This window comes from Brevibacillus sp. FSL K6-2834, assembly GCF_038592925.1.
In the GTDB taxonomy this organism is placed as follows: Bacteria; Bacillota; Bacilli; order Brevibacillales; family Brevibacillaceae; genus Brevibacillus; species Brevibacillus borstelensis.
Genome location: NZ_CP151945.1, coordinates 1,623,527 through 1,681,197 on the forward strand (window position 1 = coordinate 1,623,527; position 57,671 = coordinate 1,681,197).

Consider the following 57,671-nt stretch of genomic DNA (forward strand, 5'->3'; position numbering starts at 1 on the left):
CAGACGCCAGCACCGAGAACGATCGCCACATCCGCCTTACGCGGCACAGCCTCCTGAATCGTGCGCTCGATTTTCCACAAAAGATATCCGGACCAGCAGCCCAAGATCACGATACAGGCAGCGAGGATTCGAAATATTCGCTGCTTTCGGCTCTTGCTGGGCTTTATGCGGGATGGATTCATTCGAACTGACCTTCCATCGTTATTTCCTGTTTGTACATTCATTTTTCCTCAAGCTCCTGTATCAATTATGTAGAATCGGCTGGACCAAAAGAATCGTCCGAACCAATGATAAATGCCCAGCCCGCCCCGACGGCTGCTTTTTTTGCGGAAAAGGGTGCCTCCTGCGGACGCGGTACACGTTCGGTACTTCGGCACACGCTCGGAGCTGTATGGCTGCAGTCGGACCACAAGACACGTCATGGATTTGGTCGAGCAGCTTTTCAAGTATTAATGACGATTCTAGCTTGAAAAGCGTTACGGGAGCGCATGTTTTTCCGGGGAGTTTTTCCAAAGGCGGTTGCCTTGACACTATTCAGACACATTTTGGACACAATTAAAACGCAAGGCTCATGTAAAATTATTCCCTGGTGCCGATAACCATAAAAGGGACTTCAAAATACCAACGGGGGAGGAAAGTCATGAACTGGAGAAAACTGTTACTTGGGTTTCTCGCTCTGCTGCTCATATGTGGAGGCGGAACCGTGGGAACAGCATTGGCAGCGGATGAAATCTCACGTCTGGTCCTGTCCAAAAACGAATTAGCGATGGAGACCGGAGACACGATCTCGCTGTCAGTAACTGCGGTATATGTCTCAGGGAAGACAGAGGATGTCACGATAAAGACGGAATGGAATAGTGAAAACACAGGCGTAGCCACTGTCTACGCAGGAACGGTTACAGCCAAAGCGGTAGGGACATCTGTCATTACAGGTTCTTACATGGGAAAACAAGCGGTGGCTACAGTCACGGTCACCCAAAAGCTGAAAGCCTTGACAGTGGACAAGCAGTCGGTCGATATCAGGAAGGATAAATCCCAACAGTTGAAATTGACCGCTTCCTATAGTGATGGCAAAACGGAAGAGGTAACAGAAAAAGCGGACTGGGCGATCGACAATACATCGGTAGCCACTGTGACCAACGGACTGATCAAAGGTCATGGCTCGGGTACGGCTACGGTAACAGCCAAGTTCGGACGCCTGACCGTCGCCATCCCGGTCAGCGTGGAAATTGTCCGTCGTTTGGAGCCGGAAAAAACGCAAATTTCCTTGCTGAATGGCAAATTTGAAACGATTAAATTGACCGCCTTGTACCCGGATGGCTCGGTCGAAGAAGACGTCGCCGGTGTCGCAGAATGGTCCAGCGACAACGAAGCGGTAGCGGATGCGATCAAGGGGAAAATCACCGCATACGGGCCGGGTACAGCGGTCGTTACGGCCAAGTACGGTACAAAAACAGCTACTATCAAGGTAGATGTTGACTCGACTCGTACGCTGACAGTGAACAAGCAGGATCTGTTCATGCACGTTGGCGACGAGGAAACGCTTGAGCTCACGGCTCTCTACGCAGATGGCAACAAGGATACGGTAACAGAAACAGCGGAATGGAGCTCCGACAAGCCTGAGGTCGCTTCTGTCAGCAAAGGAAAAATCATTGCCCACGCATCAGGCGAAGCGGTCATTACTGCCAAATACGCAGAAAAAAGCGTGCAAATCCGGGTGGATGTAGAGGTGCCCCGCTATCTCGATCCGAAGCCTGCATACTTGCCAATGCGCTCTGGAAGCTCTGAGAAAATTACGCTGGAAGCAACCTTTGTCTCCGGGAAACCGGAAATCATTACCGACAAGGCAGAGTGGTCTTCTTCCAACAGTGACATCGCGTTCGTCAAGGACGGCGTTGTTTCTGCCTATAAAGCCGGATCAGCCACCATTACAGCCAAATACGGCGGAAAGCAAGTGACCATCCCGGTCGATGTAGACCTGCCGCAAAAGCTGACACTGGATGAAACCTCGCTGAATCTCCAAATCGGCGGTTCTGCAGACGTAAAGGCGACCGTCATTTATCCGGGCGGAGCCAACGAAGATGTAACCAAAAAGGCGGAATGGAAGAGCAGCGCGGATAATGTAGCGACTGTGCGCCAAGGTACGGTAATTGGCGTCGGCACTGGTGCGGCTACGATTACGGTCACCTATGCGAACCGCTCTGTCAGTCTGCCGGTGAACGTAGGTGTCATCCAAAGCATCGTCCCGAGCCAGAAGAAGCTGGTCATGAAGAATGGACAAAGCGAGACGATCAAGCTGACCGCTACCTACACGGATGGCGAAGAAAAGGATGTCACCGCCCAGGCTGTATGGAAAAGTGCCAATCCGGAAATTGCTGAAGTCGTGCTTGGCAAAGTAACGGCGATGGCTTCAGGAAAAACAACAGTTACGGCTGTCTTTGACGGCAAGACGATCTCCATTCCTGTCGAAGTCGATCAGGCCCAAACACTGAGCATGGAGCCTCGCATGCTGATCTTGACCGTCAACGAGTCGGCTGACATCGTTTTGACAGCAACAGACGCTTCCGGCACATCCCGCAAGGTTACGGATGACGCCGTATGGAAATCGAGCAATCCAAAGGTGGCGGATGTCGACAAAGGGCATGTCATTGGTTATGGCAGCGGACGCGCCACGATTACAGCCACTTACGGAGGCAAAAGCGTCACCGTGCCGGTCGAAGTCGGAATCGTGACGGCCCTGGAGGCAAACAAGCGATTTGTTTCACTGAAATCCGGTAAAAGCGTGCAAGTCGCGCTGACCGCCAAGTTCTCCGACGGCAGGACTTCGGACGTCAGTGCAGATGCCGAATGGAAGGTATCCGGCTACAAAGTCGCCGATGTGTCCAAAGGATTAATTACGGGCGTCGGCTACGGCAAGACGACCGTCACTGCCCGTTACAACGGAAAAACCGTTACCATTCCGGTCGAAGTGGATATGTTGAAGTATCTGAAAACCGATGTAGTTCAGATCGAAATGAAAAAAGGAGAGACCAAAAAGGTGAAGGCGATTGCCACCTATACGGATGGCACGGAAGAAGATGTAACCATACCGGCTCTCTGGACAACCTCCCGCCTGTTGACGGCCGACGTGAAGGACGGCATCATCAAGGCGACGGGTACAGGAAAGGCGACGATTACGGTCACGTATGGCGGCAAGCGTACACCGGTGGTCGTGATCGTGAAATAGCGAATGCAACAGAAAGAAAAAGTGCAACAGAAATAGCGTGTCTATCAGCAACGGGAACTCTGCGAATGTGCAGGGTTCTTTCGTTTGTTCGGACTTAAAGATCAGGTACAAATACCTAAATTTCGCATCGGTTATTGCCGATAAAAGAATGTGCAACAAATATATCTCCTGAACACTCAGGAGAACGGCCATCATTCTTTTAATCAGACAAAAGGAGACTGACAGCATGAAAAGGGGTTTCAAAGCAGGCAGTATCGTAATTACCGTATTTTCTCTCATTCTTTCAGCAGGGATAGGTCCCGCCTACGCAGCAGATTACGATACGGCGAAGCTTGTCTCTACGTACTCGTTTCCCCCTGTTTTTCTGGAGGTAATCGCAGATCAGACAGGAAGCATTACAGGTACGGTGGTGGTCGATACGCGATACGAGGCAGACGTGTCGCTCTTGTTTACCGATGAAAAAGGAAAGAATCGCAGGGAGATTCAGATTTGGAATGGAGGCAAAGAGAAGCTGGCTTCGGGCGTGACGACCAAAGCAAAGAACGGCAAGGAAAGAGTTCTCCATCCATCTGGACAAAGCATTGAAATCAATATCAAAACACTGACATTCACCATTCCGGCGAAGGCTTTGGATCTCGCCCCGGGCGAGTACACGGTAATCGTACGGGGACGCGATACCGCGTTTTTCGTACCGGACGTGACGAGAGAAGAGTACTCCAAGGAAAAGCAAATCGTGCTGCCTGATGCGGGAGCGGAGAAAGTCTTTCCTGGAGGAATCAAGGTCGACAAGGATGGCACCATCCAGATTACGATCAAGTCATCCGCTGTCTCCACGCGAGCCAAATGGGTGATGGTGATCATCGATGAGAATGGCGAGGAAGTAAAGCGCATCAGCATCAATCCAAAGAACCCGCAGATTTCACTTGGCAGCCTGAAGCTGACGAGCGGTGAATACACGATATATCTGGAAGTCACAGACGGCGGTGACGTTCTTCGCTCCGAATCGGCTGTGCTTGTCATACCGACAGCGGGAACGGCAGGAAGCGGCGCGGGTAATGTCGGTACAGGACCGGGAGCAGGTGTAGGAATAGGCACAGGAACTGCGGGCAACGGAGGATTTGTACCGAGCCTCAACTTCCCTGGACAAATCCGCCTGTCAAACGACGGCACCATTCAGATCCGTCTGGACCTTACCAGTGAGTACGCAAAGGCGAGATTTACGCTCCTCGTCTTGAATGAGGACGACAAGGTCGTCAAACGCATTCCGATCAACCTGAAAAATCCAACCATCTCCGGCAAAGGCCTGTCCCTTCCGGCAGGCGAATACGCGCTCGTTCTGGAAATGGTGAACGGCGGCAAAAAATCGTACTCCTCCAGCATTTCGTGGACGATCTCAACGAAAAGCAGCTCGACGTTTACGATTCCGAGCGGCGCCTCCTTTCCGGGCGGCATCAAAGTAAACAGCGATGGAACGATCAGCATCACCCTGGAGTGGAAAAGCTCGTACAGCAGTTATGAGTGGTATGTCGTCGTCTATGATGAGTACGGCAAGTCGGTGAAGCGCATTTCGCTGAATCCGAAGAATCCGGTCTTCTCCCTGCAAGGGCTGAACCTGCCGACAGGTGGATACACGATTGTGATCGAGGTGGAGGATACGGCCAGCGGTTCCTGGGCAACCTCTTTGCCGGCTTTTGTCACCGTCAACCAAACGAGGGATATCGTCATTTTCATCGACGGGGCGCTGCAAGTGTTCCAAAAGTCTCCGGTCGAAATCGACGGTCGTACGCTGGTTCCTTTGCGTGCCATCTTTGAAGCGCTAGGGGCAAAGGTAGAATGGGACGAAGCGACCCAAACCGTAACGGCTACGAAAGACAACAACACGATTCAACTGACGATCGGGTCCAAGGTCGCGTATAAGAACGGAAAAAAGATCAATCTGGACGTCCCGGCCCAGCTCTTTAACGGAGACACGACGATGGTGCCGATCCGTTTTGTCAGCGAAGCGCTGGGAGCGAAGGTAGGCTGGGATGCTTACTCCAACTCGGTCGTGATCAGCAACGAATAGGCGAAGCGGGGGAAACCGTTTTTGTCCGCTGCCCGAAAAGACGGCAGAGCTTAACGTGATATTTCTTCCTTGATAAGTGTAGTAACTAGTCAATAAAAAGATTTGTGTTAGTCAATAAAAAATCCCTCTAGCTTTGGCGGACTGCAAACGAAAGAGCAGTCGCCGTATTGCCAGAGGGATTTTCTATTGAATGGGAATGCTCAGCGTTAAGAGACAGCAGCCCTGGCTTTCAGGTTTTTCCGCTCGACCCGGATTATATTCCACACAATGACAAGCAGAACGATCAGTTGCGGAATGGTGCCCTCCCAGCTACTGTACAAACCAAATGAAGGGGCGTCGATCAACAGATCAGACATATGCGCCGAAAGCTTCCCTGAAATCTGCAGGGCATGTATGCTCACGCCGATAAATTTAAACGCCAAATAGTAGATCAATAGGCTCGCGACCAAAAAGAACGAGCGAATCGGAATGCGAGAGCTCATTTTGATCAGCGCGTACCCGATCACGGCCAGTAAAACGAGTGCGACCCCGATGCCGAACAGAAGGTCAGACATTTGAATAGAAGGCGCCATCCCGATGTAGAAAATGATCGTTTCTGCGCCTTCCCGCATTACAGCCAGAAAAGACGTCAAAGCCAATGACCAGAGCGCTCCTTTTGCCACCGATGCCCCAATCGATTTTTCCACGAACTGGTTCCAGGCGCGCAGATTGGACTTGCTGTGCAGCCACGCCCCGATCGTCACCATGAAGACAACGGCGATCAGACCGGTAACCCCTTCGATCAGCTCGCGGGAGTTGCCTGTGGACAGGTGGGACAAAAATACAGTCAGGACGAGCGCAAACACTCCAGACACAACCACGCCTGCACCGGCGCCGGACCAGATCCATTTTCGCTTGTCGGCATTGCCCGTGCGGTTCAAAAACGTCAGCAGGGCAGCGATGACCAGGATAGCTTCCAAGCCTTCGCGGAACAGGATCACTCCGGCATCCCAAGCCGAGTAGGAAGCGGACTGGCTGTACGGCGCAAGCTCATCACGGAGCTCATTTAACAATGCATCCGCCTGCTCCAGCTTCGGAGGCTGGGAGAGCAGCAGGCTGGGGATGGAAACCATCCTGCTTTCAATCCGGTTGTACGCATCCTGCGACTTCGTCAAAACGACTCCCTCGACCGTTGGCCAGGCTACAATGAACTGGTCCATTTTGTCCGCTGCGTCTGTCGCCCGGCCGTTTTGCACGTCCGTTTGCACAGCGTTGAGCAGCTGAATCAGGTCGGAGATACTGTGAATCTCGCCCATAGCCCCCGTATCGCCGCTTGCTGCAGCAGATTTGCCGGCCAGATAGTCGTCCAGGACAAAGATCAATTCTTGCACCTTTTGCACGGCCTTTGCCTTGTCCGGCGGCTCTGTATTCAGCGCAATCCGCACGCCGGTGATTTTTACTTCGATCTTTCCGTAAAACTTGCCGTCCTCTTGGCGGATCAGGCTCTCCGCTTTGTACCATCCATTGACGAACGATTGGTAGCTGCTTTTGGCCTCTTCCCATTTCTCCGACTGGATTGCGGTCAGACTGTTTTGAATGAGCGGCAGGATTTTCTTGATGCTTTCATGCGCCTTTTCCTGCTTGCTCTCGCCGTCGAGGGAAGAGACGTACGTATCGATCGCTTTTGCCAAGGCAGACACGCTCGCATAAACGGCATCCGTATCGGGATTTGCTTGCGAGAGCTCTTGCTCGACAGCGGCAATGGCCTCCGTGACAGCCTTCGCCTCTGGACCGTTGCTCTTGGCCTCGCCCGCAATCGGGGCGGGGGCGTCCGGGGAATCCGTACTTGTGCCTGGCGTAGAATTACTGCTCGTACCAGGCGAGGAAGCTCCCTCAGCTTCCTTTGCAGCTGTTTCCGCCCAGAGCGTCTTCAGCTTGGAGATCGCGTCCTTCACTTGATCCAGATTTTTGTCTCCTGCTGAGATCAACGCATCGCTGACGAGGGAGATCAGCTGGTCTGACTGCTTGGCGGCGCCCGATTCGGGAGCGGCGAATGAGGAGGCCGGCAACACAAGCAGGAAGCATAGCAGCAGAATCGATATTGTGCGTTTCAAAAAGCCCACCTCCAACCTCACAGTAATGTATCTCCGATATACCCGCCCTGCCCGACGCCGGGCAGGCACGCGTACAGTCCGCTGCCGACGTGCACGATATACTCATTCAACCGGTCCTGGGCAGCGAGCTTTTGCTGCATCGGGACAAATTGCTTGCGCGGATCGCGGTTGTAGCAAATAAACAGCAGGCCTGCATCGAGCTGGCCGGTCTTAAGGTCAATGCCGTTCGAGTAGGAGTAGCCTCGACGCAGGATTTGCACCTTGCCCTCCATATGGGCAAGCGCCACGTGCGAGGCCGGGTCGATGAGCGGCCTTCCTTTGGCATCTTTTTTGCTGAAATCGAGCTTGGCGAATTCGTCCTTCTCCCCGATTGGCGCACCGGAATCGCGGTGGCGGCCAAAGGTCAGCTCCTGTTCGCCAAGCGAGGTGCGGTCCCACACTTCGATACGCATGCGAATCCGGCGGACGACCATGTAGCTGCCACCTGTCATCCAGGCCGGACCGTCAGTGGGGGGAACCCAGACGACCTCATCGGCAACGCTCGCATTTTTTACATCGGGGTTGTTCGTCCCGTCTTTAAAGCCGAGCAAATTGCGGGGAGTGGAGCCTTTCGGGTCAGCGGCACCTGTGCGCTGGAAGCCTTGCTGGAGCCAGCGGAGGACAGCTTTCCCCCGTGCGATCCGGGCCAGATTGCGGATCCCGTGAAAGGCGACCTGCGGATCGTTGGCGCATACCTGCACGACCACATCGCCATTTGACCAATCGTCGACCAGCGCGTCCCCTTTGAAGCGGGGCATGTCGATCAGCGCCTCCGGCCGTTTTCCTGCCAGGCCAAACCTCTGGTCAAAGAAGGAAGCGCCCACCCCGAATGTAAAGGTGAGCCGTGTCGGCAATAGCCCAATGGCCTCGCCCGTATCTTTAGGGGGAAGGAATGCATTCGTGCTTTCATCCCCGACGCCCTGCCCCGCAGTCATCCGCGCACAGGCCTCTGTCCAGCTTTTGAACAGCTCCCGCACTGCTTGGACATCGGTCGTCGTCAGATCAAAAGCACCCATGCAAATAAAATCCTGCATGGGCGTCACAATGCCAGACTGATGCTTCCCGTAAAACGGAACGATGTCTTCGGAAGCAGATGGATGAGTATCGGGGGACCCAGATGCCGCTGTCTTGCTGTTCATCATCAGACTGCCCACGCCGCCGGCGCCGAGCAGCAGCCCGACGCCTCCTGCTCCGGCCAGCTTCAGCAAGTCGCGGCGGGTGTATGTTTTCCGGTCCTGATTGGAATCCATCCGTTACCCCTCCAACACCGTGCCGATTTTGGACAACGGCTCGGCTAAAGCGTCAATCGTTTGGCTCAGTTTTTTTGTTTCTTCCGGTTTCAGTTCTGTGTAGAGAACAAAATCGGTTCCTTTGCGGTACGGTGCAAGCGACTGGTCAAGCTCAGCAAAGCGGGTGTCGATTTCTTTCGCCAGGGCTGCATCTTTTTTCTCCAGTGTCGGCTTCAGGACCAGGTAAATTTCCTTGGCGCCTTCGACGTTGGCTGCGAAATCGTAAAGGTCGGTATGGGAGTAGCGCTCTTCCTCGCCGGTAACCTTGCTGGAGGAGACCTCGTTCAGCAGCTCGACAGCGCCGGTCACGAGCATCTGGGTGTCGATCTCGACGTGCTCTACTTTCACGCGGAGTTGTTTTACGTCCTGGAGCAGCTGGTCAGCCACTTTGTCCATGCCTTTGGTTGACTTGTCTACCCATAGTGCTTTCTCCAAACGGTGGAAGCCGCGCCATTCGCTATCCGGTACATCGCCTTCGCGAGCGTCGATCCACGGGTCGAAATCTCCGAGCGATTCGGCGATTGGCTCGATTCTTTCAAAGTACATGCGGGTAGGCGCATACAGCTTTTTGGCCGTTTCCAGATCGCCCGCCTTGACCGCTTTGACGAAAGCGTCGGTTTCTTTTACAAATTGATCCGTCTGGCTGATGACGAATTTGTGGTATTGCTCGATCGCTGCCTGGTCGGCTTCGTTTGAAGCGGCGGACTGGCTAGTTTGAGTGGTTTCACCGGCTTGACTAGTGCCGGCTACTGCGTCGGACTGCGATTGACCGGCCGCTGTGTCCGTTTTTTCGGCGGTTCCGGCTTGGCCGCAAGCGGCAAGCATCGCCGACAGGCTGAGAACTGCGAGGAATTTGGTAGGATTGGACTTGATGGACACGGGAGTTTTCCCCTTTCTGGTTGAGCGTTTTGTGTTTTGATTTTTGGTCAGTAAGTATGGGTTGAACGAATGAATAAGGAAGAGATAAAAGTTGGATATAAGTAATTGATAATGTTTATCATTATCAATGCTGTTGTTTATAGTAATAGGGGAGAGGGGAAATCGTCAACTGTTTTTTGTTGAGGGCAGGGAGTGAAAACGGGGGAGTGTTTCCGAGGGGGATGGGGGGGATAATGAAAGGCGGGGGTTAAACTTTTTAGGTTTGGAAAGCGAAATTTTTAGTTGCATCATAAATTTGGATGTGCTATACTCCTATTTGTAAGCGAGAGAAGTTCAGGAAAATATGGGGCATTAGCTCAGCTGGGAGAGCGCTACACTGGCAGTGTAGAGGTCAGCGGTTCGATCCCGCTATGCTCCACCATATATAGCAAGTAACGCAGCCAATCCCGGCTGCGTTTTTTGATTTCATGCCACCATCATTCTGAGCTTACTTTCAGACATAATTTCCCCAGGTAATGATTCGTGAGCGCGATATGTGCATCGCGTGCTTCTTCCAGCAAAAACGTGCGGCTGGTATGAACGGTTATTTGATCATTTTCAAGGTAATGATGCAATCGCCTAATAATGTCGGTATCCGGTTCGCCGTTATATCCAGATACGATTATTCCGTCACGTGCCTGCAGCGCGGGGCGTATGCCATTGGGATATGCGACGCGTCCCCCCCTGCGAATACATTTCATCGCTGCATTGGCGGCCTCCCCGCCTGCGCAAAACAAGGCAGCATCGAAACCTTCAGGAGCGAACGTACTAGATGCCAAAGCAATATCCTCTGTACGGCCGTTCATCACCGCATCGATGCCGAGATTCTGTATCATCTCAACGCCGTCTTTACCTGAAGCAACGGCAAATACTCGTGCCCCTTTGCACTTCGCAAGCTGTACCGCCAAGTGGCCTACTCCTCCGCTGGCGCCAAAAATCATGATAGACTCTCCTTGTTTAAGCTCCAATACATCTTCAAGTCCACGCAGCGCAGTAATCCCCACTCCGGAGACCACCGCTGCTTCCTGAACGGTCATACCATTTGGAATCGGAGACACGTATTTGACATGAACAGATGCATACTCTGCATAGAATCCGCCTCGGGGATGAAGAAAGCCGGGGGCGTACACTTTATCGCCAATGTTGAATGCCAAAACCTTTTCGCCTGTTGCAGCCACAGTTCCAGCCCCTTCTGAACCTAATACATAAGGAAAACGGGGTTCTATGCCCAGCATTGACGCATACCCTCCTTGACGTTCAAATGTATCCCATTCTCCCACACCTGCGTATTCAACGCGAATCAGCACGTCCTCGGGTCCGATCTCGGGCAAATCAATCTTTTGCAGAACGAGTTCTTCAGGACCACCAAACCGATTAAGCACCGCAGCTTTCATCGTATCCATCTTATTAATCATAGCAACCTCCTCATTTGACCTGTGTTTTTGTTGCAATTGAAAGTGTACAAGAATACCATGACAATAACTGACATGTTTTATGGTGAGGAGTGAATGTTTATATCCAAGGCAAAGCTCTTATTCAACCTGATGATGTATGTCAATGCGAAGCGCTCCTTTACTGCTCAGGACGTTGCCTATGAATTCGATATTTCGGTGCGAACAGCACATAGGTATTTGTCAGAGTTGAGTGAAATGGGCGTCCCCCTCTATACCGAGCCTGGTCGAAACGGCGGTTATCGAGTGTTGAACAGCAGGCTGCTGCCACCCATTATCTTTGACGAGAATGAAGCCTTCTCCATTTTCTTTGCATTTCAATCACTACAATTCTATCAATCACTGCCCTTTGACATTGAGATCAAATCTGTTTCCGCAAAGCTGTATTCAAGCCTTCCGATTGATATAAAGAGAAAAATAGATCGGCTGGAGGGTGTGTTGTCCTTTTGGAATATAAAAAGAAGCGTTCCGTCACAATTTCTACAGGAAATTATCGAAGCTTCTGTAGAGAAGCAGAACCTGCAAATCGGATACGCGTCAAAAGAAAAGAATACGATCCGCGAAGTCTCCCCAATCGGTATCTATACGTACAATGGATTCTGGTATATGCCCGCCATTGATCTTGCCAATAACGAGGTAAAATTGTTTCGAACAGACCGGATTTTATCCTTGAAGGTTATGGAAAGGCATCAAGACCCGCAAGTCACTCTTCACGAATGGTTGGACAGACACGCTGCCAAATCGCCAATGAATCCGCTCCGATTATACGTGGAGTTGACGAGGGAAGGACTGAGACAATGCCGGAGCCAGCCCTGGTTGGAGCCTGATATTGTGATGATGAATGAAGATCAAGGATACATTGACACTATGATTGATAAAAGTGAAGTCGAATTTGTATCCAGGTATTTTCTCCAGTTAGGTACTGCGGCAAAGGTTATCGAGCCGCGTGAAATGATTGACCGTATTTATTTCCTGTCACAAGAGCTGCTCAAGCACTATTCTGATAGGTAACGGTTGCTCCCGTTGCAGTCGCGGATCGTACCCAATCAGTTTTTTGGAGCAGTTGAATAAACCACTACGGGAGTGCGCCACACTGGGCAGTCAAGTGGTCGTCGGTTCGATCCCGGGTAGGTCCCATCTGGAGCCCACGCTCGGTGCTGCACCAAAATGCTCTTGTTCTTGATAACAAAGCAGGGCGGTGTTATAATTTTACAAAATTAGGCAGGAGGAGGCTTGTATATATGCTTAATCCAATCGTTAACATTGCATAGCAAAGGCTATTGCAATGAACAGCTACAAGGGTAGAAATCAGATGCGAACATAGCCTATGCTATTCCTAAAAATAAAACTTTTAGGAGAGCAAAATGAGCTATAAGAGGGCGATTCATATACTCCCGAATGACTTGCTTGAGATGGTGCAAGAGTATGTAGACGGTGAGTTTATCTATATCCCCAGAAAATCAGGCAAGAAAAAAGAATGGGGTCAAGTACATCTACCCGCACAGAATTACAGCAGCGAAATAGGCAGATTTATGAAGAGTATTTGGCGGGGAATAGTCTGCAACAATTAGCTGATAAATATTTTTTGTCTTTGAAAAGCATGCAAAGGATAATACGGGAACAAAGAAACATTCCTTGAGCATAGAATGAGCCAATGCAGTTTATCTACTGTATTGGCTCATTTTCTTTTACGAAAAGTCTTTGAGGTTTGGCTTTGCAGGACAGGATCATACAATGTAGGTAGACGAAATGCCAGACTGGGGGGACGTTTATGAAAAGGATTTGTGACAATCCGCCTTTTCTCTTTCCTATTTCATTCTGAATAGGAAGGATAACATTTTATGCAAATCGTAAACGTGGATATACAGTATCTATCTCCACCACCTGCAATCAAGTATTGCAAGAAATGTGGCAAAAAAACAGAGTATGTTTGTTCCGGATTATTTCGTGTAAATGCTCAACGCAAGTATTTAGATATATGGTTAATCTATAAATGTTCAAATTGCGATTCTACATGGAATATGACTATTTACTCCCGTATCAATCCCAAAAGCATTGCCTCCGAAATATTGGGGGGGTTCCATAGCAATAACGGAGAGCTTGTGGAGAAATATGCTATGGATACGGAGCTGATACAGAAAAACGGAGCTGAAGTTGGCCTTCCAAAGTACAAAATACGAGGGCCCGCTATTGATTTTTCCATGCCTATCGAATTACACATAAAAAGCCCCTATCCCGCTCATTTTTGTCAGCGGAATCTCGTTGGCTGTTCCTTCGCTGATTTCTCTCGTTGGTCTGCTGGCAGGCAAATCGCGCGGCATTGCGGTCTCCGTTTATACCTTTGTCCTGTTTGCGGGAACAAGCCTGGGGCCGATTTTATCCATTTCATTTATGAAAACGGGCAGCTTCGCGGAGACATTTATCCTGCTTGCACTCGTTCTCGGCATTGGATTGGCGGCTGCCAGCCTGGTCCGCGAAGACATTCCGAAAGAAATGGATGCCGGGAAGTAATCACGTTCATGGACACATCCGGGCTTCAACCAATACTCCATCAAAATAATCTCAAGCGCTTGGAATTCCGAGCGTTTTTTGTTCTTTCCCGGGGCTGCTGCGGCATGGCATGAAAAATCCCTTATGTCTTCATATAGTAAACACGAAAAGACATGGGATTTGTATGTGGTAGTTCCATACTTTTTCCGAGAACGGCCACTGCGACAGATTCGTCGGCGGTTTTTAAGAAAATAAACACCGCCGCCATGCAGCGCCGCAACGTAGAGCCGGAAGAGGCGCGTGCATGGGATGTTGGCCGGGTTAAGAATGGAGATCGTCAGGGATTTCCAGGCCGGCCTTTTCGGCCTCCGCGATATGGTGTCTTGCCAGCGATTCATCCGTAAAGTCATCTTCGTTGCGGTATATTCTAGCCAATTCAATATGGGCATGTAGATATTCTCTATCCAGAGCGGCATGAAAATAGGTGATGGCCGCAGCAACATCCTTGCTTGTGCCCAGTCCTTGACTGAAACAAATCCCCAGGTTATAGGCTCCCACGTCGCTGCCCTCTGCATAATCCAGCTGGTAATAATCGAAGGCTTTCTCATACTCCCCTTTCAGGTCGTGCAAGTAGCCAAGCCAGCCGTTTTGCGGCGAGCCCAATTGCTCCGCCTGCTGGTAATGCCAGAGCGCCTTGTCGATATCTTGCGGCACCAGATGTCCTTCATAATACAAGGAGCCCATGTTGGTGTGGGCAAGCGCAAGGCCGTTGTCCGCGGCTTTGCCGAGCCAATACAACGCTTTTTCCATATCGGGTGCTGTCCCTACTCCGTTTTGATAGCAAATGCCCAGACCGTTCATGGCATACGCATTGCCTGCCTCAGCGCCCTTTTCGTACCAGAAAAAGGCCTTGTCGTCATCGAGATAGCCCTCTACGCTGTAGTACATGTGAGCAAGATTGTTCATAGAGGGGGCATAGCCCTTTTCAGCGGCTATGGTATCGTACTGGATGGCTTTCTCATAATCGCCCGCGTCACAGGCATCAAGGGCAAGGCTGTACAAATCCTCCGCCGATGTGTGTTCATCTGCTTCGCCATCATCGGCGATGGCCGCTTCTGCATAGGTTAGCAGGCGATTGCGCACGTTGGCATCAAAATAATAGTTGTAATCGATATCCTCGGCATCCTGCAGAACCAGAGTTTTATCAGCCATCGACACCCCGGACTCGTCTGCCACAAACACGTCAGGTCCTTTAAAAGCATAAGCGAAACCGCTAACAGGCGCTTTTCGTACCACAAGATCGAATTCGAATCCGCCGAGCCGGTTTTCAGGCGAATAGGCGATGCACCACAACCCGTTTCGCTTCAGGGCAAAAGCGTTTTCGTACAGCCAAAGAATGCTTTGGTAATCTTCCAATGGAAATAACCATGTCGGGCGATCGGGATCACCGTCAAACACGCCTTTTTGCCCGTCCTTTTGGGCCAGTACCAAATTGCTCGGCCGAGAATCGATATAGGCGTTCATATCAATCAGCGCATCAAATTCATAGGGGAGCAACAGGCTTTCCTGCCGCAAACCGAGAGCGCCATACTTTTTCCCTTTTCGCAGTACAAGCATATTGGGAAAGCTGGCTTGCCTGTTTATCTTCTCGAAGCCGGATGCGCAAATGGTGCCGTCCTTTTTGTATAAGGTGCTGTGGTTGGCATTCTTGTGCGGTTTTACGAGGAGAAGCCCCTCGCCGATGGATTCCACTGCTGACAACGGAAATTCACCGATATAGACAAAATGATCATTGAATATTTTCTTGTTTTTACGGCCTTTTACTGCTGTATGGTAAAATCCGTGCCCGTTCTCGAAAGCTTCGTCATATTCAAAATCGATGACGGTGGAGCCGCTCTGGTCCACGACTCCCCATTTCCCGTCTTTCTTTGCCGTGAAAAGTCCGCTGTAGTCCAGGGATTCCAATGCTTCATATTGTGCGGGGACGACTGTGTTTCCGTTGGGGTCGATCAGGCCGAATTGACCATTTCGTTTGACAATAGACGATGTGGTGCCGTATTCAAAATCGTATGCGTCCTCCCAGACCAAGGGGATGGCGATCCTGCCTGATTTATGCACGTAGCCGAATTTGCCGCCCTGCGAGACCACGGCAAGATCCTCGGGACCAAAACCGTAAAACTCGTCAAATTGCGGCTGAAGCAATACCTTTCCATCCTTGTCTTTCAGGCCCCACAAGCCATTTTCCTCATATATCTCCACTTCCGGCTCTTCTTCAAAAGGCTGCCAGATGTGCCCCCAGCCGTATTGGTAATGTTCGTAATTGAGCAGCTCGGCAAACGACGCAAAGCCGGGGCTCACGTCCATCAAGTCGGAATCGTTCAGCAGCGAGATGTCGTCGTTTTCCATTGCCTTTTTGATGATCTCATTGTTATGGGCAATATTGGCCAGCCAGACTTCGGCCTGTTCGGCATGCGGGGTGTCGTCCATATTGAATACGTCCCAGGCATCCAGGTGGAAATACGGGAGTTTCAGTTTGTCGAGGTAAGTGAAGAGATTGTTTTTGGCTTCAACAAAGGCTTCTTTGTTTGTGATCAGCATTTCCTGTTTTTCGAGAAAATCGTAAAAGCGCTTCAAGTTTTCGATACCCGGTTGGGCAGCATAATACAGGCCGGCATTATCGGGCTCTGTGTGATTGTTGTAATTGTTGCCGGCAACAAATCCGCCGTCGACCAGGAGCGGCTGCAATAAAAGAGGCATTTCATAGCCCCATTCCAGCATCATCCTGTCGGTGTCCTGCGCTTCGGAAGGGGTGCTGACATTGTATACATATACCCTGTGTGACATCCTTTGGTTTCTCCTTGTTTTTTCAAAATTAACGATAAACGCTAGATTATGCTAAATTTCCCTTTAGTATAGCACCAATAGATTATTAGCTCATATTTCAAAAGACCCATTCGCTCACAATACGATTGAGTCAATGCGAATACTTATATGAATATACAGAAAAATCAGATAAGGTGTTAACCGGATTACACTCAAGCGGCTGCACCTCTGATAGAATGATTCCATTAGGCTGGCAAGCTGGTGCTGCCGAGCGAATGCTTCAAAAGCGCTGGACAAAAGATCGGGAGGCGACTGCTATGGGTATGCGGATTGAACAGATTGACCCGAAAAAGACGGCCATTCTCGTCGTAGATATGCAAAATGATTTTATCGCACAAGGTGCGCCGCTTGAGACGCCGATGGGGCGCCGCATCCTGCCCACCTTGCATCGCCTTCTTGCGTTTGCCCGGGAAACAGGAATGTCGGTGATCTATACGGCGCATGGTCATCGCGAGGATGGGTCAGACCTTGGCATGTTTGGCGAAATCTATCCGCCGATCGCTGAAGGGGCCTGTCTCATAGATGGCAGACCGGGTGCGGAAATTTATCCGGAGGTGGCGCCGCAGCCCCGTGAGCCGGTGATTAAAAAGCACCGCTACAGCGCGTTTTTCGGTACGGATCTGGACATCATTTTGAGGAGCAAGGGGATCGAGACGGTAGCCATAACCGGGGTAACGACGGAAAACTGCTGCCATTCCGCCGCCCGCGATGCGATGTACCTGGGGTATCGCGTCGCCTTTCTCTCCGATGCGACCGGAACGTATGACTATCCCGATACTGGGTTTGGCCAGGTCCCGGCAGAGGAAGTGCACCGCGTCACGCTCGCTCTGCTCAATGTGTCGACCGCTCATGTCATGACGGCGGAGGACTTTATGCATCGTGTGCAGCGAGGGTGAGGTCCGTCTTGCAAATTCATCTACCCATACAGAAACGGCAGAGATGCCGTTTTTTCTGTTATGCGGACAAAGAAAAATGTATCTGTATGGAAGGGGAAGCGTTGAAAGGATCGAATTGGAACTTATGTGTGATTGAGAGGCGATATAGACCGTTGGCAATTTGTGCTAAAGTTTGAGAGAGTGGCTCGAAAAAGTTCCATTGCTCGTTACCGCTGCGGAAACTGTATAGGTGAGCAGATGGATGGTTTGAGTCGAATATGATTTTTCTCAAGGAGGAGAGGGCTTTGCTTCCCGATGATATAAAGGAAAAGATCATAAAAAAGTACAACATTCCGGATCCAGAGCCTCCGAGAAATGTTCCCAAAGAGGATCGTCCCAAAAATGACAGCGAGTATCCCGGCATTACGGAATTTGTGATCGATCCTTATGTGGGTGCAGGCGTTTTGCGGCTTGGGATGACACCGGCAGAAGTTCAAAAAGCATTGAATTTTAATCCGCGAAAATACCGACGGCTGCACGAGAAAGAAGATGATTATCGCATCTGCTTTGTCTACTACAAGGAGCCTGAGATTTGCAATGCGATCGAATTTTTTCCGCCGGCGTCTGTTCTGTTTCATGGAAAGAATCTCCTGGATTGCTCATTGAAAGAGGCAATGGAGTTCGTCAGGCAATATGATAGCGACTTGGAAATAGAGGCGGGTTTCATCTCACATAAGTACGGGTTCGGGGTTTATGCTGAATTTGGCATATATGAGCCAGAGAATCCGGTGGAGACCGTAATTGTTTTTGAAAAAGGTTATTACGATTGAAAAGGGGGAGGGTAAAAGAAAGAATGAAGGAGTTTTCAAGAACAAGAAAAATCCCATGTTCCTTCGCAGGTTAAACGCGAATCGACATGGGATTTCTTATGTGACAGCAAGCGTCCCAAAGTCTACTCAACCAACGCTTTGATCTTCGGAAACACCTTTAGAGCCGTCTTGTAAAACACATCCTCGTGATATTCGGCCGGAATCAGCTCCTGGACGAACTGAATGTACGGCTTCACCGGAGCAAGGGGCCAGTCGGTTCCAAACAAAAACTTGTCATAGTGGTCACAGTACGTGATCGCATGGCGCAAATGGGCGAAAAAGAGCGGGGAGTCCTTCAGCCGGGCGCAATTGGCGGCATCTCCTACCATCAAGCCGGAGAGATCAGCGAACATGTTGCGGTTTTTGTAAACGACTTCCGCCCCATCCAGCACCCACGGATCGCCGAAATGGGCCATCATAAAGGTAACCTCCCGATGCTTCACCGCCACCTCGTCCAACGTAAGCGGATGGGAGTACTTCAACAGCCCTCGCTCCGAATACGTATCGCCGGTGTGGAAGACGACAGGCACCTGATGCTTGGCCGCCAGCTCGTAGACCGGGTCATAGACGCTATCGTAGGCGTAGAAAGGATAGTAGCCCAGATAGATTTTGAGTCCGACCGCGTTTGGCTTTTGCAGGTCTGCTTCCAGCCTGGCCACGGCAGCTTGATCCAGCTTGAAAGGATTGATTCCCAGGCAGTACACGAGCTGCGGCGGGAGTTCTTCTGTCAAATCAAGACCCATTGGAGTGGCAGCCTCCGCATCGGGGAAGCCGTCCTGTTTTGTCTCCGTAAGCCCCATGCCGATCCCCAGTACCACTCCATTTTCCGCGTATTCCTGCAGGATGCCGGCGACAGAGTAATCAACCCCCGACTTTTCTGCCGCAGTCCGCTTGAACTCCTCGATATGGGACAAATGCATATGGGCATCAATGATTTTCATCGCGTGTCCTCCCTTGCTCGGAAAACCGGATTGCCCGCAATGCAGACAGGGAATCGGACGGGATCTTCTTGTCTGCAAACACGAAAAAGACGGGCGGGGTAAAGGCAGTGCTGCCGCTCGGCAGGTTGAGTTCGCGCACGACCGAGGCGACGGCCACTTCCTTGTTGGCGTAGAGGCTCACATCTGCCGTATCCAGGTCGGTGACAATGTGCATCTGGTCGTTGCGCGAAGCGGAGCCGACGATATAATCGGAGATTTCGGCAACGGACAGTTCACCCTGTCCCAGCTTGTAGCACAGTTCCTCGCCATTTGCTCCTGCGGTTTTCAGCCAAATCTCTTCGTCTGTATCCTCTGTCTGCAAAAAGATCTCTGTCGACCATTCCTTGCCGGCAAAATACGTTCCGGTATTCTGAACGATCTCTACGGTATGGCAGAGGACAGGGACACCCGGCAGAAGCAGGTAATACTGATGACATGTCAGACCGCGATACTTTTCCTGCTTCTGCACATCGTAGCTCAGCTTGATGCCCTGCCAGACATTCTGCCTGTTATCAACCAGATGGACAAAGGAGGCCGTCCGCTCCTCCTTGATCAGGGAAAACGAGTTCAGCTCCGCGATGATATTGCCAATCCCGCCGGTCCACGGATTCCACCATGATTTGGGCCCGCGCTCCGGGAAGGAGGTAGCCAGCCATTCCTGGCCGTGGCTGGAAAGCGAGAAGAGTGACGGCGAGAACTCGGGAGCTGCCTTGATCCGCAGCGGGCCATTGTCGGCGATATAGACTTGCTGCCCTTTTTCTTCTGCCGTCTCCAGTAAAACCTTTCCTGGCCCAACCGGAAACACAACACTGCGCAAATGAGTCTCATGTGTCGCAAACCGCCCGTCTATGCGGACGAGCTCACAGGATTTTTCTGGTGCGGCAAAGGAGTAGCCGGATTCCGTCTTTTCCTCATCCTCCGCAAAGCGCTGCGCTTGTCCGCTATCTGGCATGCTCTCCAGCGAAGCAGTCAGTTCTCCATCGAGATACTGCTGCTTGTACTCTTTTACCTGTACTTCAAATTTATCGCTATCAATAAAAGGATTGTGCTCGCTCACAACCAGCTCCAGATGATCGGTCAGGGACAAGTCCGCCGGCAATGCTTCTTTTCGTGCAAACGCACGGAATTCCTTCCAATCCGTAAAGCTCCCGCAGGTGATGTAGAAGGGGCCAAATGTCCTTTTGCCATGCGGCTCCAGTATGCCGAGACTGGTTTCCAGAGACATATGCCAGCCTTGAAGATCGATACGGTATTCTTCGGGCCAGCACATGCCCCAGGGGATATCGTTTCTTGAAAACAGCCAGTTCTCACTGATCAGCTCGCCGTCCCAATAGTCCATGTCGCTCCCGTACGATGCCGGTGTCTGGACATAGCGGCCTTGATACGGAAGGATCGGGCGGAAAATAGGATGGGCAAAGCCTTGGCTGAGCCACAGCTCCGTACCCAGCCTGTCTGCGGAGAGATTGGTCAGTTCCAATTCGTGAACAACCGTGCCGTCTCCGAAGAGGAGCGTCTTTCCGATCAACGCAATTTGAGGGAATGAGCCGGAGCGGTAAGCAGCGCAAAAGCCGATCGCTCCTTTTTCCACGATACATTCGACCTTCTCGGGACGTTTTTTGGAAAACTCGCTGGAATACGGCTTGCCGATCTTCGGATAGGTGAGATAGGTTGGCTCTCCGCCAGTGCCGCTGACAACGGTGATCTCGTTGTCTTCCTTGTTGAAGTAGAGCGCGTGGAGGCCGTGGTGCACCTGCCACGTCTGTTCCGTTTCCCCTGACAGCATGGCGCCCGGTCCTGTAAAGGCGGCACCGATTTTTTTGGAAAAAGAGACAGAGCCGCCATCCGCGAGCTTCGCCTCTACCTGCACATCGGCCACGTAAAAGCCGTGCTCATAGGGGTCGGCGTCAAGCGGGAGAGAGACGCGTTCTTTGCCTTGCAGCCGGAGTGTATGGCGCTGCTGATTGATGCGGAGAAAGGAACAGGAGGGCAGTTCGAAGGAAAACTCTGCCTCTTCTTCAAAGCTGTTCTCCACATCCAAATAAAACTGTGCTGTCCGCCCCGGATAGGTGAGCCCGGGCACTTGCAGGGAAAGGGAAGCGGGAAACTTGGGGAGAATTCCCACCTGAAACAGTGCGGCCTTGCCGTTGATCAGGATGTGCGTACAGACACGGGGATGCGTACGCCAGACGCTTTGTTCTTCGGTGATCCCGCCGACAAAAAAGCTTGCCGACAGTGTCGTTTCCCCGGTAACTGCAAGCTCCTGCTGATAATCAAAGCGGATGTTTTCGTTGGGTGCTCCCTTCAAGGAAATCTGCAGCGGCTTGCCCGATTTGTTGACGATCCGGTAGTGAATCCGGTACTCCCGGCCAAAGACCAGCTTCGGTCCTTCAACCTCCGCAGACAGGAGATAGTCTTCTGTTTCGATGAGGCGCATGCCGCGGCCGAGCCGTTCAAACTCCACGCGCAGGCTCTTTTCGCCTTTTGCCCAGGAGTAGGTGAAATAGTCAAAGCCGTTTTCCTTTCGACCGTCTGGTTCTACGACAATCTCCCGGGTGGAGTCCTGATACCAGTCGAGCTCCTCAAAATAGGGGGCGATTGCCTCTGTCCTTAGCACAGTGGGGATCATGTTCATGAGATGAGTGGTATCGTCCCGGTCTTCCCAGAAAAAGCCGAATTTTTTATACAGGGGTACAGCCTTCGTGTTCCCTGCCCACGTGTAGAGATCAAGTCGGGGCCAGCCGAGCTGGATCGTTTGCTCCAGCACGCGTGCAAGCAGCATGCGTCCCACTTTTTTTCCTTGGTAGTCAGGACGCACATTGAGCAGCGGGATATAGAGGGCACCCGTATCTTCCCGGTACTCGGCCAGGCTGCAGTAGCCAACGACCTTATCGCTATCCATCGCCAGGTAAACGGCGAGAGAATCAGAGCTTGCTTCTTCTTGCAGGATTTGTTCCGCCGTTGTAATCGAGTTTCCGCCCCCCCAGCTATCCCGGCTGGCGTTCCACATGTCAGCGACGGCTGCGGCCAGTTCGGGGCGGTAGGGAACGATAGAAATAGATTCCATGATTGACTGCACCTCGATAATTTTGGAATATTTGTCATCTTGCAAGAGAATACGTATGAGAGGACGGGGTGGTTTCGGGGTTCATCGATTTTGCTTTATCGGTGGCAGAGGGATACGGCTCCCCAACAACCTTTTAGCGAGGAGGTAAAGACGTGCAAGACGATTAGAACTACCCGGCAAACGAAATTGGACGTAAAGCCCGCAGCCTGAAAGAAGGCATCGTTCATTGTCGTCATTTTCCGGGAGCGCTCCGGCGCCCGTTTAGCCGCGATTGTCGAGCTGTATGCCGAAGGACAACTGCAGGTGTTCATGAGAAAAACGTTTCCGCTGGAACAAGCGGCCGATGCTCATCGAGAGGTGGAGAAAGGTCATGGACGAGGGAAAGTCGTGTTGGATGTCTCTTGATTGGACTGTATATATCAAAGCGCCCCTGGCTTTGGAAGAAGCAAGGGGCGCTTTGACGATTCTGCATTACGCGATTCTGCCAGCTTGTCAAACCTGTGTCCAGAAAGACTTCTGTCTACTTGGTGATCATCTGAAACGATCAGCTAGAGTACGTAAATCGTTTCCTTGGATAACCCGCCACGCAAATTAATCCAGGTACGACTCAGCGATCTTGACCAACTCTTCTTTGGTCACCGGATTGGATGTTTCGATATGGTAGCGGATCGTCTGGTTCGTGTTTGGCACGTCGTACACCCAGTGAATATTTTTCCCCGTGCCAAAATCCGTGAAGATCATTTCTACCCCTTTTACCATTAGCTTTTCTTCCTTCAGGTCCCACTCTTTGTGAACGATAACCGTCTCTTTGCTGCTTGTTTTGGACATCGTAACCCGGATGTCTTTTCCTTGGTTGTTGTAGATGCTGAGGATTCTCCAGTAGTCCTTCGACAGCTCCACCGGCATCATGGCAAACTCTTTTTTGGACTCCTCGGCCTGCCTCTTCAGCTTTTTCGCAATGGCTGCCTCTTCTTCCGGGCTGAGAGGATTCACATAAGTCATAGGCTCAAAGTCGACTCTTGCACTTTCAAACTTGTATTTGCCTTCCAGGCTGTCTAAAATCTTGACGGATTGATCCTTCATTTTGTCTCGGAGCTTAGACACATCCGTAAAGGAAATGCCCTTGCTTTCGGTGTAAATTTTCATATCCGGAATGTCCGAAACGACATAAAAGAGACCGGCCGTGCCTTCTTGCAACACTTCGTCGGCGTATCCGCCGCTTTTCAGCGAGCGGATTTGTTCATCTTTGGAAGGACGAGTATAGCCTGATTCTTCCAATGTTTTTTTCTCATATACCACATTTCCCTGCTTGTTTTTCAAAGAGTGATAGTTGACTGCCGCAAAAGCCGAAGAGACTGTCAAAACCATTCCTGCCGCTACCAATAAACCCACTTTGTATTTCACGAAAAATCGCTCCTTTGTTTTTTGTTCGGCGTACAATTTCCCCATCACTTTTCCCGTCAAGTCTACATCGGGAATTCGTGGGTCATGAAAAAGTTCTCTCAAATCCTGATCCCTGTCCGATCTCATTTGGTCCCACTTCCTTTCCTTGGGCATAGTACTTGCGGAATTTCGCAGCCGAACGTTCGTATTTTTTTCGAAGAGTGGCGCTGCTTTGATTCAGAATGAGGCTGATTTCCTGATAGCTCTTTTCCTCTACACAGCGCAAAATCAACAGGTTCCGCTCTTCCACCGACAATTTCGACATCGCCTTATGCACGGACTCGTCGAAATAATGGGCTTCGATTTGCTGATCCACGTGTTTGTTTTCTTTCTCGTCCCGATAAAAGAAAGGGAGATATTTCGCCAGTTTTCGCTTGCGAATCACATCGATGCACTGATGGTAGGCAATCTTGTACAGCCAGGCGCCAAACGGAATCTCGGGCCTGTATTTCTCCAAATAGCGATATGCCTTCAAAAATACTTCCTGGCCGCTGTCCTCGGCTTCGGAATGATGGCCCAGCATGTGATAGCAATAGAGAAAAATCGATTTTTGGTAGAGGTGCATAATCTTCTCGAACTTCTCGGTATCACCCTTCAATACGTCAGCGATGATCCCCTGTAGTTCAGCTTCATCCAAACCGCTCACCCCCTTTCATCCTAAACAACGAAGGAGCCACATCAAAATGTGACGGTTACCGAAAAAAATAAGAAATGGACGGACGGGAGCAGTCGTTCTCGCCCGTGAAATCAAAGTTGGCACCAGTTCAACATACAGGAAGCAGCAACAGGGCGGTCAACCTTTTTGTGGACAAGACAGCCAATGCCCAACTACAGTTACGCCCGGAACGTTCAAATCGATACGGGCATCCGCGAAATGCCAGTGCACGGGCAACAGCTTGCATGCAGGAACGACTCAAGATCGTCGGGAAATCCGGGGATAGGTTTCGGGGGGGTTGGAATTTTTTTCTATTGGGCGGTTTTGTGGTATACTAAAGAAAATTAACTGAATAGTCATTCATTTTTTACCTTGTACAAAAGGGGGGGCGAGTTCAATGGAAGCTGTGCTTCAAAAACAGAAGGTGAGCAGAAGGAAAAAAGCGGTCAAGATTGTTGTTGCCGCAGTGGTTGTTTTGCTTGTAATCAGCGCTGTTTTATTTGGAATCGCAAACGCATACATAGCAAGGTCGCTGCCGCAGATCGAAGGCGAGCTTTCCGTGGCGGGGCTTGCAGAATCGGTAACGGTCGCAAGAGATGAGCATGGCGTCCCGCATATTTACGCCAGCAACGAGCATGATTTATTCATGGCCCAAGGATATGTTACGGCACAGGACCGCCTGTTTCAAATGGACTTGAGCAGAAGGCAAGCATCCGGCGAGCTCAGCGAAGTCATTGGCGAGAAGGCTGTGGACCGCGATAAATACTTCCGGACGCTCGGATTGCGCAGAGCGGCAAAGCTCTCCCATGAGGTCTACTCGCAGGAAGCCAAGGATATCCTGCAATGGTATGCAGACGGGGTGAATGCCTACATCAGCGAGGCGAAGGCAAAGGGAGCCTTGCCCATCGAATTTGCACTTCTGGGCTATGAGCCAAAGGAATGGACGCCGCTCGACTCGCTGACCATCGGAAAATACATGGCCTATGATCTGGGCGGGCATTGGGAAGGGCAAGCGTTTCGCTATTACCTCCTGAACCATTTTCCGAAAGAGAAGGCGTACGATCTGTTCCCGAACGAGGAAAAAGCGGGGCCTCCGATCATTCCGCCCATCGGGGATGGAAAAGTAGATGTCGAGAAAAGCTTTGCCAAAGCGATCATTCCCCCTGAATTCAATGGGAGCAACAACTGGGTGGTTAGCGGCAAAAAAAGCGCGTCGGGCAAGCCGCTGTTGGCGGATGATCCGCACCTGTCCCTGGCGACGCCATCCATTTGGTACCAGACCCATCTGAAGGCTCCTTCGGTAAATGTGAGCGGTGTTATTTTTGCGGGAGTCCCGGGGATTATTCTGGGCCATAACGAGCATGTGGCCTGGGGAGTGACGAATACGGGACCGGATGTACAGGATTTGTATATCGAAAAAAGAAATCCGGAGCAGCCGAGCCAGTTTCTCTACATGGGGAAATGGGAGGAAGCACAGGTCATCGATGAGCCGATCCGGGTGAAGGACAAAGAGACGATCCCGTATCAGGTCACCATTACGAGACATGGGCCTGTTATTTCGGAGTTCGCCGAAGATAGCGGCAAAGATACCGTTTTCTCGTTGAAGTGGACGGCGCTGGAGCCATCCCGGGAGCTGGAAGCGGTTTTGCGGATGAATAAAGCGAAAAACTGGAACGAGTTTGAAAAGGCGCTGGAAGACTTCCACACGCCGACGCAAAATTTTGTATTTGCCGCACAGGATGGGACCATCGCCTACAAGGCAAACGGGAAAATTCCCATCCGCAAAAAGGGCAACAGCCTCGTCCCTGTTCCCGGGTGGACAGATGAATACGAGTGGACGGGGTACATCCCGTACGACCAGCTCCCCAAGACTGTGAATCCAAAGCAGGGCTTCATCTCCAGCGCGAATTACAAAGTCACGGATGACAGCTATCCGTACCACATCAGCAATGTCTGGGCACAGCCGTATCGTCAAATGAGAATACAGCAGGTGCTGCAGGCAAAGGAAAAGCTGACCGTGGAGGACATGCAAAAGCTGCAAATGGATCAAGCAAACCTGCAGGCTGATGAATTCGTGCCGATCTTTTTGGAGCATGTGAAAAAGGAGCCGCTCACGGAGAAAGAAAAGGCTGTTCTCGCTGTGCTGGAAACATGGAATTTCGTCGACGACAAAGATTTGGCTGCGCCTCTCGTATTTCATACGTGGATGCGGCAAGTGGCGAATGTCCTGTTCAAGGAGCAAATACCGGACAGCATGAATGACTTGTTTGAAGGAAAGAGGCAAATCGTCGACGATCTGATCCGCAGAGCCCACACCGGCAAGCCGGGTCCTTGGGTACAGGAGAAGGGAGGGCTTTCCAAGGTGCTTCACGCTGCTTTGCAGGAAGCCATTGCGGAAATCGAAGCTGCCCACGGAACAAACAGCGAGAAATGGAAGTGGGGCGAGGCTCATCAAATGTCTTTTCTTCACCCCTTGTCCAGCGTGACCGGACTGAACTACCTCTTTAACTGGGCAAAACCGATCCCGGCAGGGGGGAGCGCCGTAACTGTCCAGGCCGCCAGCTACAATCAAAAGACGGGCCTCATCAACCACGGGGCATCCTGGCGGTTTGTCGTCGATACGAATGATTTGACAAAGGGGTATCATGTAGTCGGTCCCGGTCAGTCGGGACATGTAAAAAGCCCTTGGTACGACGATCAGTTTGGTGCATGGGTCGAGGGAGTGTACCATGCCACATCCATCGCGGACACACAGGAAACAGGCCATGTGCTAACGCTCCGGCCCAAGTAGATTGTTGTTAGGTCGGGCGAAGGAGAGTCCTCCTTATAGCCTATGCTCCCGAAATGCCTGCTTTACCCGCTCAATCTGGGAGAGGTGGTCACGGACATGCTGGACGCGCAATTCCAGCAGCTTTTTGAACGTGTACCGCACTCCATCGGGATATTGCCCGACCCGCTCAAGCTGCTCGGGAGTCAGATTTTCGAGAAGCGGCAGCATGCTGGCCCGCAGCATTTGGAACAGGAGCATATGCTGCTTGCGGTCCAACCGATCATATCCGAGGTTATCCGTCCAGGCTTCCTGATCAAATGACAGGAGAAGCGGTTCTTCCTCCGCCAAGACTTTTCTCAGCCGATGTGTCGCCAAGATTTCGGCATCTGCAACATGAATAAGAATCTGGTGGATGCTCCATTTGTCCGGTGCAGGTTGGAACCGCAACTCCTCCTCAGACAATCCTTCAACGGCTTCTCGCAGCAGCTCATGGTCTTGGCGGTACTCCTCGATCAACTTTTCCATCCGTTCCTCTCCTTCATCATAATTCGTGTGGCTGGTAGCCATTTCGAATATAATTCTTCGATATAGAGCAAGTACCTTCTGGGTTTTCACGAAATAAATGTAACCACGTTGTGGAAGACGTGGTTTTTTACTGAACGGACCTCATGGCAGGCCAGAAGGAAACTTTTCATGGGATCAGCCGTCTATTTAGTTGAAATTTGTACGAGGAGCAGAAAAAGCTGATGGGTAACATACGGATTCATCTCTGCACAGTGATGATTTTGCTGGTAGTAGCTGCAAGTGCTTGCGGCAACCCAATGGAATCCGAACCAACCTTACGGGTCGACAGGGATGGCCTTGAAAAAACGGTTCGCTCAGAAGGCTATGGCTTGCAAGCACGTTTGGAGCCGGAAGCAGAAGGCATCGCTGCGTATTCGTTCCCTGAACAGGCTGCACTCTTGTTCCAAGCGGTTGAGCTTACAGAACTCGAAAATGCAAAGCCTGCCCAGACATGGGAGCATGCCGGAACCATTCCATTCGGAAACGTAGCGGGAAGCCCGGCATTTTTGCAAGTGTTTAAAGAAACAAATCCGGTTGCCTCTTGCGGTTCCGATTACCAGGCTGTTGCTCTTCTTGAACATAAAGGAGAGACGTTCGGCTATCGGGAATGTTTTTCTGCCAGTCTGATTGAAGACGCCATTCAAAAGAAAAAGGCTTCCGTGGTCTTGTTGGAGAAAAACCATGCCGCTGCGGGCTCAAATTACGTGCTGCAGGGTGCAGCGGCATTAGCTGCAAACGGACCGGCCAGGATGGGTTATTTTTACTATGATAGTTCCCAAGACAAATGGTTCGCCTTTGAGGATTGGGGGAACCCGCGTCTTGCAGACCTGGACGGAGACGGAGCGGATGAACTGGTCAATCAGTTTGAAGGCTTGCACCTTCACTGGCCGGATGTAAACATATACCGCTGGAGGGGCAGCGTGCTTGAGAAGAGCGAATCGGTCAAGGCGGTGCTGCAGGTACCCCATTTTTCCTTGAGCTCTGCCATCGCAAACACGGAGAGCGGTCCGCATACAATCAAAGTCCAAGCTGCAATGGACAGCGAGTCCGTCCGTACGGAGTCGGCAACTTACAAATAGGAGAGCGGGAAGTTGCTGCGAATCGCCAGTGAATGACAGTATCCGTCGGCGTTACGCCAGTTTGGAGCCTAGCTGCCTTGCTTTCTCCAGCCATTTGGCCCGCTGCTTCTCCGATGAAGAGTTCACCTGGCTGATTTCGGTCACACGCACTGGCTTGATCCCGCAAAAATGCAAGATGTTTCGTTTCATCACGAGATGCCCGGCTTGTCTGTAGATCAAGCGATTGTACCAGGCAGGCGTATCCATAGTGACGATCAAACGCGCCGTTTTTCCGGTCAAGAGCTTATCCCATAATGGAGAATCTGTTCGGTATTTATACGCGAACCCGGGCAAAAAGACGCGGTCAAAAAATCCCTTCAGGATGGCAGGCATCGTTCCCCACCAAGTCGGGTAGACAATGACGAGATGGTTGGCCCAGCGGATCAATTCCTGCGCTTCCTGCAAGTCGCTTTCAAGCTCGGTTCTTTTCCGGTACCCATACTTCAAATTCGGATCAAACTCAATTTGGCTCAAGTCGATGGTCCGAATTTGTGCCGATGTGCTGGAGGCCCCTTCCATATAAGCATGGGACAAGGCAGAGCAAAAGCTTTCCGGATCGGGATGTCCGTTGATTACGAGAATATTCAACTTTCTGTATCCCCCTTTGTGCGTATTATGAAAAAAATGGCTGCCTCCGCGGTTTGCACACACTGCCGGGCGGGAGCAAAAACCGTAGCCTTCCGATGCGATTCATTCATTGTGATAGGATGGAAAGAAGGACTGTATTCAGTATAACGGATGAATTTCGGACACATAAATGATGCAAAGCGCATAAATGTTGTTGTTTTGCGCAAAAGGGAGGCTTGGACGTTGATGGATGACCAGGGATTTGCCATTTCCATGGTGTACCCGATCATGAAGACCATCGCGCAAAAAGGGTTCGATTTCGGGCAGTTTTGCCGTCACGTTTCTTTTGACATGGCGAAGCTGCAGGATGTGGACGCCCGCATAGACGAGAGCGAGCTGGTGCGGTTGATGAACGAAGCCGCCCGGTTTACGCAGGACGACTATTTCGGCCTGCATCAGGGAGAGCTTACGGACATCGCCGATATGGGCATTCTCGGCTATGTCATGATGCACTCCGATAGAATCGTCGATGCGCTGAAGGCTTATCAAAGGTACAACGTGATTCTTTGCAGCGGGTATAATCTGGATTGGGAGGAGCAGGGAGACGATGCGATCCTCCGGTTTTACAAGACAACCCCAACGCCGATGTCCCGCCAGTGCGTGGAGGATATGGTCAGCTCCTTGTATCATTTGATTGCCCGCATGAGCAACCGGTCCATTGCGATAAAGGAGCTGCAATTTGCCCATGCAGCTCCTGCGGATGACGGCCCGTACTTGTCCATATTCGGCGTAGAGCCGCGCTTTGACGGGCGGGAAAATGGGCTGCGCATGAGCAAGGAGGTTCTGCAATATCCGATCCTGTATTCAGATCCGCGATTGCGGAGAGCTTTTGAACCGATCGCAGAAGAAGTCAGAGAGAAGCTGCTCAGAGGAAGGGAATTTTCGGACCGTGTCTTCCAATGGATGATGGCGTGCATGCCTGCGTCTCTTCCGACTTTGCAGGAGACAGCAGCATCGTTTCAGATGAGTACGCGATCACTGCAAGCGAAGCTAAAGGAAGAGAGTACGTCTTATAATGAGTTGTCGGCTCGCGTTCGCAAGGAAATCGCGTTGGTTTATTTAAACAAGCACGAGTATTCCATCAGTCAGATTGCCTACTTGCTGCATTATACAGAGCCAAGCGCATTTCAAGCTGCATTTAAAAAATGGACGGGATTGACGCCGGGGCAGTACCGGGCTCAGAGAAGACAAAAATCGGTATCCCTCGATACTGCTGAATTATGAGCATTGCCGCACATACAATCCCGGCGTCGATGAATCTATGATCAAAAGGAAGTGAATTCACATGCGAATGTATCTTCCTTTTCAAACACCTGCCGTGCAGCGCGAACTGCTCGATTTGCTGAAATGTTTGCATGCACAGGCAGCTGATTCCGACGATCTGCTGCAAACGAGTCTGCAATACATGTACGTCAGTCGCGGAATGGTTTCGATGAGCTCTTTGGCTGACTTGCTCGGATACAGTGACCGGAATATAAGACGAGGCTTTCAAAAAGAGCTGGGGGTCTGCCCAAAAGAGCTTTCAGGCATCATCCGCTTTCAGAGCTTGCTGCGAGAGCTGAATAATGGATCGCAGTCCCATTTCGCTGACGTAGCTGTAAAATACGGTTATTACGATCAGGCGCACTTGATCAATCAATTTAAACGTTATTATGGATTGACTCCCAACCAGGTTTTCAAACAGGTAAAAAGCAAAGAAACGTGTCCGTTTTTTACTATAAAAAAGGGTGGCAATCGGCGATCATATGTGAAAAGTGAATAAAAAAATCAGCTCTGGGAGGACTGTTCAAGATGATGAAACCGCGAATTTCCGTTCTTACATTGGGGGTAGACGATCTGGAAAGATCGCTGACATTCTATCGCGACGGACTCGGTTTGCAGACACAGGGGATCATCGGTACAGAATTTGAACACGGCGCCGTTGCCTTTTTTGACCTGCAAGCCGGGCTCAAGCTCGCTATCTGGCAGCGGAAGGACATCGCCCATGAGGCGAAGGTTCCTTTGGCATCGCCAAGCTCAACCGAATTTACGATCGGTCACAATGTCGGCAGCAAAGAAGAAGTGGACAAGATCATGGAACTCGCCGAAAAGGCCGGGGCCGTGATAACAGACCCGGCGCATGAAGCCTTTTGGGGCGGATACTCCGGGCACTTCCTGGACCCGGACGGCCATTTGTGGGAGGTAGTCTGGAATCCGGCCTGGGAGATTGAGGGTTAACTTGCCGCTTGTATTCGGTGTATGGTCAGTGTAGGAGTACAGGATTGATCCTGCCGACATGCTGGAGCTTACAAACACATTCAAGCCACGTCAGCGGACGTGGTATTTTCTTTGAATGGAGTTGGCATCTAGCGTATGACAGCAATCCATAAGAAACCAGGAATGATTTGTTTTGCTACTATTTACGTATACAAGAGGCACGATCCTGGTTGCTGGGAAAGGGAGGATGGGAGAAGTCAGAGCAAAGCGGTAAGGAAGGTATTACGAATGGAAATGAAGCTTGATCGTAAAAACGCCCGAAAGTGGAAAATGAGGAAAGGAGAAATGACAGGATGAACAGCATTTCAAAAAGCCGGCTGTGGACGGCGCGAATCATGAGCGGACTTGTCATTTTGTTTATGCTCTTCGACAGTATTTTCAAATTTATTCAACCAGCTCCCGTAGTGGAAGGAACACTGCAGCTCGGATACGCCCAGCATCATCTTGCTGTGATTGGTACACTCGGACTCATCTCCACGATTCTTTACGCGATTCCTCGTACAGCTTTTTTGGGCGCGGTCCTGCTGACCGGCTATTTCGGGGGGGCCATCGCTACACACATTCGCATGGATGCTCCTCTTTTCAGCCATGTCCTGTTTCCGGTCTATCTCGCGGTGTTGGCTTGGGGAGCGATTTGGCTGAGAAACGAAAGGGCACGGAAACTCATTCCCCTGCAAAACAGGGAGGATTGAGAAGGATAAATACGCTTCCTTACACCGGCTGAATTGCCGGTGTTTTCGTTGGTTCCAAAGAGGGGCTGGGCATCGGCCTTTCAGAAGGTGTTTCTGATCGGTTCTCTTTTTGCCGTAGTGGCGTTTATCATTTGCTACTGCAGTTGAAAGGCCGCCTTCCAACGAAAGGAGAGAGTCGGGAGTGCTGCCGTACCTCAAACCGGTACAGAGCAAATTGTGATATGATATCCGTCTAAATCGCGCAAGGTGAATTCATTGTGTCCGGCAAACGGATTAAGATGGGGCTCTTCCTCAATCTTTGTTCCAAGCGATTGAGCTCTTTCCCATGCACGGTCGAAATCGTCAACCCGGAAAAAGAGCAACAGCCCGTTTCCAGGCTTTCCATGATCCGGACTCAGTAACGACGGATGCCCATGATCACCCCAATGATGCAGGCAAAGCAGGATGGTTCCATCCGTATCAACAAGCTGATCAAATATGCCGTTGGAGTGGCTATTTTGGAAAGCGAGCAGCGATTGATACCACTGCGAACTGGCCTTCACATCATTCACTGCAATGATTGGTTCTGTACGCACCATTACCGGTTTGCACGTCCTCTCCTTCCAGATTAGGTTTAGGATAAGCCATAATACGGAATTTTTACAACCTTTTAGCTCTTCACCGTAAAACGTGCTTGATCTCCCTCTATCGCAGTTTTTCGTAGTTATGTAGCCGGTTTACACTCCAGTCTAATGCGAATCTTGAATCTCTCTAGATTGCGGTAGCCGTAGGCTCTTCGTTTGATCACCTTCACTTTGTTGTGTGTCCCTTCAATCTTGGCATTCGTTACCCGAAAGGAGAAATAATTCTGAATGGGCTCTCGCCACTGGACAATCGTTTTGGCAATGGAACGAACCGCAGGAGTCGGAGAATAGAGATGGTCGTCAATCCATTTCTGAAGTGCTTCCTCGCCTGCCTCTTGGGTTTGAACGGCATACACGGTTCTTATGTCTTGAAGCGCAAAGTAGAGTCGTTTGAGGTGTGGATCTTCTGCTAACCAATTCTTCAGTTCCTGAAGCTCTTCGGGCTTCAGCTTGTCAGGGATCGTATGGAGCAGGCGTTGCTCATGTCTGCCCCGACGATGTGTTCCACGAGCATGAGTGCGTTTTCGGGTAGCTTCCAACGCTTTCGAGAAAAGCTGGATCACGTGAAATTTATCTGCTACCACAAGGGTATGCTTCCAGACTTGGCGTACTGTTTCAGCCATTCCTGGAGCCAAATCCGTGACAACTACATGGGGAGCCTTACGAAAGGGCCATTGCTGCAGGGCGTTTCGTACCTGTTCACGTGAACGTCCTTCTGTGACTTGCCAGATATGACCGGTTTGAGCATCCATGAGGTTCACGCCGTACTTATGTCCTTTTTGCAACGCAAACTCATCCAGACAGACCACTTCAGGAGCTTCATGTTCTTTTGGTTGAGCAAGGCGTTGGGGGGCCAGTTGGTAGTACCAGCGTTCGAGTGTCGAGTAGGCCACACTCAATTGCTTGGCAACCGAGAGCAAATCCCGGCCGCGGCACATATCCACCGCCATCTCTTGAAAAGCAGAGGTGACCAATCCTCGAGGCGGGATACCGTTCCATTCCACTGTCCATGTAAGCCCACAACTCGCACAGCGCTGGCGATACACGGGAACGGATACCCAGACGGTCCCCCAAGAAGGAACGAAACGATGACGAAGAATACGCCGTCCAGGACGGGCATGGTTGGTACTGGCTCGGAGACAGATCGGACAAAGATAACAAGCAGAATTCGGTTCCAGAACAGCGATCCAATCCGTTTCCGTTGTTTTTTCCCAATGAGTGAGATGGAATGATGGAAGTCTGACAAAGTCTGTGCTAAAATCAAGGCACAACGCAGATTTCCTCCTTTTCAGTGGTTGTCTCGACAACTCCCACGATAGAGGAACATCTGCGTTTTTTCAATGTCTAGCACGGGTTATGGTGATGAATCAACCTTTTATCAGGAGAAACTAGAGATTGCACTAAGAGTGTAGCGGCGTCTTAAAAAGAGACGCCTCCATCGCGACAAGGATTTGGGATGGATGTACGGGATCGGTTTCACCGTTTGGACGGCCATCGGTGGAATATGCTGTACAGGGATATGAGCAAGATACCCCAAGCATAAAAAAGATTTGCCTGTTGACACAACTTTACGAATGTAATACAATTTCCAATAATTTGACAAGCAAATGGTTATGAGTAGAAGTAGTAGAAATGAAAAGATCTTTCAGAGAGCCGTTGGTCGGTGCGAAGCGGCAGTATCATTCATTTCGAACTCGTCTATGAACTGCTGCCTGACAATGTAGGGTAAGCCGGAGTTCCACCGTTACAAGGATAGATGGTGATGGCCATCGAATGAGCTCATTTCACAGGAAATGAAGTAGAGTGGTACCGCGGGGTCAACCTCGTCTCTATACGTAGAGACGGGGTTTTTTTGTTGGTTAAAGTCCGGGTTTAGCCGCCCCCGCTTGATATACAGAAAACAAGGAGTACTGGGGAGGAAGCACAGATGACAAGAAACATTATCGTATTGGATACCACTTTGCGCGACGGAGAACAAGTGCCGGGCGCCAAACTGAATGTCCGCCAAAAAGTCGAGTTCGCACAGCAGTTGAAACGACTGCAGGTAGATATGATTGAAGCCGGTTTTCCCGCCTCGTCGCAGGGGGATTTTCAAGCGGTTCAGGAAATTGCCAAAAGCGTAGGGGACGCCGTCTCGATTACGGCACTGGCGCGCGCGGTCAAAAGCGATATCGACGCCGTGTACCATAGCATCAAGCTTGCGCAGGACCCGTTCATCCACATCGTGCTGGGTACCTCGAACATCCATGTGGACAAGAAATTTAACCGCTCCAAGGACGCCGTTCTGCAGATGGGGGTCGACGCGGTGAAATACGCCAAAACGCTGCTTCCGCGCGTGCAGTACTCGACAGAGGACGCATCCCGGTCGGATTTCGAATATTTGTGGAAAACGATTGAAGCCGTCGTCAAAGCAGGCGCTACCATCATCAACGTGCCGGATACGGTTGGATATGCGGTCCCGGAGGAATTCGGCGAGCTGATCCGCAAGATCAACGAACGGTTGAAAAATCTCAATGAGGACGTCATCCTGAGCGTCCATTGCCATAACGACCTGGGGATGGCTACGGCGAATACACTTGCTGCCGTGAAAAACGGGGCGGAAAAGGTCGAAGTGACCATTAACGGTTTGGGTGAACGAGCCGGGAATACATCACTTGAGGAAGTCGTGATGGGACTCAAGGTCCGGGAGAATTACTACAATTGCTCCACCAATATCAAAACGACAGAGCTGCTGCGAACATCCAAGCTGCTCACGTACCTGACTGGACTGGATGTACAGGTGAACAAAGCGATTACCGGGGAAAATGCCTTTGCTCACTCCTCCGGCATCCACCAGGACGGTTTGCTGAAGGATAAACAGGTGTATGAAATCATTTCGCCGGAAGACGTAGGGGCGGAGAGCATGGAACTGATTTTGACGGCCCGCTCCGGCCGCCATGCGTTTAAAAATGCGGTGGAAAGAATGGGCTTTGACACAGGCGATGCGGCTGACTTTGAGGCGCTGTTTGAAAAATTCCTCGCCTTGGCCGATTCGAAAAAAGAAGTGTACGACCACGACGTCTACTACCTGGTCACCAATCACCGCGCGCTTCAGCAGCAAAGCTGCGGTCAACTGTATGAGCTGGTATCCTTCCAGGTGATGACCAATGACCAGTATCCGACGGCCACTGTCAAGCTGAAAAAGGGCAACGAGGAATTTACAGACAGCGCGGTCGGCGACGGACCGATCGATGCTTTGTACAGTGTCATCAAATCGTTGGTGGGACTGGACGTGGAATTGAAGGATTACAAAATCAACAGCTTGTCCAGAGGGAAAGAAGCGATCGGGCGCGTCAATATTCGCATCGATCATCAAGGCAAAACGTACTCCGGACGGGCCATGGACACGGATATCATCAAGGCGAGCGCCATGGCTTTCCTCAACGGCATCAACGCCGTCCTGCTTGATGTGACGAATGAGAGCTTGAATCCGGTTGGGTAAGCTGGACAATCAAAAGCCCTTGGGAAACCAGGGGTTTTTGATTTGTTCCTTTTGCCATTCTTTTACATTCGCTTATAATGGGCAGTAGAGAAAAGAGCAAGGGGGCAGACATGTACAATCTTATCGGGAAAATCATTGGCTGCATCGTGATCATCGCTGGCCTGCTGTTTTTCGGTTTCATGGCGATGTTGTTTACAACGCTGCAAGGCGGAGTAAAATTTTATACGCCGCTTTCGGCAGTAGTAACGGCTGTGCTCATTCTGTTCGTTATTTTGCGAATGTTCACTCCAATCAAGCCGCGTATCCTTTATCGATCGCTGGCGGTCTGTTTTGGCCTGTGTCTCTTGACCGTGGCAGGCTATGAGATCAACTACGCCTACCATAACAGTATCGAAACCGTTGGCGAGCAGGATGTAGATTTGGAGCAGTACCGCCCGTTTCAGCCATATACGAAAGCGGCAAAGCTGGAGGAGCCCTCGACCCTCAAGCTGGAATCCGGGCTGCCCAGAATTGACGGAGCGACAGCGTTTTATCCTTTATATGCCGCCTTTGTGCAGGCGGTTTATCCAGAGAAGCAGTACGATCTGTACGATGGCGAAGTGATGGTCAGCAAGACTCCGCAGGCATACGAAAATTTGATCGTAGGCAACGCAGATGTCATCTTTGCCTTTGCTCCCTCCGAATCGCAATTGGAGGAAGCCAAAAGGAAAGGCAAAGAGCTGAAGCTCACGCCGATTGGTCGGGAAGCCTTCGTCTTTTTCGTCAACGCGGAAAATCCCGTGAAAGGGCTGACGACCGGGCAAATCCAGGATATTTACTCGGGAAAGATCACCAACTGGAAGGAGGTCGGCGGCCCCAATGAAGCGATTCGCGCCTTCCAGCGGCCGGAGAACAGCGGAAGCCAAAGCATGCTGCAGAGGTTCATGGGAGACAAGGAGCTGATGACCCCTCCCCAGGAGGATGTGGTCCAAGGGATGGGGAGAATTATCGAGCAGACGGCGAACTACCGGAACTACAAGAACGCCATCGGCTATTCATTCCTCTATTTCGCGACCGAGATGGCAAGCAACGGCAATATTCGCCTGCTTGAGGTGGACGGAGTAAAGCCGGAGAAAAGCACGATCAGCAGCAAGGAGTATCCGTTGACTGCCGAGTTCTACGCTGTGACAGCGGGCAGAGACAATCCGAACGTATCCAGGCTGATCGAGTGGATCCTGTCGCCCCAAGGACAGTGGCTGGTGGAAAAGACCGGCTATGTGCCGATAGCGGATCCGGCTGTTCGATAGGCAAGCTGCAGGACCGGCCGCCAAGACTGGATTTGGATTGATAGGCGTGATACGAGCGTTCTGTCACTAAACCTCGTTGACACAAAAAGGGAGTATTGCTATAAAAAATAGTGGATAGCACTCAAGGCCAAAGAGTGCTAAAAAAGATTCGCTATCGCGATCGCTACATCGATGAACCAAGTTTCCGGGGAAGGGAGAATGTCCAATGGAAAAGAAGCAATTTCAGGCGGAATCCAAGCGGCTCTTGGAAATGATGATCAATTCCATTTACACGCAAAAAGAGATTTTTTTGCGCGAGCTGATTTCCAACGCGAGTGACGCGATCGACAAGATTTACTACAAAGCGCTGACTGACGAGCGCCTGGTCTTTGACAAAGACAGCTACTATATCAAGGTCATTGCCGACAAGAAAAACAGAACCTTGACCATCCGTGATACCGGTATCGGCATGACGAAGGAAGAGCTGGAAAATCACCTCGGCGTCATCGCCAAGAGCGGCTCTTTGGCGTTCAAAAAAGAGAACGAAACGAAAGACGGCCATGCGATCATCGGCCAATTCGGCGTCGGCTTTTATTCCGCATTTATGGTGGCGGATGTCGTGACGGTGATCAGCAAAGCGCTGAACGGCGACGGCGCATACAAGTGGGAGTCTTCCGGAGCGGACGGCTATACGATTGAGCCGTGCGAAAAGGAAACGGTCGGTACAGACGTCATCCTGAAGATCAAAGAAAACACGGAGGAAGAGAGCTTCGACGAGTTTTTGGAGGAGTACCGCCTGCGGGCGATCATCAAAAAATACTCCGACTTTATCCGTTATCCGATCAAGATGGATGTGACCGGAAGAAGACTGAAGGAAGGCAGCGACAACGAGTACGAGGAGTACCAGGAAGAACAGCGGATCAACAGCATGGTTCCGATCTGGAGAAAAAACAAGAGCGAGCTGACGGACGAAGACTACGAGAACTTCTACGCGGAAAAGCATTACGGCTTCGACAAGCCGCTCGCGCATGTCCATATCAACGCGGATGGCGCGGTGTCCTATCAGGCCATCCTGTTTATCCCGGAGAGCATTCCTTTCGACTATTACACCAGAGAATATGAAAAAGGCCTCGAACTGTATGCCAATGGCGTATTGATCATGAACAAATGCGCCGATCTGCTCCCGGACCATTTCAGCTTTGTCAAAGGAATGGTAGATTCGGAAAGCTTGTCTCTCAATATTTCCAGAGAGATGCTGCAGCATGACCGGCAGTTGAAGCTGATCGCGAAAAACATCGCCAGCAAAATCAAAAGCCAGCTGCAAAGCCTACTGAAAAATGAAAGAGAAAAGTACGAGCAATTTTATAAATCGTTCGGCAGACAATTGAAATTCGGCGTTTACAGCGATTTCGGAAGCCATAAGGATGTCCTGCAAGATTTGCTCATGTTCTATTCGTCCAAGGAGAAAAAGCTGGTTACGCTCGATGAATATGTGGCGAGAATGCCGGAAGAACAGAAATACATCTACTACGCCTCCGGGGAATCGAATGAACGGATTGAAAAGCTCCCGCAAACAGAGCTGGTGGCCGAAAAAGGCTATGAAATTTTGTATTTCACCGACGACATCGACGAGTTCGCCATCAAGATGCTGCAAAAGTATAAAGACAAGGAATTCCGTTCCGTATCGAGCGGCGACCTGGGCATCGAAGCGGATGATAGCCAAAGCGCCGACGAAGCCGAGAACAGCGAGAACAAAGAACTGTTCGACTATATGACCAGCCTGTTGGCGGGCAAAGTGAAAAAAGTAAAAGCATCCAAGAGATTGAAGAGTCACCCTGTCTGTTTGTCGACAGAAGGGGAAGTGACGATCGAAATGGAAAAAATCTTGAACGCCATGCCGAACAACCCCAATGTGAAGGCGGACAAAGTGCTGGAAATCAACGTTCAGCATGACGTGTTCCAATCGTTGAAAGACGCCTATGAAAAAGACAAGGAGAAGCTGAATCTGTATACGGCTCTCTTGTACAATCAAGCCCTTTTGATCGAAGGCCTGCCAGTTGAAGATCCGGTTGAATTTACAAATGATATTTGCAAAATCATGGTTTGATGAACGTGACGCAAAACGCTTGGGGTTCTGAAGTGGCCTCAAGCGTTTTTTCGTTTTCCCATTATCATTTTGTTATCATTGTTCATCTATTGATCGGGAATGCGCCCTGACCTATGATGTAGCTGTCGCGACGAAGGAGGAGCGCATGTACGGCCAGTAGACCGGCCGGCTAATGTCGCCCTCTTCTGAGCGACCAGGAAAGGAATGCTATTATCATTCAATAAAGCAGGGTGAATGGACAGTGAAAAAACAGGTATGGACGATGGCTGCCTTCTTTTTCATCTTGGCTCTGGTTGGATGCAGCAAGCAGGAAGAAAACCCCGAGGATGTCGCGCAGGCGTATCTTTCCGACTGGCAGCAGCAGCATTTTTCAGAGATGTACGAACAATTGACGCCCGAGGCAAAAGCCGGGATGACTGCCGAACAATTCGCGCAGCGCTATGAGAAAATCTATGACGGGATCGAAGCAAAGAACCTTTCGATCGAGAAGATCTCCGTGGAGCAGCAGCCCGCTGGCAAAGACGAAGCGGAAAAAGCGGAAATGACCGTCCCTTATCACGTCAAAATGGACACGGTTGCCGGTCCGCTGGATTTCGACCATCAACTAAAGCTCAAAAAGACCGAGCTCGACAAGGAAACAAAGTGGCTGATCGAGTGGGAGCCCTCGCTTATTTTCCCGCAAATGGAAAAGGGAGATAAGGTGCGGGTGCAGACCATTAAAGCGGAGCGCGGCGAGATACTGGACAGACACGGAAACGGCTTGGCGCTAAACGGAGCAGCTCTGCAGCTTGGCATCATTCCGGGGAAGCTGGGGGAGTCCGCGGAAAAGAATAAAGCGGAACTGGCTGAGAAGCTGGGCATCAGCGTGGAGGAGATCGACAAAAAGCTGAGCGCTTCCTGGGTCAAGCCTGATTTATTTGTTCCCATCGCGTTTGCGGGGGAAGAAACCGCAGCGGAATACAGAAATGTCCCTTGGGTGAGTTTCCAGGATAAAAAACTGCGTGTCTATCCGTATGGCGAGGCTGCAGCGCACCTGACCGGATATATAGGCGAGATGAGTGCCGAGGAGCTGAAGCGGCACAAGGATCGGGGCTATCGTATCGGCGATCAAATCGGAAAAGCCGGCTTGGAACAAGTATTCGAAGACCGATTGAGAGGAAAAAACGGAGCGGTTATCGCCGTTGCCGATGAAAAAGGCAAGCAAAAAGCGGTGATTGCCGAAACGAAGGCTGTTCCGGGGGAAACGATCAAGCTGACCATCGATGCAAGCCTGCAGCAGGCCATCTACGACGAGGTAAAGCAGGAGTCGGCATCTGTCGCGGCTGTTCAGCCGAAGACGGGCGAAATTCTTGCTTTGTCGAGCAGCCCGTCATACGATCCGAATGCGTTCATACGCGGATTGTCCAGCCGTCAATACGAGCAGTGGCAGAACGATCCCCGGAATCCTTTTTTGAACCGGTTTTCAAAGGGGTATTCGCCCGGCTCCTCATTTAAAGTCGTCACGGCTGCGATCGGTCTGGATATAAATGCCATTGATCCCGGCGAAGAGAAACAAATCTCCGGGCTGACGTGGGCCAAAGACGGTTCGTGGGGCAACTATTTCGTCACGCGCGTCCATGCGGCGAAATCCGTCAATCTGCTGAAGTCTCTCATTTATTCGGACAACATATACTTCGCGCAGGCAGCACTGCAGATCGGTGCCGAAGCATTTGAAAAAGAGAGCGCCAAGTTCGGAATAGGCGAAGCATTGCCCATTCCCTATCCGTTTAGCAAGTCGCAGCTTTCGAACAGCGGCATCCAGAACGAAATTCTGCTTGCGGATACCGGCTACGGGCAGGGGGAAGTAAAGATGACCACGCTTCACGTCGCATTGGTTTATTCGGCACTCGTGAACGAAGGCAATATCCCTCGCCCCCTGCTGCTGGAAGATGGCAAGACAAAAGAGCCGGGCATCTGGAAGGAGCAAGCCATGACTCCCGAGACAGCGGCGCTATTGAGAAAAGACCTCATTCAAGCGGTCAGCAGCCCCGATGGAGTGGGACACGGCGCATATATTCCGGGGAAATCCATCGCCGGCAAGACCGGGACGGCAGAATTGAAACAGAGCAAAGACGCGGACGGCCAAGAAAACGGATGGTTTGTCGGATTTGATGCCGATGCTCCGGAGCTGCTGTTGTCCATGATGGTCGAAGATGTGAAAGGACGCGGAGGGAGCAGTGTCGTCACGAAGAAGGTCAAGCGTATCTTTCAGCAGGTGTTGAAGAATGCGTCGTAAAGCACAATTGTCGGGCAAGGGAAAGACTCGAACGTCAACAAGCAAGGACCGGTGAAGTGCACCGGTCCTTTGATGATGTCAAGCAGCAGCTATTTAGCAGCGGGAATGGGCTGGCGCCTGCGATTCTGTCTGTTGTGGCGGCAACAGCTTCAATATGTAACCTTTGCCTCTGATATTTTCAATAGTGACGGCGTGATTCGTTTTTTTGCGGATTCGGTAGAGAAGAGAATTGATTTCCTCCGAGCTGACGGAGGGAAGCAACGGGTCTGCCGGCCGCTCCGGCCATACATAGCGAATGATTTCGTCTTTGCCGACAAATTGCCGTTCCTTGCGCAACAAAAGCTCCAGACATCTGTATTCCTTTTCGGAAAAGTGAAAGCTGCGGCCATGAATCCAAATGATCTGTCTCACAGGGTCCTCCTCCAGAGGGGTACTGCCTTGCAGGAACAAGGGTTTAAAGTCCAATGTCTCTTCCAGATTTACCGGAGAAAAAACAAGAGCAACCATCCCCCTTGCAAATGAAATGCTGTCGGAGGCTGCGAGAATCGTCGGCACAAAGGGCATCAGCCGCTGCCCATTGACTTCTGTTCCATGCTTGCTGTCCAAATCCATAATATAGTAGTGATCGTTTTCAAAGGAAATCGATGCCTGTTTTCGAGAGACGTAGACGTTGTCAAATGCGATATCCGGTTCCCATGACCCATCTTTTCTTCCCAATAAGGTGCTGGATTGCAGAAGCCGAAAGGTTGATCCCCCGTCAAAAGGAAATCCGCGGATGACAACCAATTGTGACGGCAAACTCACAATGGATAACCTCCTTCTGATGATCAATGGATTTGCTTGTAAAAGTTATATTCTTTCATAGTACGACAGATCGTGATAGAATGTTTCATTGAGTTTTGTGAATCGGTATCCAATCGATTATGAAAGACGCCAGCATTCGCCTCCGCCCTGAGGCGGCTTTTTTGCTTCCGGACACTTTGGCCACAGCAGCCAACGTGGTTGCTATTCTTTGGTTGCATTTCCAAAAGGCTATCATGTAGCCCTTGCAATGCCATGAGGTATGCTGGTTATGTGTGCTGCCTTTCACAATCTTAGTCAAACATCACGGGAGCCTGTGGGGTTTCCGTGGCAGGGGGTCCTAGCTTTGCAGTCCAACATGAATTGCCCCAAACAACCATTAAATCGTGCGGCCTCCTCCAGATATATTTCGGTAAAGATGAAATTTTGGATCAGTCAATTGATTGCCGTTTCCTGGATGACCCTTTCAATTGTCCTGTCTTTGCCATGGGTCCATGATCTGGAGCAGTACATACCTTCGTTCGTCGCCATTGCCGTGATTGCGGGTATCTCTTACATACCGGGATATATGAATGCATTTATGATTGCCAGTCTGCTTGTGGATCGTCAACCGACCTTCAAGACGCTCGCTCCGAAAGAAGACATTACGATTGTGATCGCCTGCCGGAACGAGGAAAAAGGGATCGGAGAAACGCTCAACCAGATCGCCAAACAAGACCACGAGGGCAAGATAGACGTCATCGTAGTAGACAACGGCTCCATCGACCGAACGGCTGAAGTAGCGAAAGAGCTCGGCAAGCAGCTCGGCTTGGACATTCTGGTTGTTGAAGAGACCAGAGCCGGAAAGCATCACGCGCTGAACCGGGCCCTTCCTTTGGTGATGACCCGGTATGTCGTGACACTAGACGCCGATACGCTTCTGCATCCCCAAGCGATCCGCTATATCGTTGCCCGCATGCTGTCTGCGCCCGCAGATGTCAGTGCTGTGGCCGGAGCGGTGCTCGTTCGCAACAGCCGCGACAATTTCCTTTCAAAAATCCAGGAATGGGATTACTTTTTGGGTATTGCCAGCATCAAAAGATTACAAGGTTTATACCAAGGGACGCTTGTAGCACAGGGGGCCTTTTCCCTCTACGAAACGGATGCGATCCGAAATATCGGCGGGTGGCCGGATGCGATCGGAGAAGATATTGTGTTGACCTGGCGTTTGCTTGGCACCAACCAAAGAGTCTTCTTTGAACCGCTGGCCGTGGCTTTTACCGATGTTCCCACCACCTTCAAGCACTTTTTCAGACAGCGCAGCCGTTGGGCCAGAGGAATGATCGAGGCGTTGAAAGTGATAAAGCCGTGGCAGCAGCCGATTATGTTTGCCCGGTTCTTGACCGGCTACAACCTGCTCATGCCCTATCTCGATTTCGTGTACACGTTTTGCTGGCTTCCCGGCTTGGTCGCGGCCTTCTTTGGGCACTACTGGATTGTCGGACCGATTACCCTCCTCGTCCTGCCGTTGGCGCTTTTGCAAAATATGATTTTGTACCGCTACCAGAAATACGTCTTTCGCACTCTGGATCTGAAGATCAGACGGAACCGCTGGGGCTTTGTTGCATTTGTGCTTTGCTACCAGATGATCATGAGCCCGGTGTCTGTTTGCGGATATTTTCAGGAGTGTCTAAAGCTTGGCCGGGTCTGGAAATAGGTTTTTTTCCATTGAACAAAGCGAGTTTTTAAAGAAGAGAATCCGTTTTTCGACCTCACTTCTCGGTGAGGTTTTTTCTTTGCGAAAGTTAACTCTATTTCCACCTTTTGTTATAATCAATTCAACTCCTGACCACCCTTTTGAGGTTCCTTTGAAGCTTTTTGCCATTTTCAGACGTGTGCCTCTCCCGGCACACGTTGCGGCGCTGTATGGGGAGATCGGACCACATGCTGCTTGAAGGATTGGTGAAATGCTAGGAGCAAGGAAAAAAGCCATTTCTTGATCACGGAGGCACACATATGGCGCAGCATTTTATCGCAAGCATTCCGGCCAGCTTTCTGTTTGTTTTTGGAGCCGCACTTTTCTATTTTCAAGATCGGTTCATGGTGTTGCCGCTGGCGATGTTTACTTTCCCAACGGTACTTTTCCTGGGAATTCCCATGGCTATTGCGATTGACTGGTTGTTGAAGCCTATCGGCAATACGAAGCCTGTCAAGCGTTTTTTCATAGAAAGCCTGCTTTATGTAATCGCAGGTGTAGCCGCTACAGGGATTCTGTTTCTGATAGTGACGGGAAGATTTGTGCCATTTTCTTTCAAGTTCTATCTTTTGGGAGCATCTGCTTCGTATGTATACTTTTTGTGTCTATCGTTTGTCCGCTTAAAAGGTAGCAAAGCATCCTGTTCTAGCTAGATTTATAAAAGCGATGTTTGTCAGGAACAGTGAATAACAGGAGCAGGGCGTGCCAAGAAGAACGCATGTCGGGTGCTATATCCTTAAAGGAAACCTGCTGCTATCATTCTATGTTTATATCTTCTAACTTATGCGAGCCGCTCTCTCAATTTTTGATCAGGGAAGCCGGAGAACCTGTGAAGAATACTATCGGAAGAAGAATCTTTGACAGGGAAGTGAAGCGTATCAGAAAAACAGTCATTTTCTTGCTCGGCGTCGCTGCTGTCATGGTCATGTTTGTTTTCGGCCTGGGCAAAGAGAATCCGAAAGCAACGATAAAAGTAACAGTAAGCCATTTATCGAAAGAAGAGCAGGATGCGGCATCTGTCCCGGAAGCCAACAAAAAAGACCTCAGAAAACTTGAGGTCAGCGTACGGATCGATGACTCGAAAAGTGCAACGGACAGAAAGATCGAGCTTCCGTATCTGTCGACAGTAATCAAACAGTTCGACCAGTCGCGGGTGATTTCCACGAGTTCATTTGAACAAAACAATGTTGGCTCGGAGCCTTTTGCGATCTCGGAACAATCCGTCATCTTCGATGCGAGAGGATTGGATGAGGAGGCGATTCGGCGCATGTTTGAAACGTCATATGCGGTTGTAAGCTGGACATCAAAGGACAACGCAAAGACATACGACAGGTTCTCCATCGGAAATTTGCTGCATGTCCAGCAGGAACCGTAAATCCGATGCAACCAGGCGGAAGCTGCAAAAATGGTGATTTGAATGCATCAAAAAATAGCAGCTTGTTTTCCGCAAAAATAGCAGCTCTCTCTCTTCAAAATACTGACTCGCCTGCTGCATGGACAGGGGGCAAACGATAGCGTCTCGTGCCGCACGATCAGCGGAAAAAGGAGAAAGCGCCATGTTCGTTCGTCTCGATAATATCCCGCAATGCCTCTTCCAAATCGGTAAACCTGAATGAAAATCCCGCATCGAGCAGCTTTTTGGGGACGCAATTCCTCCCGGTCAAGGCAAGGCTGGGCTCTGTTCTCATGACCAGGTAGGCACCGAGCCATACCAATGGGGCCGGAGCAGGAGGAGCCCATCCCTTGTTCATGACCTTCCGCAATGTCTGCATGAATTCGCGGTTGGTCACAGGGGTGGGGCCGGTTGCGTTGTAGGTTCCCTGCAGCTGTTCGTTTTGGATCGCGGCGAAAATCATCTCGTTCAGATCATCGACGTGCAGCCAGCTAATGTATTGGTCGCCCGAGCCGACGGTGCCGCCGAGGTTGTATGTTACGAGGTTCATGAGCGGCTCCAGGGCGCCCCCGTTTTTCCCCAAGGCGAAGCCGATCCGCAGCAAAACTTTTCTCGTTTTTGGAAGCTCCACCGCAAAGAAGGCCTCCTCCCACCGTTTGCAAACCTCCACGGAAAAGCCTTCCCCGTGTGGAGCTTCTTCGTCGCAAAGCTGGCGGGTATCTCCAAAAATCGCAAGGGAGCCCGCCTGGACAAATACGGGAGGCGGATTTTTGCATGCCAGTATCGCATCTGTCAGTGCTTTGACAGAGGAAAGTCTGGACTGGATAATTTCCGCTTTATTTTTCTTGGTGTAGATACAATTGACGCTTTTTCCGGCAAAATTGACAACAGCTCGGCTGCCCTCGAGCTCGGCCGCCCATTCGCCGACCGCAGCCCCGTCCCAGGCAACGTACCTGGCATGCGGATTGTTTCCGGCGGCGCTGCGTGAGAGGATGACAGCTTCATAGCCTTTTTCTGATAGAAAGGAAGCGAACGCGTTCCCCAAAAAGCCGGAGCCGCCAGCGAGAATGATTTTATTGCTCACAGAATTCACCCTTCCATGGGTTGCGTTTTTGATCGGATATAACGCGAAGCGTCGTAACAGTTGTACATAGTTGAGTATACCAAAAATTGGATAGATGCGGGGGCAGAGGCTCATCTCCCTCCGTTTTTGGGTTTTGGAGGGGAGACGAGCAGTGAAGATTGGATTGGTAAGGCATTTTAAAGTGAAAAAAGATAATCCGGGAATGGCGTTGCTGAGCCAGAAGGAAGTGATGCAATGGTTTGCGGAATACGACGAGGCCGATGTCAAGACGGGGGAAGTAGACTTGGGAGGGATTGCCTGGACGAGATGCTACGCCAGCGATCTGCCGCGAGCAGTCAAAACGGCCGAGACCATCTACGACGGGGAGAATATCCGGACGGCAGCATTGAGAGAGATACCGATCTACCCGGTTTTTCGCGGGGAAGCCAAAATGCCCTTCTGGTGCTGGGCTTTCATACTCCGCGTGGCGTGGCTGTTGAATCATCCGTCCCAGCTTGAGGGAAAAAAAGCTGTGCAAGCGCGGATTTCAACGCTTTTGGACGATATTCTCTTAAAGGGCGGGGAAGATGTGCTGATCGTCGGTCACGCAGCTTTCATGCTGTTCATGCGAAAAGAGCTGGTGAACAGAGGCTTTAGAGGTCCGGCGCTGCGGACAATCGCCAATGGACGCCTGTATGTGTTTGAAAAAGCGGAGGGATCAGAGATTGGCCTCTGATCCCTTGTAATGGTATTGCGGAAAAATGCGAACGCCGCTCATTCCACCGGAAACCAACCGGGTACACCGGCGATCATTCTCCAGAGGGAATCAGGTATGGCCAACCTGGCCTGATCATCCTTGGCAATCGTCGTCTTGATCTCGTCTTCTCGTCCATCGGCGATTTTTTCGATCCAGTCCGGCTCCATGATCAGTTCTCGGCCCAGTGCAATCAGCGGTATTCCTGTTTGCAAAGCACGAACGGCATCCTGTGCGGTGCGAATGGCACCTACACCCATGACGGGAACCAGATGGCCGACACGCTCATGGATGATCTGGATGCGCGGACGGTCATCGTCGATCCCGCGCCTTGGGACTGACCAGAAATCGTTGAGAGAAATGTGCAGGTAATCGAGCGGCTTTGCAGCCAGAGCCTCGGCAAAGGGCAATGTGTCCGCCATTGTAATACCGGATGTTTCCGCTTCCTCGGGGGAGAGCCGGTATCCGATGATGAAAGGCTCTTTGGCGTACTGGCGGACGACCCGATGGACTTCGTCTACGACCGCCAGCGGAAACGCCATTCGCTTTTCCAGCGTTCCGCCCCAGCGGTCCTTGCGCCTGTTGGAATGCGGCGAAAAGAACTGTTGAATCAGAAAGCCGTTCGCCCCGTGGATTTCCACTCCGTCAAATCCTGCCTCGATCGCCCGTCTCGTCGCTTCTCCGAAGGTGCGGATGATCTCGACAATCTCTTCCTCGCGCAATTCGCGCGGGACTACGGCCCCTTCTTTTTCCATGGGGACAGCGCTTGCGCTGACGACATCGCCATTGGAGGCAGGGCACTGCCGGCCACCGTGGACAATTTGCAGAATGGCTTTGGCGCCGTGCTCCTTGATCGTGGAAGCAAGCCGGGCTAGTCCGGGAATCATTTCATCGCGATCGGCTGCTGCTGAACCGGGGAACCCGCCTTGAGCGCTGACAGTCGTGGATGCAGTGATCACCATGCCGACTCCGCGAGAACGGCGGCTGTAGTAGCTCAAATCATCGTCGGAAACGGATCCATCCGCGTTGGCGGCGGAAATGGTCATCGGTGCCATGCTGATCCGGTTCTTCAGCTCTACGCCGCAAGGAAGAACAAAAGGTTCGAAAATCGGTTGGAATCTATCGTTCATAGCATAAATCTCCTTATCTGGATGATTCGATTATCGGTCTGTTCCTAGCAGTCTTAGTTATGATTATAACGGGGCTTCACTGACAGGGATTGTCAGTAAAGAGAACAAGCCCAGACTTTGCCACCAAGAAAAAGAAAAGAAACTGTTGTATAATACTGGATACTATCCCAAAACAGACAATTCATAAATGATAAGTAAAGAAAAAAGGAGAAAAACGAAATCATGTACCAAACCATTGACAATGTAAGAGTGTGGGGGACCCCACTTGAAAATGCGGTATCGCAGGCCGTGACCTGCTCCAAATACGGCAATGTCGTCCAAGTATTGCTCATGGCGGACCACCACAAAGGGTACTCGCAGCCTGTCGGAGGCGTTGTCGTCTACGACGGACAAATCTCTCCTTCCGGCGTCGGGTACGACATCGCCTGCGGAAACAAGGCCGTCCGTACCGACCTCCGCTATGAGGAAATCAAGACGAAAATCCCGCAAATCATGGATGAGATCGCCAAAACCATTTCCTTTGGAATCGGGCGGGTCAACAACGAGAAGGTCGATCACGATCTATTCGAAGAGGAAGATTGGTACGTGTACAAGCAGATCGGCAAACACGAGCACGACTCCCTGAAGGCTTTGGCCAAAAGCCAGCTCGGTACCGTGGGAAGCGGGAACCATTTCGTCGATCTGTTCGTGGAGGAAGCGACGGGAATGGTGTGGATCGCCAACCATTTCGGCAGTCGCGGGTTTGGACACAAGACAGCCAGCGGATTTTTGAATCTGGCGAATGGGCGAAAGTTTTCGGACAAGGCACCGGGCGAGAGCATGGATCAGCCGCCGACGCTGCTCGATTTGGACAGCGAGCTGGGCGAGATGTATTTCAAGGCGATGACGCTTGCGGGCAAATACGCGTATGCAGGCCGTGACTATGTGATCGATCAGGTTTTAGGCATTCTCGGTGCGGAAACAACTTTCGAGGTTCATAACCATCACAATTTCGCCTGGAAGGAAATGCATGACGGCAAAGAGTACGTGGTCGTCAGAAAAGGGGCGACGCCATCAGCGCCGGGTCAGCTTGGCTTTATCGGGGGCAGCATGGGTGATTTGTCCGTCATCGTGAAAGGAAAGGATACACAGGAAAACAAGGAGGCCTTTTACAGCACAGTGCACGGAGCAGGTAGAATCATGAGCCGTACCGAGGCGGCCGGCAGGATGAATTGGAAAACGCGCAAGCGCAGCGGCGGCAAAATTACCGTGGAGCAGATGAAGCGGGCGATCAGCGAGTTTGGCGTGGAGCTTCGCGGAGCGGGAACGGATGAGAGTCCGTTCGTATACAAAAAGCTGTCCGAGGTACTGCGGGCCCATGAGGAGACGGTAGAGGTTTTGCATGTATTGAAGCCCATCGGTGTTTGCATGGCGGGTGCGGATGAGTTTGATCCGTATAAGGATTGAGTGTTCGTAAGTGTAAAGCGTTGTAAAGCATCGGACTTAGGGGGAGCTGTAGGGCTGTCCCTCCTTTTACATTTGCAGCAATATGGAAGGAAGACGGCTGATCACGGCCCAAGGAGCCAATTGAAAAAGGGAAAAGAGCAAATTTTGTGAGAGCAAGGAAAGCAGAGGATGCAAAGGGGGATGGGACACCTGTTGAGCCGGGGAAAACGCGGGTTTGTGTCCGCGGCTTATCAAGGTGTCCCAAGCAGGACGCTCTAGCGCGTTACCAAGCTACGGTACCGGAGAGAAATCCTTTTATCGCGTTTCCTTGACTATCCGTTGTCGAAATATAATACCATTCCCCGCTTTTCCCCAACGCCTGCACCGTAGTGTTTTTCGTCAGCGACCCGTTGGCGCTTCCAGAGGCAGAAGGAATGGCAAAGACGTAAGCCTTGTCCACTTGCACGGTAACATTCTTCGGCTGAATCGATTCGTACTGGGTGATGACGGTTTTCGGAATGTAACCGATGCGTCCGTCGGCAAAATGATAAGTAATCCATCCTTCAACCGTCCCATGATCCTGGGCTATAGTTCCGTACTCTACCTGACCGATCATATAATCATCATGCTGAACAGGTTGAATGTAAACCATTGCTGATTTGACGGCGATGATTGGTATGATGACAGGGGCAGGTGCTGATGACTGTTGCGGAGCAGGCTTCGGGGTCGACTTTGGAGATGGTGGGCTGCTCTTGCCAGATGAGCTTGAGCTCGACCCTCCGCTATTGTGGTAATGATACTCTCCGTATCGGAGTCCCCACTTTTCACAGTTGGTTCGACAGGTGTGGCCTCCATTCGCATCCGTTCTGCCCGGATGGGCAAATGAAGCCGGAAGAATCGAGAACGCCAAGACTAGTAAAAGAAGAAAGATGATTCCCTTTTTCAAAGAATATACCCTCCTTTTTCCATTTCTTCTATTATAATAGATTGCCTGTGCTTTTTGGGGAAAGTTAGCGAAAATCCGATTATTGTTCGAGAAAGGGGCAGGGCCGACCCAATCTATGCTATGCTTATCTCGTGTAAACCATTTCCAGTGAAGGTCGCCCCAACATAAAAAGGAGGATGATTGAGATGGAAACGACGGCCACACCATGCCCCAAATGCTATGCAACGGAATGGGGAAAGGGAAAGCAAAGCGGGTATGCCTCCATAGCCCCCATGAACAAAATCTTTTCTACCAATTCTGCTGTGATCCATATCATTTGTACGAGCTGCGGATACATTCTGGAAAGCTATGTGGAAAAGCCGGCCAAGTTCCAGGAGTAGCACATGAAGCGGCTAATCAAAAAAGCCTCGCCAGGACCATGCCAAAGACCGAAAGCCAACATTTCTATCATATACCGGAGGGCTAATCATTGAAGAGAGTAGATGTCGCATATACGCTGTTATTTGACGAACAAAAAAATCAGGTGCTCTTGGTCTTCAATAAACGAGGAAGCTGGAGTCTGCCGGGAGGAGCAGTAGAGGCAGGGGAGACTTTGCGGGAAGCCGCCATCCGTGAAGCGCGGGAAGAGACCGGTTACGAGGTGAACGTGTCCAGAATCGTTGCCGTCAATGAAGCGTATATCGGAGATGAGCACGTCCACTTTATTACGTTTCGCGGCGAAATTCTTCAGCGCCCTGAGACGATTCCTTACGATTCTGAGATTTTGGAAGTCAAATGGGTGGATCTGGCTGAGGCGGATCGTTTGCTGCCTTACCATCCTGATGGTGTCTCCGCCCTGCTCCGTGGAGCAGGAGCTGACTATGTGATTCAAGGGGAACCGCAAGAGTAATCGAGCCAGGAACGATTGATTGTCGAAAAAGGTAAGCTTAACGCAATTGAATTGGCTCATCAGTCCGTGGATTTCGGCTAAGCCGTAAGCGTTTGAGAAAAAAGGGACATCCCCACCAGTGGAGATATCCCTTTCTTTTATTGGTATGCATGAGTTTGTTGTGTTTCGCTACAGCTTGAACCGACCGACGAGAGTCTGCAGACGGTCTGCCATCTGAGACAAGGACGTAGCGGAGGAGGCAATCTCCTCGATCGAAGCGAGCTGCTCTTCGGAAGCAGCCGAGGCTTCTTGCGTACGGGAAGCGGCTATTTCCGCCGAGCTGGTGATCGTTTTCATGGCAGACACCAATTGCTCGGCCGCGTCGGCTATTTGCTGCATGGCGCCGGTTACTTCCTGCATGCTTTGATCTACGGTCTGGACGGATTGTTCGATGTGGGCAAAGGAACGCCCCGCCTTGCTGACAGCGGCTAGCCCTTCTTCTACACCTGACGTTGTTTGGGCCATGGACTGCAGAGCTTGACTCGTCTCATCCATGACGGCGGCGATCAAGCGGGAGATTTGGGTGGCTGATTGGGCCGACTGCTCTGCCAGCTTCCGTACTTCATCTGCCACGACAGCAAAACCTCGTCCTTGTTCTCCTGCCCGCGCGGCTTCAATGGCGGCGTTGAGAGCCAGCAGGTTGGTCTGCTCGGCAATTCCGGTGATGACATCGAGAATGCTACCGATCTCCTGGGAGCGATCGCCGAGCCCTTGGATGACGTCTGCCAAATTGCGAACGGCAGAATGAATGTCATTCATCTTCTGCTCCGCATCCTGGATAACCGCTTCCCCGCTGCAAGCCTGCTCCGAAGCTTCTGCAGTAAGCGAAGAGACCCGCTCCGTGTTCTCTGAGACCAGATGAACGCGCTCTGACAAACGGGCAATGGTGGCGGACGCCTGTTCAACGCTTTGCGCCTGCTTGTCTACCCCGGATGCGACATCCTGCATGGTCAGGGAAATTTGCTCCGTCGCACCGCTCGTCTGACCGGCACTTGCCGTCAGTTGCTCCGCCGCCGCGGCTACTTGTTCGGAGCTGCTCGCTACCTCCTGCAAAAGCTCGCGCAGAGTATCCTGCATATGTTGGATCGTCTGTCCGAGCCGGCCGAATTCATCCCGAGTCTGAATGTGTACATTCTCCGTCAGGTCCCCCTGGCTGATTTTTTCGGCGACCTGCATCATCTTGTTCAAAGGAATCGTGATCGATCGGATAATCGCATAGACGAGGATGGCTCCCAGCGCGATCGAGAGGGCCATGACGAGCAGGGTACGGTACCAGATCGGCTGAACTGCTTGCTCGATCTCATGGGTATACATAATTCCTGCGATCTTCCAGCCTGTAAGAGAATTGGTTGCAAACAAGATGTCTGCAGCTTGTCCTTCGATAGTTGTACTGAAGAATCCTGTCGCTTGCTTTTGCAGCGCTGTGACCCAGGAATTGTCCGCTTCCGAACCGCTTTTTTCCGTCGGATGGACGATGTATTTCCCCGTTTGATCGATTAGAGTCGCATAGCCTTCATCTCCGATGCGAATCTCGGAGGTGAGCTTTTTCAAATTGTCGAGATCCAGATCAACGGCCACCACACCTGAGCCGTCCCGCAGACTTTGTGTAATCGTCACAACCATATCGCCCGTAGTAGCAGCGATGTAGGGAGCGGTGATCACCGCTTTTCCTTTTTGGGCCATTGCTTGCTGATACCAAGGTCTTGTGCGCGGATCGTAGCCGTCCGGCAGTTTTTTGCGGGGGGACTGAATCATGGAGCCGCTGTCCGTTCCCACATAGACGCTCACTAATTCAGGATGGAGGCTGTGGTACTGATCCAACCGGCTTCTGACCAGAGGACTGTCGTCTCCCGCAAAATCCTGCTTGTTGATGTTCGCAGAGAAATAATCCACATCACTTATTTTGGGGGAGATGGTATCGTGGATGAGGAGACTGAGCAGCTCCACGTCCTTTTGGGCACCGCGGAGAACCTCCTGCTCCATGTTTTGCTTGGCGCTTTGAAAGGAAAATCCGCCGATAGCCAGGCTTGGTATGATGAGAAGGAGGGCGAAGGATAGAATCAGCTTTGAGCGGACCGAAAATCCTCTGCGGTTTTTCATGGTGTCTGACATGCATGATTTCCCCTTTTGAGAACGAATTTTATATATAACAGATAAAAATCAACTAAATTAAAATAGCATAGCTTGGCAAACTTGGAAATGTATCGTGTCACTTTCTTTCTTTTCAGCTTATTCACTATCGTCAAACATAAAAACCTGCCCGTTTATCCTTCGATTCGGGCAGGTTCGAAAAAGCGGTGGGAGCAAAAGACTTTTTCTCTTACGATGAAGTGATCGTCCCTCCGTTTACGTGGAGGACTTGGCCGCTGACGTAGCTGGAATCGTCGGAAGCAAGATAGACGTAAGCCGGCGCCAGTTCAAACGGCTGGCCGGCCCGTTTCATCGGAGTGTCCAGGCCAAAGGACATGACTTGTTCTGCCGAAAAGCTGGAGGGAATCAGCGGTGTCCAGATCGGACCGGGGGCAACGGCGTTTACCCGGATGCCTTCACTGACCAATGACAACGAGAGGGAGCGGGTAAACGACACGATCGCACCTTTGGTCGAGGAGTAATCGATCAGCTCCTTTTGACCTTCATAGGCAGTGACCGAGGTCGTATTGATGATCGCACTTCCACGCTTCATGCAAGGCAGGGCTGCCTTCGTCATGTAAAAGAAAGAGAAAAGATTGGTGCGGAACGTGTTGTCCAATTGCTCGTCGGAGATGTCGAGAATGCTATTTTGCGGATACTGAACAGCGCAGTTATTGACAAGGATGTCAAGCCGACCGAATGTTTCGATGGTCTGGCCGATGACATCACGGGAAGTCCCCGGGTGACGCAGGTCTCCCGCGATGGACAGACAACGTCTGCCAAGCTCCTCGACACGCCGTTTTGTTTCGGCCGCATCCTCGTGCTCGTAAAGATAGGCAATGACAACATCCGCACCCTCTTTGGCAAAGGCGATGGCAACGGCCCGTCCGATACCGCTGTCTCCTCCGGTAATGACGGCTACCTTGTCCTGCAGTTTGCCTGATCCGATGTAGCCCGGGTTTTCGGCTATCGGCAAGGGAACCATCAAATACTCCAGACCAGGCTGACGCTCCTGGTGCTGAGGCGGAAATGCAATCGGCTTGGTCTCGCATTCGGTACGGAAGGAGTAATAGGGGTACATGGGAAACATGCGCATTCCTCCATTAGGCGTTTACCTTGACAATGTATTCCTGCCGGTGAGGGGTGTGCAGACGGAAATGTCTTTGGACAGAAGAAACGGTTTGCTTTTTGAAACGTCAATCACATAGAGGAAAGACGGGAGGAGAAAGTCCGATGCGGCAGCAATGTCACATTTGCAATGAATGGCTCGACCATAATCTTCAATGCAGTTGTACCCGGAAAACGGGGAATAGCCACTACAACAAGGACGACAGGCAATCCGGCTGCCCCAAATGCGGGGGTACATCCGCAACGGTCACGGAAATGTCCGCGACGGGAGGGACGCTGTCACGGGTGCTGAATATGCAGTACCAGCGCTTCGATGTGGTGAGCTGCAACGGCTGCGGCTACAGCGAGTTTTACCGCAAGGATGCGTCGCTTCCCCGGGATGTTCTCGACTTGTTTTTCGGCTAGGAACAGCAGGAGAACTCCGGTGGCGAATGGCGGCATTTTTTCAAACCTGTTAGACGAGGGGCGAAATGCGATTGACCTGATTCAAAATTAGCAGAATCGCGAGGAGATAAGGATGACGTTAGGCGGCTTCAAAAGCGGATTTCACGCGCAAAAGGTACCGCGCTCCGAGGCAAAATGGGAGCAGTTTTTAATCTGCAACCACGATTGTCCCGACATTATTCAGCTAGTTTCACATGTATCGGGAGAGGTTGAATTCGAGCTTTGCCTGATAGAAGCGGCACGGATGGGGAAGGTGCTGCTGGAGGCTGCGGGCGTTACTTGCGAAAATGCGAGCAGAACAGAGGAGAAGCACACATGAGGCTCATCCGAATGTCGCTCTGGATCGTTTTGGCAGGGTTTTTGGCAATCGTACTGTACCAATGGGTTTTCGGTTTCCAGAATCACATCGAGCTGACAATCCAAAACAAGAGTGGAGGCGTGGTGGAGGGAGCAGAGCTTCGCTTTTTTGACGGGGTGATCAGCGTTCCCAAGCTGGAGCCGGGGACATCCTTTCAAGCTGTCATCGACATCAGAGACAAGACTGGGGAGAGCAGCATTTCTTTTCACTATGCCGGCGAGAGTCAATTGCCTCCGAGCGGCGACAGCTCTACTCCTGCCGGGGAAGACAAAGGGATTACGCTGGCAGGGTACATAGAAGGCGGACAAAACAAGCTGTACAGGGGAAAGATCAAATTGAGTCTCCTCCCCGATCGGCAGTCGGAGGTATCTGTAAAAAAACCGCTTCTGTCCATTCTGTAAAGGACCAAAGCATGCAGGAGGGTTCATGATGTGGATGGAGTGGGATCAACTTTTCAATCCCAAAACGTTCGATATGAAAGAGGAGCACTACATGGTAACGGATGGCGGGGAAAATGGTCCGGGATCGCAATCATTTTTGGGACAAAAGAGCGAGACGTGTTGAAAATCATGTATGGATAAGCCCAGCTTGGGGGCAGCTTATATGGGCATAAAAAAACGGAGCCGCACGTTGCGTCTCCGTTTTGGTCGTTTCAAGTAAAAGTGGGAAATTGAAATCATAGCACTCCTGTGTTACAATGAGGAGTGATTGCACTTCGCGATCAGAACAACAAAATATTATCCCAATAATATCTTATCACATGGAATCCCTTTTGTCAAACCCATCTTGGCAAAGAAAAAAGGAGCAGGAAAGGGGAACGCGCATGAGCATGTCGGACCAGAGCAGACACGAAGATCAAGGAAGACTGGAAGATCAGGTCAAAGGGCAGGAGGATCGAAAAGAAGCAGAGGACCGACAGGAAGAACAGAAGCGGGTGGAGCAGGTTGTAGGCGTGATCTCCCGGCGCATTGAATCTCTTGAACAGCATGTAAGCGATGTAAAGGAAGATATTGTCCACATCCGCAAGAACTTTTGGGAGGATGTGACCGTCAACTTCGACGATGCTATCGAAGCAGTCGAGACGTATGCCAGCATCAAGCAGCAGGCTGAGGTTCTCTCCGAGCGGGATCGGCTGCACCGGCATGCGAGCAATCAGTTGAAAACGCTGGTTCGTTTGCAAAAATCTCCGTACTTTGGCCGCATTGATTTCCGCGAAGACGGGGAGAAGACTGCGGAACGGATTTACCTTGGGATCGGCTCGCTTCTCGATGAAAATGAAGGGGAGTTTCTCGTGTACGATTGGCGTGCCCCTGTTTCC

At 51.1% G+C, this 57,671-nt stretch carries 49 protein-coding genes, 1 tRNA gene, 2 pseudogenes and 1 other annotated feature (2 of these 53 running past the window's edge); of the genes and pseudogenes, 32 read left to right on the forward strand and 20 right to left on the reverse strand.

All coding sequences use genetic code 11. From position 1 onward, the window contains the following. On the reverse strand, window positions 1-182 hold the start of the coding sequence (locus NST96_RS08085) for a YdcF family protein (protein WP_051925436.1). 430 nt of this gene lie to the left of the window's left edge; 182 of the gene's 612 nt are visible here — the first part of the coding sequence; it begins with the start codon at window positions 180-182; the stop codon falls past the left edge of the window. A 458-nt stretch (window positions 183-640) separates the two neighbouring features. Between NST96_RS08085 and NST96_RS08090 the strand changes: the two genes are divergently transcribed. Both NST96_RS08090 and NST96_RS08095 read left to right on the forward strand, forming a co-directional pair. Further along, window positions 641-3,226, forward strand: a complete 2,586-nt coding sequence (locus tag NST96_RS08090) for an Ig-like domain-containing protein (protein WP_342405971.1) — start codon at window positions 641-643, stop codon at window positions 3,224-3,226. 226 nt (window positions 3,227-3,452) lie between these two features. Beyond that, window positions 3,453-5,291 (forward strand): copper amine oxidase N-terminal domain-containing protein, encoded by a 1,839-nt coding sequence (locus NST96_RS08095; protein ID WP_342405973.1) that lies wholly within the window; start codon window positions 3,453-3,455, stop codon window positions 5,289-5,291. Window positions 5,292-5,497: 206 nt separating this feature from the next. Here the strand turns inward: NST96_RS08095 and NST96_RS08100 are convergent, their stop codons facing one another. Genes NST96_RS08100 through efeO form a run of 3 tightly spaced genes read right to left on the reverse strand, consistent with a single transcriptional unit; the run spans window position 5,498 to window position 9,537 of the window. Further along, complete coding sequence (locus NST96_RS08100) at window positions 5,498-7,384, reverse strand: FTR1 family protein (protein WP_342405974.1); 1,887 nt, start codon at window positions 7,382-7,384, stop codon at window positions 5,498-5,500. A gap of 17 nt (window positions 7,385-7,401) precedes the next feature. Beyond that, on the reverse strand, window positions 7,402-8,673 hold the full coding sequence (gene efeB, locus NST96_RS08105; RefSeq protein ID WP_342405976.1) for an iron uptake transporter deferrochelatase/peroxidase subunit: 1,272 nt from the start codon (window positions 8,671-8,673) through the stop codon (window positions 7,402-7,404). 3 nt (window positions 8,674-8,676) lie between these two features. Then, window positions 8,677-9,537 carry an iron uptake system protein EfeO gene (efeO, locus tag NST96_RS08110; protein WP_051567333.1) on the reverse strand — a complete coding sequence of 287 codons (861 nt, stop codon included), beginning with the start codon at window positions 9,535-9,537 and terminating at the stop codon, window positions 8,677-8,679. A 399-nt stretch (window positions 9,538-9,936) separates the two neighbouring features. On the opposite strand from efeO, the gene NST96_RS08115 reads away from it, so the two are divergent. Further along, window positions 9,937-10,012 (forward strand) — tRNA-Ala (locus NST96_RS08115). Between the two features lie 55 nt (window positions 10,013-10,067). Here NST96_RS08115 and NST96_RS08120 read toward each other — a convergent pair. Beyond that, the gene (locus NST96_RS08120) at window positions 10,068-11,045 is read right to left on the reverse strand and encodes an NADP-dependent oxidoreductase (RefSeq protein WP_251238156.1); all 978 of its coding nucleotides are present in this window, start codon (window positions 11,043-11,045) and stop codon (window positions 10,068-10,070) included. A gap of 93 nt (window positions 11,046-11,138) precedes the next feature. Between NST96_RS08120 and NST96_RS08125 the strand changes: the two genes are divergently transcribed. The 4 genes and pseudogenes from NST96_RS08125 to NST96_RS08140 form a co-directional block, all read left to right on the forward strand. After that, the gene (locus tag NST96_RS08125; protein ID WP_342405979.1) at window positions 11,139-12,092 is read left to right on the forward strand and encodes a YafY family protein; all 954 of its coding nucleotides are present in this window, start codon (window positions 11,139-11,141) and stop codon (window positions 12,090-12,092) included. Window positions 12,093-12,558: 466 nt separating this feature from the next. Continuing rightward, window positions 12,559-12,720, forward strand: a complete 162-nt coding sequence (locus tag NST96_RS08130; RefSeq protein WP_228006877.1) for a Mor transcription activator family protein — start codon at window positions 12,559-12,561, stop codon at window positions 12,718-12,720. Between the two features lie 202 nt (window positions 12,721-12,922). Beyond that, window positions 12,923-13,264: pseudogene (locus NST96_RS08135) on the forward strand (DUF1062 domain-containing protein); the annotation flags it as partial. 55 nt (window positions 13,265-13,319) lie between these two features. After that, a pseudogene (locus NST96_RS08140) lies at window positions 13,320-13,592 on the forward strand (MFS transporter); the annotation flags it as partial. Window positions 13,593-13,892: 300 nt separating this feature from the next. Here NST96_RS08140 and NST96_RS08145 read toward each other — a convergent pair. Further along, on the reverse strand, window positions 13,893-16,415 hold the full coding sequence (locus NST96_RS08145; RefSeq protein ID WP_342405982.1) for an SEL1-like repeat protein: 2,523 nt from the start codon (window positions 16,413-16,415) through the stop codon (window positions 13,893-13,895). Between the two features lie 296 nt (window positions 16,416-16,711). Between NST96_RS08145 and NST96_RS08150 the strand changes: the two genes are divergently transcribed. Together NST96_RS08150 and NST96_RS08155 are read left to right on the forward strand one after the other, a co-directional pair. Continuing rightward, a complete protein-coding gene (locus NST96_RS08150) occupies window positions 16,712-17,350 on the forward strand; it encodes an isochorismatase family cysteine hydrolase (RefSeq protein WP_122958093.1) in 639 nt (212 codons plus the stop codon). 284 nt (window positions 17,351-17,634) lie between these two features. After that, window positions 17,635-18,159, forward strand: coding sequence for a hypothetical protein (locus tag NST96_RS08155; protein WP_051925441.1), 525 nt, complete (start codon window positions 17,635-17,637; stop codon window positions 18,157-18,159). A gap of 122 nt (window positions 18,160-18,281) precedes the next feature. Here the strand turns inward: NST96_RS08155 and NST96_RS08160 are convergent, their stop codons facing one another. Both NST96_RS08160 and NST96_RS08165 read right to left on the reverse strand, forming a co-directional pair. Next, a complete protein-coding gene (locus tag NST96_RS08160; protein ID WP_003387913.1) occupies window positions 18,282-19,139 on the reverse strand; it encodes an amidohydrolase family protein in 858 nt (285 codons plus the stop codon). Then, complete coding sequence (locus NST96_RS08165; protein WP_342405988.1) at window positions 19,126-22,242, reverse strand: GNAT family N-acetyltransferase; 3,117 nt, start codon at window positions 22,240-22,242, stop codon at window positions 19,126-19,128. Before NST96_RS08165 ends, NST96_RS08160 begins: the two co-directional genes overlap by 14 nt. A gap of 234 nt (window positions 22,243-22,476) precedes the next feature. Here NST96_RS08165 and NST96_RS08170 point away from each other — a divergent pair, with 234 nt between their 5' ends. Then, on the forward strand, window positions 22,477-22,647 hold the full coding sequence (locus NST96_RS08170) for a zinc-binding dehydrogenase (protein ID WP_227277577.1): 171 nt from the start codon (window positions 22,477-22,479) through the stop codon (window positions 22,645-22,647). A 186-nt stretch (window positions 22,648-22,833) separates the two neighbouring features. Here the strand turns inward: NST96_RS08170 and NST96_RS08175 are convergent, their stop codons facing one another. Both NST96_RS08175 and NST96_RS08180 read right to left on the reverse strand, forming a co-directional pair. After that, the gene (locus NST96_RS08175) at window positions 22,834-23,646 is read right to left on the reverse strand and encodes a hypothetical protein (RefSeq protein ID WP_141334126.1); all 813 of its coding nucleotides are present in this window, start codon (window positions 23,644-23,646) and stop codon (window positions 22,834-22,836) included. 82 nt (window positions 23,647-23,728) lie between these two features. Continuing rightward, window positions 23,729-24,331, reverse strand: a complete 603-nt coding sequence (locus tag NST96_RS08180; RefSeq protein WP_227277557.1) for a sigma-70 family RNA polymerase sigma factor — start codon at window positions 24,329-24,331, stop codon at window positions 23,729-23,731. A 406-nt stretch (window positions 24,332-24,737) separates the two neighbouring features. Here NST96_RS08180 and NST96_RS08185 point away from each other — a divergent pair, with 406 nt between their 5' ends. Then, complete coding sequence (locus NST96_RS08185; RefSeq protein WP_171506632.1) at window positions 24,738-27,131, forward strand: penicillin acylase family protein; 2,394 nt, start codon at window positions 24,738-24,740, stop codon at window positions 27,129-27,131. A 33-nt stretch (window positions 27,132-27,164) separates the two neighbouring features. On the opposite strand, the gene NST96_RS08190 is transcribed toward NST96_RS08185, so the two are convergent. Then, window positions 27,165-27,635 (reverse strand): DinB family protein, encoded by a 471-nt coding sequence (locus NST96_RS08190; RefSeq protein ID WP_003387906.1) that lies wholly within the window; start codon window positions 27,633-27,635, stop codon window positions 27,165-27,167. A 221-nt stretch (window positions 27,636-27,856) separates the two neighbouring features. On the opposite strand from NST96_RS08190, the gene NST96_RS08195 reads away from it, so the two are divergent. Further along, entirely contained in the window at window positions 27,857-28,753 is an 897-nt protein-coding gene (locus NST96_RS08195; RefSeq protein WP_342405993.1) for a hypothetical protein, read from the forward strand. Between the two features lie 51 nt (window positions 28,754-28,804). On the opposite strand, the gene NST96_RS08200 is transcribed toward NST96_RS08195, so the two are convergent. After that, complete coding sequence (locus NST96_RS08200) at window positions 28,805-29,380, reverse strand: NAD(P)H-dependent oxidoreductase (RefSeq protein WP_243013949.1); 576 nt, start codon at window positions 29,378-29,380, stop codon at window positions 28,805-28,807. Between the two features lie 225 nt (window positions 29,381-29,605). Between NST96_RS08200 and NST96_RS08205 the strand changes: the two genes are divergently transcribed. The 4 genes from NST96_RS08205 (at window position 29,606) to NST96_RS08220 (ending at window position 32,367) form a co-directional block, all read left to right on the forward strand. Further along, complete coding sequence (locus NST96_RS08205) at window positions 29,606-30,643, forward strand: AraC family transcriptional regulator (RefSeq protein ID WP_031932271.1); 1,038 nt, start codon at window positions 29,606-29,608, stop codon at window positions 30,641-30,643. Between the two features lie 61 nt (window positions 30,644-30,704). Continuing rightward, window positions 30,705-31,181, forward strand: a complete 477-nt coding sequence (locus NST96_RS08210) for a helix-turn-helix transcriptional regulator (RefSeq protein WP_122958099.1) — start codon at window positions 30,705-30,707, stop codon at window positions 31,179-31,181. Between the two features lie 32 nt (window positions 31,182-31,213). Then, on the forward strand, window positions 31,214-31,636 hold the full coding sequence (locus NST96_RS08215; RefSeq protein ID WP_024984441.1) for a VOC family protein: 423 nt from the start codon (window positions 31,214-31,216) through the stop codon (window positions 31,634-31,636). Between the two features lie 332 nt (window positions 31,637-31,968). Next, on the forward strand, window positions 31,969-32,367 hold the full coding sequence (locus NST96_RS08220) for a DoxX family protein (protein ID WP_003387896.1): 399 nt from the start codon (window positions 31,969-31,971) through the stop codon (window positions 32,365-32,367). Between the two features lie 194 nt (window positions 32,368-32,561). Here the strand turns inward: NST96_RS08220 and NST96_RS08225 are convergent, their stop codons facing one another. Both NST96_RS08225 and NST96_RS08230 read right to left on the reverse strand, forming a co-directional pair. Beyond that, window positions 32,562-32,945, reverse strand: a complete 384-nt coding sequence (locus tag NST96_RS08225; RefSeq protein ID WP_342405997.1) for a VOC family protein — start codon at window positions 32,943-32,945, stop codon at window positions 32,562-32,564. A gap of 125 nt (window positions 32,946-33,070) precedes the next feature. Next, entirely contained in the window at window positions 33,071-34,261 is a 1,191-nt protein-coding gene (locus NST96_RS08230) for an ISL3 family transposase (RefSeq protein WP_172920624.1), read from the reverse strand. A 333-nt stretch (window positions 34,262-34,594) separates the two neighbouring features. Continuing rightward, window positions 34,595-34,824, forward strand: a binding site (T-box leader). A 93-nt stretch (window positions 34,825-34,917) separates the two neighbouring features. On the opposite strand from NST96_RS08230, the gene NST96_RS08235 reads away from it, so the two are divergent. The 4 genes from NST96_RS08235 to NST96_RS08250 all read left to right on the forward strand — a co-directional run bounded on the left by NST96_RS08235 (window position 34,918) and on the right by NST96_RS08250 (window position 42,118). Next, complete coding sequence (locus NST96_RS08235) at window positions 34,918-36,471, forward strand: 2-isopropylmalate synthase (RefSeq protein ID WP_227277562.1); 1,554 nt, start codon at window positions 34,918-34,920, stop codon at window positions 36,469-36,471. 110 nt (window positions 36,472-36,581) lie between these two features. Continuing rightward, window positions 36,582-37,757 carry a substrate-binding domain-containing protein gene (locus NST96_RS08240; protein WP_342406000.1) on the forward strand — a complete coding sequence of 392 codons (1,176 nt, stop codon included), beginning with the start codon at window positions 36,582-36,584 and terminating at the stop codon, window positions 37,755-37,757. A gap of 205 nt (window positions 37,758-37,962) precedes the next feature. Next, entirely contained in the window at window positions 37,963-39,843 is a 1,881-nt protein-coding gene (gene htpG / locus NST96_RS08245; RefSeq protein WP_342406002.1) for a molecular chaperone HtpG, read from the forward strand. 262 nt (window positions 39,844-40,105) lie between these two features. Continuing rightward, window positions 40,106-42,118, forward strand: coding sequence for a penicillin-binding transpeptidase domain-containing protein (locus NST96_RS08250; RefSeq protein WP_327986057.1), 2,013 nt, complete (start codon window positions 40,106-40,108; stop codon window positions 42,116-42,118). 93 nt (window positions 42,119-42,211) lie between these two features. Here the strand turns inward: NST96_RS08250 and NST96_RS08255 are convergent, their stop codons facing one another. Then, on the reverse strand, window positions 42,212-42,922 hold the full coding sequence (locus NST96_RS08255; protein ID WP_003387887.1) for an FHA domain-containing protein: 711 nt from the start codon (window positions 42,920-42,922) through the stop codon (window positions 42,212-42,214). Window positions 42,923-43,277: 355 nt separating this feature from the next. On the opposite strand from NST96_RS08255, the gene NST96_RS08260 reads away from it, so the two are divergent. The 3 genes from NST96_RS08260 (at window position 43,278) to NST96_RS08270 (ending at window position 46,029) form a co-directional block, all read left to right on the forward strand. Then, window positions 43,278-44,615 carry a glycosyltransferase family 2 protein gene (locus NST96_RS08260; RefSeq protein WP_051925471.1) on the forward strand — a complete coding sequence of 446 codons (1,338 nt, stop codon included), beginning with the start codon at window positions 43,278-43,280 and terminating at the stop codon, window positions 44,613-44,615. Between the two features lie 299 nt (window positions 44,616-44,914). Next, window positions 44,915-45,307, forward strand: coding sequence for a hypothetical protein (locus NST96_RS08265; protein ID WP_031932279.1), 393 nt, complete (start codon window positions 44,915-44,917; stop codon window positions 45,305-45,307). Window positions 45,308-45,483: 176 nt separating this feature from the next. Next, the gene (locus NST96_RS08270) at window positions 45,484-46,029 is read left to right on the forward strand and encodes a hypothetical protein (RefSeq protein WP_024984432.1); all 546 of its coding nucleotides are present in this window, start codon (window positions 45,484-45,486) and stop codon (window positions 46,027-46,029) included. A 157-nt stretch (window positions 46,030-46,186) separates the two neighbouring features. Here NST96_RS08270 and NST96_RS08275 read toward each other — a convergent pair whose 3' ends face one another. After that, window positions 46,187-47,131 carry a TIGR01777 family oxidoreductase gene (locus tag NST96_RS08275; RefSeq protein WP_122958103.1) on the reverse strand — a complete coding sequence of 315 codons (945 nt, stop codon included), beginning with the start codon at window positions 47,129-47,131 and terminating at the stop codon, window positions 46,187-46,189. A gap of 151 nt (window positions 47,132-47,282) precedes the next feature. Between NST96_RS08275 and NST96_RS08280 the strand changes: the two genes are divergently transcribed. Then, a complete protein-coding gene (locus NST96_RS08280; RefSeq protein WP_342406006.1) occupies window positions 47,283-47,846 on the forward strand; it encodes a histidine phosphatase family protein in 564 nt (187 codons plus the stop codon). Window positions 47,847-47,884: 38 nt separating this feature from the next. On the opposite strand, the gene NST96_RS08285 is transcribed toward NST96_RS08280, so the two are convergent. Then, window positions 47,885-48,994, reverse strand: a complete 1,110-nt coding sequence (locus tag NST96_RS08285; protein ID WP_039071107.1) for an NADH-dependent flavin oxidoreductase — start codon at window positions 48,992-48,994, stop codon at window positions 47,885-47,887. A gap of 222 nt (window positions 48,995-49,216) precedes the next feature. On the opposite strand from NST96_RS08285, the gene NST96_RS08290 reads away from it, so the two are divergent. Next, window positions 49,217-50,440, forward strand: coding sequence for an RtcB family protein (locus tag NST96_RS08290; RefSeq protein ID WP_327926891.1), 1,224 nt, complete (start codon window positions 49,217-49,219; stop codon window positions 50,438-50,440). A gap of 262 nt (window positions 50,441-50,702) precedes the next feature. On the opposite strand, the gene NST96_RS08295 is transcribed toward NST96_RS08290, so the two are convergent. Beyond that, window positions 50,703-51,365, reverse strand: a complete 663-nt coding sequence (locus NST96_RS08295) for a YHYH domain-containing protein (protein ID WP_024984427.1) — start codon at window positions 51,363-51,365, stop codon at window positions 50,703-50,705. Between the two features lie 185 nt (window positions 51,366-51,550). On the opposite strand from NST96_RS08295, the gene NST96_RS08300 reads away from it, so the two are divergent. Both NST96_RS08300 and NST96_RS08305 read left to right on the forward strand, forming a co-directional pair. Continuing rightward, window positions 51,551-51,745, forward strand: a complete 195-nt coding sequence (locus tag NST96_RS08300) for a hypothetical protein (protein ID WP_003387876.1) — start codon at window positions 51,551-51,553, stop codon at window positions 51,743-51,745. 89 nt (window positions 51,746-51,834) lie between these two features. Beyond that, window positions 51,835-52,254 carry an NUDIX hydrolase gene (locus NST96_RS08305; RefSeq protein WP_003387875.1) on the forward strand — a complete coding sequence of 140 codons (420 nt, stop codon included), beginning with the start codon at window positions 51,835-51,837 and terminating at the stop codon, window positions 52,252-52,254. A gap of 168 nt (window positions 52,255-52,422) precedes the next feature. Here NST96_RS08305 and NST96_RS08310 read toward each other — a convergent pair whose 3' ends face one another. Then, window positions 52,423-54,405 (reverse strand): methyl-accepting chemotaxis protein, encoded by a 1,983-nt coding sequence (locus NST96_RS08310; protein WP_039071109.1) that lies wholly within the window; start codon window positions 54,403-54,405, stop codon window positions 52,423-52,425. Between the two features lie 208 nt (window positions 54,406-54,613). Continuing rightward, complete coding sequence (locus tag NST96_RS08315; RefSeq protein WP_003387873.1) at window positions 54,614-55,513, reverse strand: SDR family oxidoreductase; 900 nt, start codon at window positions 55,511-55,513, stop codon at window positions 54,614-54,616. A gap of 143 nt (window positions 55,514-55,656) precedes the next feature. On the opposite strand from NST96_RS08315, the gene NST96_RS08320 reads away from it, so the two are divergent. From NST96_RS08320 to helD, 5 genes are all read left to right on the forward strand, one after another. Next, window positions 55,657-55,956: a zinc ribbon domain-containing protein gene (locus NST96_RS08320; RefSeq protein ID WP_003387872.1), complete on the forward strand. Its 300-nt coding sequence runs from the start codon at window positions 55,657-55,659 to the stop codon at window positions 55,954-55,956. A gap of 112 nt (window positions 55,957-56,068) precedes the next feature. Then, a complete protein-coding gene (locus tag NST96_RS08325; protein ID WP_003387871.1) occupies window positions 56,069-56,314 on the forward strand; it encodes a hypothetical protein in 246 nt (81 codons plus the stop codon). Then, on the forward strand, window positions 56,311-56,754 hold the full coding sequence (locus NST96_RS08330) for a hypothetical protein (protein WP_342406013.1): 444 nt from the start codon (window positions 56,311-56,313) through the stop codon (window positions 56,752-56,754). The genes NST96_RS08325 and NST96_RS08330 overlap by 4 nt, the downstream gene beginning before the upstream one ends. A gap of 25 nt (window positions 56,755-56,779) precedes the next feature. Continuing rightward, entirely contained in the window at window positions 56,780-56,917 is a 138-nt protein-coding gene (locus tag NST96_RS08335; RefSeq protein WP_311067673.1) for a hypothetical protein, read from the forward strand. 259 nt (window positions 56,918-57,176) lie between these two features. Then, window positions 57,177-57,671 carry the beginning of an RNA polymerase recycling motor HelD gene (helD, locus tag NST96_RS08340; protein ID WP_342406014.1) on the forward strand. Its footprint extends 1,923 nt past the window's final position, so only the first 495 of its 2,418 coding nucleotides appear in the window; it begins with the start codon at window positions 57,177-57,179; its stop codon lies beyond the right edge, outside the window.

Bases quoted from the DNA above. Each gene is read 5' to 3' on its own strand.
- NST96_RS08215 (WP_024984441.1), top strand. From the start codon at position 31,214: ATGAAACCGCGAATTTCCGTTCTTACATTGGGGGTAGACGATCTGGAA.
- NST96_RS08315 (WP_003387873.1), bottom strand. From the start codon at position 55,513: ATGTTTCCCATGTACCCCTATTACTCCTTCCGTACCGAATGCGAGACC.
- NST96_RS08335 (WP_311067673.1), top strand. From the start codon at position 56,780: ATGATGTGGATGGAGTGGGATCAACTTTTCAATCCCAAAACGTTCGAT.
- NST96_RS08185 (WP_171506632.1), top strand. From the start codon at position 24,738: ATGGAAGCTGTGCTTCAAAAACAGAAGGTGAGCAGAAGGAAAAAAGCG.
- NST96_RS08330 (WP_342406013.1), top strand. From the start codon at position 56,311: ATGAGGCTCATCCGAATGTCGCTCTGGATCGTTTTGGCAGGGTTTTTG.
- NST96_RS08310 (WP_039071109.1), bottom strand. From the start codon at position 54,405: ATGTCAGACACCATGAAAAACCGCAGAGGATTTTCGGTCCGCTCAAAG.
- efeO (WP_051567333.1), bottom strand. From the start codon at position 9,537: ATGCTTGCCGCTTGCGGCCAAGCCGGAACCGCCGAAAAAACGGACACA.
- htpG (WP_342406002.1), top strand. From the start codon at position 37,963: ATGGAAAAGAAGCAATTTCAGGCGGAATCCAAGCGGCTCTTGGAAATG.
- NST96_RS08285 (WP_039071107.1), bottom strand. From the start codon at position 48,994: ATGAACGATAGATTCCAACCGATTTTCGAACCTTTTGTTCTTCCTTGC.
- NST96_RS08165 (WP_342405988.1), bottom strand. From the start codon at position 22,242: ATGGAATCTATTTCTATCGTTCCCTACCGCCCCGAACTGGCCGCAGCC.
- NST96_RS08130 (WP_228006877.1), top strand. From the start codon at position 12,559: ATGGGGTCAAGTACATCTACCCGCACAGAATTACAGCAGCGAAATAGG.
- NST96_RS08195 (WP_342405993.1), top strand. From the start codon at position 27,857: ATGGGTAACATACGGATTCATCTCTGCACAGTGATGATTTTGCTGGTA.
- NST96_RS08090 (WP_342405971.1), top strand. From the start codon at position 641: ATGAACTGGAGAAAACTGTTACTTGGGTTTCTCGCTCTGCTGCTCATA.
- NST96_RS08220 (WP_003387896.1), top strand. From the start codon at position 31,969: ATGAACAGCATTTCAAAAAGCCGGCTGTGGACGGCGCGAATCATGAGC.
- NST96_RS08190 (WP_003387906.1), bottom strand. From the start codon at position 27,635: ATGGAAAAGTTGATCGAGGAGTACCGCCAAGACCATGAGCTGCTGCGA.
- efeB (WP_342405976.1), bottom strand. From the start codon at position 8,673: ATGGATTCCAATCAGGACCGGAAAACATACACCCGCCGCGACTTGCTG.
- NST96_RS08265 (WP_031932279.1), top strand. From the start codon at position 44,915: ATGGCGCAGCATTTTATCGCAAGCATTCCGGCCAGCTTTCTGTTTGTT.
- NST96_RS08235 (WP_227277562.1), top strand. From the start codon at position 34,918: ATGACAAGAAACATTATCGTATTGGATACCACTTTGCGCGACGGAGAA.
- NST96_RS08250 (WP_327986057.1), top strand. From the start codon at position 40,106: ATGGCTGCCTTCTTTTTCATCTTGGCTCTGGTTGGATGCAGCAAGCAG.
- NST96_RS08120 (WP_251238156.1), bottom strand. From the start codon at position 11,045: ATGATTAATAAGATGGATACGATGAAAGCTGCGGTGCTTAATCGGTTT.
- NST96_RS08125 (WP_342405979.1), top strand. From the start codon at position 11,139: ATGTTTATATCCAAGGCAAAGCTCTTATTCAACCTGATGATGTATGTC.
- NST96_RS08225 (WP_342405997.1), bottom strand. From the start codon at position 32,945: ATGGTGCGTACAGAACCAATCATTGCAGTGAATGATGTGAAGGCCAGT.
- NST96_RS08095 (WP_342405973.1), top strand. From the start codon at position 3,453: ATGAAAAGGGGTTTCAAAGCAGGCAGTATCGTAATTACCGTATTTTCT.
- NST96_RS08160 (WP_003387913.1), bottom strand. From the start codon at position 19,139: ATGAAAATCATTGATGCCCATATGCATTTGTCCCATATCGAGGAGTTC.
- NST96_RS08210 (WP_122958099.1), top strand. From the start codon at position 30,705: ATGCGAATGTATCTTCCTTTTCAAACACCTGCCGTGCAGCGCGAACTG.
- NST96_RS08300 (WP_003387876.1), top strand. From the start codon at position 51,551: ATGGAAACGACGGCCACACCATGCCCCAAATGCTATGCAACGGAATGG.
- NST96_RS08260 (WP_051925471.1), top strand. From the start codon at position 43,278: ATGAATTGCCCCAAACAACCATTAAATCGTGCGGCCTCCTCCAGATAT.
- NST96_RS08150 (WP_122958093.1), top strand. From the start codon at position 16,712: ATGGGTATGCGGATTGAACAGATTGACCCGAAAAAGACGGCCATTCTC.
- NST96_RS08145 (WP_342405982.1), bottom strand. From the start codon at position 16,415: ATGTCACACAGGGTATATGTATACAATGTCAGCACCCCTTCCGAAGCG.
- NST96_RS08290 (WP_327926891.1), top strand. From the start codon at position 49,217: ATGTACCAAACCATTGACAATGTAAGAGTGTGGGGGACCCCACTTGAA.
- NST96_RS08325 (WP_003387871.1), top strand. From the start codon at position 56,069: ATGACGTTAGGCGGCTTCAAAAGCGGATTTCACGCGCAAAAGGTACCG.
- NST96_RS08205 (WP_031932271.1), top strand. From the start codon at position 29,606: ATGGATGACCAGGGATTTGCCATTTCCATGGTGTACCCGATCATGAAG.
- NST96_RS08320 (WP_003387872.1), top strand. From the start codon at position 55,657: ATGCGGCAGCAATGTCACATTTGCAATGAATGGCTCGACCATAATCTT.
- NST96_RS08240 (WP_342406000.1), top strand. From the start codon at position 36,582: ATGTACAATCTTATCGGGAAAATCATTGGCTGCATCGTGATCATCGCT.